The following is a 57,671-nucleotide window of genomic DNA, read 5'->3' as shown; positions in this document are numbered from 1 at the left end:
CTCTTGCAAATGCATTGCCGGACGAAAGGTTTACGTTGATAAATGAGAATTTTAGGTTCATAAAAAGGTTTTTGCGCTTTTATGGCGTAAAACAAGTTGATGGTATTTTGGGGGATTTAGGAGTTTCTTCTCATCAGTTTGATGTGGCTGAAAGAGGCTTCTCAACCCGATTTGATGCTGAGTTGGATATGCGAATGAGTCAAAAAAATGATTTGAGTGCGTATCGAGTGGTGAATGAATATGATGATGCTAATTTGAGAAGAGTGTTTCTGGATTATGGGGAGTTGAAAAACGCACCAGCGCTGTCAAGAACAATTATTGAAGCTAGACAGCATCGTTCTATCAAAACTACAGATGAATTGAAAGAAGTTTTGAAGAAATATTTGCCTGAAAAAGTTAGAAATAAAGTATTGGCTCAAATTTACCAAGCGATTCGTATTGAGGTAAATCAGGAAATGGATGTTTTAAAAGAATTTTTGGAACAATCCCTTGAAATTCTGAAACCGGGAGGAAGGCTTAGCGTGATTTCATATCATTCTTTGGAAGACAGATTGGTAAAAAGATTCATAAAAAACGGAATGTTCGAAGGGGAGCCTGAGCGTGATTTTTATGGAAATTTTTCGGTTCCTTTTACGACTATAGGGAAATTGATTGTTCCGGATAATGAGGAAATTAAGTTGAACAATAGAGCCCGAAGTGCAAAGTTGAGAATTGCAGAAAAAAAATAATTAAAATGAAAGGTGGAATTTATAAGCTATTAAAAGCACAGTTTCTTATAGACGATAACGCTGTTAAAAATTGGCGTTTTATCGTTTTTGTGATTTTACTCGCTATAATAATGATTGGGAATACACAGCGATACGAACAAAAAGTATTCAAAATTGTTGAATTGACCAATAAAGTAAAAGAGTTACGCTCAGAATTTGTTGACAGACGTTCCGAGTTGATGAAGTTAAAAATGGAATCAACAGTTTCTGAAAAAATGGAAAAAAAGCAAATTTTTCCATCTACAGTTCCACCAGTTAAAATTGAAGTAGAAAAACCCGAAGAAAAAAGTTTCCTAGAAAAAATATGGCAGTAGAAGATAAATATATATCCTATAGAACCTATCTGGTTGCCTTTTTCATCTTTTTGATGGCAATAGCCATCGCTGTGAAGTTAACAAACATTCAGTGGGTTGATGGTGATCATTACCGAGAATTAGCGAAAGAAAGAACTGTTAAGAATTTTGTTATTCCTGCCAATAAGGGAAATATATATTCTGCTGATGGAAGTCTTTTGGCTACTTCAATTCCTAGTTATGCTATACGTTTTGATGCGGTAGCTCCAAAAACTGAAACTTTTGAGAAAAATGTAAAACTACTTTCTGATTCTTTGGCGTTAATACTTAAAAAGCCGAGCAGCAAAATTCAAAATGAATTAAGAAAAGCAAGGGCAAACAAAAGCAGATATTTTTTGGTTGCTCAGGGTTTAAGTTATACTCAATATGCAAAAATAAAAGGATTTCCGTTGTTTAAATTGGGAGCATACAAAGGAGGAATCATCATTGAACAAAAAACGGTAAGAGAGCATCCGATAGGGATGATTGCCAAACGTAGTATTGGTTACGAAAAAGAAATGCCGGAAGGATATTCGGACGGGAAGGGAATAGAGTGGGCTTATCGCCAATATCTTAACGGTAAAGATGGTAAAATATTAAAACAAAAAATTGCCAAAGGCCAGTGGAAACCTATTCGTGATGTAAACGAAGTGGATCCTCAAGATGGTTATGATGTTATTTCGACAATAGATGTTTACATTCAAGATATTGCTCATCATGCTTTGTTGAAACAATTAGAAGAATATGAAGCAGATCATGGTTGTGTGGTCGTTATGGAGACTAAAACCGGTCATATTAAAGCTATTTCAAACTTGGGAAGAGCAACGGATGGTAGTTATTATGAAACAACTAATTATGCCTACGCTGAATCTCATGAGCCCGGATCGACTTTTAAATTGGTTGATTTGATGGCAATTTTGGAAGATAAGGTTGCGGATACGAGTAATGTTTATGACAGTCACGGAGGTGTAATTACGTATTCAGGACGTAAAGTAAGAGATTCCCATGAAGGTGGTTATGGTAAAATATCGTTAGCTAGAGGTTTTGAAGTTTCTTCCAATACAGTTATGGTTCAGGCAGTTTATAATAATTACAAAAACAATCCTTCTAAGTTTGTGAATCACATTGATTCATGGGGTTTAAGTAAAAAATTGGGATTGGCTTTTAAAGGTGAAGGAAAGCCTTTTATTCCGCACCCTACAGATAAAAATTGGTCTAATATTTCACTTCCATGGATGGCTTTTGGATATGGAGTATCAGTAACGCCATTGCAAACACTGACTTTCTATAATGCAGTTGCCAATAATGGTGTAATGGTGAAACCACAAATAGTATCGGAAATAAAAGAATGGAATAATACAATTAAAAAATTCGATACAGAAGTAATGAATCCAAGGATTTGTTCTCCTGAAACATTGCGAAAAGTGAAAGCTGTTTTGGTAAATGTTGTGAAAAAAGGAACTGGTTCCAAATTGTATTCGAAAGATTTTTCAATGGCGGGAAAAACTGGAACAGCGCAAATGAATTATGCTGTAAACGGTGGTTCAGAAAAACATTATGCATCTTCATTTGTTGGGTATTTCCCAGCGGACAATCCAAAGTATTCTTGCATTGTAGTGGTTCACAAACCTAATGCTGCGAATAACAATTATTATGGAGCTGATGTGGCAGGACCGGTATTTAAAAGGATTGCCCAAAAAATATTTACAGATACGCCTTCAACCAATGTGATTAAGAAATTGGATAGTCCTAATCCTAAACAGGAAAGAAATTATAATGCCTATTATGTAAAAATGCAGAAAAAGCAAAATTCAGTACCAGATGTAAAAGGGATGGCTGGGATGGATGCTGTTGCTTTACTGGAAAATTTAGGCTTAAAGGTTAAAGCTGTAGGGGTTGGAAAAGTAAAAAAACAATCAATCCAGGCAGGTCAGAGCATCATAAAAAATTCAACAATTCTATTGGAATTATCATGAGCATATTAAAAGACATATTATATAAAGTGACAATAGAATCTGTTTCGGGTTCTACTGAAATTGCGATAAACCAATTGCATTTTGATTCCAGAAAAATCGAAAAGAACGATGTTTTTATAGCAATTCGTGGTACAATTTCGGATGGTCATGATTTTATCGAAAAAGCAATCGAGCTAGGTGCTTCGGTGGTTATTTGCGATACACTTCCGTCTAACCTAATAAATGGTGTGACTTATGTATGCGTGAAGGATACCAATGCGGCTTTGGCTTTTATGGCTGCCAATTTTTATGGCAATCCATCTCAAAAATTGAAATTGGTTGGTATTACAGGGACTAACGGTAAAACAACTGTTGCTTCTTTGTTATATCAATTGTTTAAAAAAGCTGGTTTTAAAGTTGGATTGATTTCGACAGTTAAGATTTTAGTAGATGATTTAGAATATAAAGCAACTCATACAACACCAGATTCAATAACCATAAATCATTTCTTGAACGAAATGGTGAACGAAGGTGTTGAATATTGTTTTATGGAAGTGAGTTCACACGGAATTCATCAAAAACGTACTGAAGGATTACACTTTAGAGGAGGAATATTTACCAATTTGTCCCATGATCATTTGGATTACCATCCTACATTCGCAGAATATAGAGATGTGAAAAAATCTTTTTTCGATCACCTGCCAAATAGTGCTTTTGCTCTTACCAATATCGATGATAAAAATGGGGCGTTAATGCTTCAGAATACTGTAGCTAAAAAACTTTCATACGCCTTAAAAACATATGCTGATTACAAAGCACAAATTTTAGAAAGCCAATTATCAGGATTATTATTGAAAGTTAATGGGAATGAAGTTTGGGTGAAATTAATTGGAACTTTTAACGCTTACAATTTGTTGGCAATATATGGAGCAGCCGTAGAATTGGGATTGGATAGTTTGGAAGCGCTTAGGTTGATGTCTGAATTGGAAAGTGTTTCAGGTCGATTCCAATATATAGTTTCTAATGCTAATATAACGGCTATTGTAGATTATGCGCATACACCTGATGCACTCGAAAATGTTTTAAATACCATCAACGATGTGCGCACCAATAACGAGCAATTGATAACGGTTGTAGGTTGTGGTGGAAATAGGGATACTGCAAAACGTCCTGTTATGGCCAACATTGCAACAGAATTGAGCGACAAAGTAATTCTAACTTCTGATAATCCTAGAAACGAAGAGCCTGAAGCCATAATTCAAGAAATGGAAAAGGGGATACAAGCTCAAAATTTTAAAAAATCCTTGTCAATCACAGATAGGTTCCAAGCTATAAAAACAGCTTGTCAATTGGCTCAACCGAATGATATTATATTGATTGCCGGTAAAGGTCACGAAACCTATCAGGAGATTAAAGGAGTGCGTCACGATTTTGATGACATGAAAACTGTAAAAGAGATTTTAAACCAACTGTTAAAATAAAACAATATGCTATACTACTTATTTCAATATTTAGACAAAGTAATGGATGTCCCTGGAGCAGGGGTTTTCCAGTACATTACTTTTAGATCAGCCTTAGCATTGATGTTGTCATTGTTATTGTCTACCATTTATGGAAAGCGAATTATCAGTTTTTTAAGTAGACAACAAGTAGGGGAAACAGTTCGTGAATTAGGATTGGCTGGGCAAAATGAAAAAGCCGGTACACCTACAATGGGAGGTATCATTATCATATTTGCAACTTTGGTTCCGGTAGTTCTTTTTGCAAGATTGCATAATATCTATATTGTTTTGTTGATTGTTACCACCTTATGGATGGGGATTATCGGTTTTATTGATGATTATATCAAAATTTTCAAGAAAGATAAAGAAGGTCTTAAAGGAATTTTTAAAGTATTTGGGCAAGTTGGATTAGGAGTAATCGTTGGTTCAGTCTTGTATTTTAGCCCTGTTGTAACGGTTAAAACTGATACTGCAAATAGTAGTACCATCATTAAACAAACTAATGAAACGGTAGTTAGACCAGCTTCAGTTGAAGAAAAATCAACGGCTACTACAATTCCTTTTGTAAAAAATAATGAATTTGATTACGCTATTGTTTTAAAGTGGATCGGTCCTGATTACGAAAAATGGGCTTGGTTGGTTTTCATTCCTGTGGTAATTTTTATTATTACAGCTGTTTCAAATGGTGCCAACCTAACGGATGGTATTGACGGTTTGGCTGCGGGAACTTCTGCTGTTTCCGTTTTTGCACTCGGGATTTTTACATTCGTTTCGGGGAATATTATTTTCTCAAATTATCTAAATATTATGTACATCCCACATTCTGGGGAGATGACCGTTTTCATTGCGGCATTTTTAGGAGCTTTGATAGGTTTTCTTTGGTACAACTCATATCCTGCTTCTGTTTTTATGGGTGATACCGGAAGTTTGACCATCGGAGGGATTATTGCTGTATTAGCGATCGCTGTCCGAAAAGAATTGCTTATTCCTTTGTTGTGCGGAATCTTTTTGGTCGAAAACTTCTCTGTTGTTTTGCAAGTAAGCTATTTTAAATATACCAAAAAACGCTTTGGAGAAGGACGACGAATTTTTCTGATGTCACCACTTCATCATCACTATCAAAAGAAAGGATATCATGAGAGTAAGATAGTGACACGATTTTGGGTAGTTGCAATCATGCTGGCCATTTTGTCAATTGTTACACTAAAATTGAGATAACGTGAGGCTGGTGATTTTAGGGGGAGGAGAGAGCGGTGTAGGTACTGCAATCCTCGGTAAGAAAAAAGGATATGATGTTTTTGTTTCCGATTTTGGGAAAATAAAAGACAGTTACAAAGAGGTGTTAATTATAAATGGCATCGCTTGGGAAGAAGAAAAACATACTGAAGATCTGGTTTTGAATGCCGATTTGGTCATGAAGAGTCCTGGAATTCCCGACAAATCACCAATAGTAAAGCAATTAAGAAAAAAAGGAATTCCCGTAATATCTGAGATTGAATTTGCAGCTCCTTTTACAAAAGCCCATTTCGTTGGGATAACAGGGAGCAACGGGAAAACGACCACAACAATGCTGACATATCATTTATTGAAAACAGCGGGATTGAATGTGGGATTGGCTGGAAATGTTGGAAAAAGTTTTGCCTGGCAGGTTGCTGATAATAATTATGATTACTATGTGATTGAGTTGAGTAGTTTTCAACTGGACGGAATTGTAGAATTCAAACCGGATATCGCAATAATAACAAATATAAGCCCGGATCATTTAGATCGATACGATTACAAATATCAAAATTATATAGAGTCGAAGTTTCGTATTACAATGAACCAAACAGAAAAAGATTTTCTGATTTATGATGCAAATGATGAAGCCATTTCAGAATGGTTGAGTAAAAATAAAGACAAAGTTAAAGCCAAACTAATTCCTTTTTCGTTAACCGACGAATTCACTGAAGGAGCTTATTTAAAAAATAATAAAATGGAAGTAAAGATCAATCAAGAAGAGTTCACAATGGAAACCGAGTACATTGCATTGGAAGGAAAACATAATTTAAAGAATGCTATGGCGGCGACTTCTGTTGCAAAAATTTTGCAAATAAGAAAAGAAACTATTCGTGAGAGTTTGTCTAATTTCCAAGGGGTTGAACATCGTTTGGAAAAAGTATTGAAGATTCAAAACGTACAATATATTAATGATTCAAAAGCTACAAATGTAAATTCGGTATTCTTTGCTTTAGACAGTATGAATACACCTACTGTTTGGATAGTTGGTGGTGTTGATAAAGGGAATGATTATCATGAATTGATGTCGTTAGTTCGCGAAAAAGTAAAAGCTATTATTTGTTTGGGTGTTGATAATAAAAAGATCATCGATACTTTCGGGAATGTTGTTGATATTATGGTAGAAGTAAACAGCATGGTTGAAGCCGTTCGTATGGCACAACGTCTGTCTGAAAAAGGAGATACTGTATTGTTGTCACCAGCATGTGCCAGTTTTGATTTGTTCGAAAATTACGAAGACAGAGGAAGGCAATTTAAGCAAGCGGTTAAGAATTTATAAAAAAAGTTTATGACGGGTAGGAGTTTAGAAAGTTTAGATATGTAATTCTAAATTTATTTTAATGAACTCATAAATCATCATATAAACTTTCTAAACTTATTTAGAAATGAAAGAACTAATTAACAAGCTAAAGGGAGATAAAGGCATTTGGTCATTCGTGGCCTTATTGGCCTTGTTTTCATTTATGCCGGTTTTTAGTGCAAGTAGTAATTTGGCTTATTTAGGGCATGGTACCGGAAATACTTTAGGGTATTTGGTAAAACATTTTGCCCATATCTGTATTGGGTTTGTGATTATATATTGGGTACATAAGATTCCATATCATTATTTCAGAGCTATTTCAAAAGCAGGATTGCCAATTGTTTGGATTGTATTGGCTTATACCTTGGTTAAAGGGACGGTAATTGCTGGAGCCAATGCTAGTAGATGGATTCAGATTCCGTTTATTGGATTGTCATTTCAGCCATCGACAGTTGCTGCGATAATGTTATTCATTTTTGTTGCCCGATATTTATCGAAAACCAGAGAAACACCAATTACGTTCAAATCCTCATTATGGGAACTATGGACTCCGGTTTTTATTACTCTTATGTTTATTCTTCCTGCCAATTTCTCAACAACGGCTTTGATTTTTTCAATGGTCATAATGCTTGTTTTTATTGGTAGATATCCTGTGAAATATATTCTTTATATCATGGGCTGTGGAATTGCCGCATTAGCGTTTTTCGTGTTATTGGCTAAAGCATTTCCAAATTCAAGCTTTTTTAGCAGGGTAGATACTTGGGAAAGTCGAATTGCAAATTTCTCTCATAAGGATGGCGATGAGGATGATTATCAAATAGAAAAAGCTAAAATAGCTATTGCTTCTGGTCAGATTTATGGTCTGGGACCTGGAAAAAGTGTTCAGAAAAATTTCTTACCACAGTCTTCCTCCGATTTTATTTACGCCATTATTGTTGAAGAATATGGGCTTGTGGGTGGATTGGGAGTTTTGGTTTTGTACTTGCTTTTGTTGTTCCGTTTTGTAGTTGCCTCGCATAAAGCGAATACCCTTTTTGGTAAATTGGTCGTAATTGGTTTAGGATTTCCAATGATTTTTCAAGCTATGATTAATATGTGTGTTGCTGTTGAATTATTGCCGGTAACAGGACAAACATTGCCTTTGATAAGTAGTGGAGGTAGTTCGATTTGGATGACTTGTTTTGGACTTGGAATTATCTTGAGCGTGACCAAAAAAGAAGAGGAAATTGCCCAGGAAAAATTGGAAAAAGAAAAAAGAGAAGAAATACTTCAAAAACTTATAGATAGAGAATTGGAAGCAGATCTTGAGGAAGCAGATTTTAAAAAGGTAAATGAAAATTTAGACGCAGGTAATTATTCCATTATGGATAATTCAAAGAACCCGATGAACGCGGTGTTGAAGTAATTGGGATTAGAGAAGTCTTTAATAATACAGTTTATTACAATTTATAAATAAAAGAAGCAACTTAGAATTTTTTCAAAATGGCAAAGCATAAATTTATCTTAAGTGGAGGAGGTACAGGAGGGCATATCTATCCTGCAATAGCAATAGCAAATGAATTGCAGTCACGTTTCCCTGATGCCGAAATTTTGTTCGTTGGTGCCAAAGACAAAATGGAAATGCAAAAAGTGCCTCAGGCAGGTTACAAAATACAAGGACTTTGGATTGCCGGATTGCAAAGAAAATTAACACTCCAAAATGCAATGTTCCCATTTAAAGTATTAAGTAGTTTATGGGAATCCAGAAAAATAATTAAAAGATTTAAACCGGATGTAGTTATCGGTACAGGTGGTTTTGCAAGCGGACCATTATTGAAAATGGCCAATAGCATGAATATACCAACTGTAATTCAGGAGCAAAATTCTTATCCGGGAATTACCAATAAACTTTTGAGCAAAAAAGCAAACAGTATTTGTGTTGCTTATGATAATTTGGAACGTTTTTTTCCTGCCGATAAAATGATTTTGACTGGAAATCCGGTTCGTCAGGATTTATTGGATATTCAGGAAAAAAGAAAAGAAGCCATTGAATATTTCAATTTGGATCCATCCAAAAAAACGCTTTTGATTCTCGGTGGAAGCCTTGGAGCTAGAAGAATCAATCAATTAATTGAAAAAGAATTGCCCAATTTGCTTTCTCTAAAAGTGCAGGTGATATGGCAATGTGGAAAATTTTATTTAGAGGATTATAAAAATTACAATCGTCATAATGTTCAGGTAATAGCTTTTATCGAAAGAATGGATTTGGTTTATGCCGCTGCTGATATGATTGTTTCAAGAGCAGGAGCTTCGTCAGTATCTGAGTTGTGCATTGTTGGAAAACCGGTGATTTTTATTCCGTCACCCAATGTTGCCGAAGATCACCAAACCAAAAATGCTGAGGCAATTGTAAATAAGAAAGGTGCAATTTTATTAAAAGAATCACAACTAGATGATTTTAGTCTTGTGTTCGAATCGTTGATAAAAGACCAGGGAAAACAAGATCAGCTTAGTGAAAACATTAAATTATTGGCAAAGCCAAAAGCAACAGAGGAAATTGTTGATGCAATTGTAAAGCTAATTTAATAATGCCAAAATATTTTGGGAGAAATATTGTGTGAGTTGATCGAATGGGAGGATTCCAAATAAATTAAAAAAAGAAGCAAAATGAATTTAAATCAAATTAAAAACGTCTATTTCATAGGAATCGGAGGTATCGGAATGAGTGCTTTGGCGCGTTATTTCAAGGCTATTGGAAAACAGGTTTCGGGTTATGACAAAACACCTTCTATACTTACTGGTGAATTGATAGAAAGTGGGATCGATATTCATTTTGAAGATAATATTAGTTTAATTCCAGCTGATTATTATGTCGAAAATACGTTGGTGATTATTACTCCTGCAATTCCTGTTAAGCATTCGGAATGGAATTATTTCCTCGAGAGAGAGTATCAAGTTAAAAAACGTGCTGAAGTTTTAGGTATTATTACCAAAGATACCTTTTGTTTCGCAGTTGCAGGGACACACGGTAAAACTACAACTTCGAGTATTTTGGGGCATATCTTGTATGAAAGCGGTGCTGATGTGACTGCTTTTATAGGCGGAATTGTTGAGAATTATGATTCTAACTTAATTGGGACCGGGAAAACAGTTACAGTAGTTGAAGCTGATGAGTTTGATCGTTCCTTTTTGCACCTGCATCCGGATATCGCTTGCGTTACGTCTATGGATGCTGATCATTTGGATATTTATGGAACCAGTACAGCAATTGAAGCATCATTTGTTGAATTTGCAAATAAAGTTGAAGATAAAAGCAACCTTTTTATAACCAACGAATTGCCAATTCAAGGAGTAGTTTGCGCGGTTAATGAAGAAGCAGTTTTTGAAGCTTTCAATGTAAGAATAGAGAGCAGTAGTTATGTTTTTGATGTTAAGACTCCAAACGGAATTATTAAAGATTTGCGTTTTGGATTACCAGGAAAACATAATTTAATGAATGCTCTGATGGCCTCGGCTATGGCAATAACATATGGCACCCCGACCAGTGTTATTGCCAGCGCTTTGGCATCTTTTAGAGGAATCAGAAGACGTTTTTCGTATCAGATTAAAGAAGATAATTTAGTATATATCGATGATTATGCTCATCATCCAACCGAAATTAATGCTGTTCATCAAGCTGTAAGGGAATTGTATCCTGGACAAAAGGTTTTAGCAATTTTTCAACCACATTTGTTCAGCAGAACAAGGGATTTTGCTGATAATTTTGCTAAAAGTTTATCAGCTTTTGATGAAGTGTTTTTAATGGAAATTTATCCGGCACGTGAATTGCCTATGGAAGGAATTAATTCACAATGGCTTATGGATAAAATGACAAACGATAATAAAAAAATTGTCAGTAAAGAAGATTTAATTCCTGAGATTTTGGCCAATGATGCCACAGTTATTGTAACTATTGGGGCAGGTGATTTGGGAGAAATGGTTCCGTCAATAAAAAAAGCATTATATGAAAATCTTTAATTGGAATAATATAAGATTATTACTCATGTTTATTTTGGTTGTTTTTCTTTTTTCGTTTACATCCAAACGAAATTCGAAACGAAAATTGACCAAAACGGAGGTTGTTTTTGTAGGCGAAAACGCTCTTTTTTTAAAAAGCGAAGCGGTTAATAAATTGTTAATAGAAAATAATTCGAATGCTGAAACTATAAGAAAAGATAGGCTAGATTTGAATAAATTGGAGCATGTATTAAATACTCAAAAAATGATCGCTAAGGCCGATGTGTATGTGAGTATTGATGGTGTTCTAAAAGCAGTTGTAAAACAGAAGACTCCTATTGCTAGGGTCTTTAACGATGAAGGTTCCTTCTATATTGACAGTGAGGGAAATACCATGCCGTTGTCGGAGAATTTTACAGCTCGGGTTCCACTTGTTTCTGGGGAGATAAACAAGAAAAATAACAAAGATTTATTTAAATTATTTAAGATAATTTATGATGATGCGTTTTTGAGAAAAAACATCATTGGCATACAGATTATGCCTAATGGTAGCTTATTAATGCAGAATAGAAATTATAATTATCAAATCGATTTTGGTGGTTTGATAAATGTTGAGCGAAAATTTCAAAACTATAAAGCTTTTTTTCAAAAAGTAAGTTTGGATAGTTCTTTGGATAAATATAAAATAATAGATCTCAGATTTACGGAACAGGTAGTTTGTACAAAATAATAGAAAATGGAAAAAGAGAATATTGCAGTAGGTCTAGATATTGGGACGACGAAAATTGTTGCCATGATAGGCAAAAAGAATGGGTATGGTAAACTTGAAATTTTGGGGGTTGGAAAATCTAAAAGTTTAGGTGTTGCCAGAGGGGTTGTAAATAATATTACACAAACAATCCAGTCTATTCAACAAGCAATTCTTGAGGCCGAAAATAATTCGGGGTATAAGATTAAAGATGTAGTAGTGGGTATTGCTGGACAGCACATAAGAAGTATTCAGCACAGTGATTACATCAGCAGAAGCAATCCTGAAGAAGTAATAGGCGGAAGTGATATTGATTTATTGATTAATCAGGTTCATAAATTGGCCATGTTACCGGGAGAAGAAATTATTCACGTATTGCCACAAGAGTTTAAAATTGACGGGCAATCAGATATAAAAGAACCAATCGGAATGTACGGCGGAAGACTGGAAAGTAGTTTTCACGTTGTTGTAGGGCAAGCGTCATCTATTAGAAATGTTGGAAGATGCATCCAGAGCTCAGGAATCGAATTATCGGGATTGACTTTGGAACCATTGGCTTCTTCAGATGCTGTTTTGAGTCAAGAAGAAAAGGAAGCTGGAGTTGCACTTATTGATATAGGAGGAGGAACAACAGATTTGGCAATTTTCAAAGATGGTATTATTCGTCATACTGCAGTGATACCTTTTGGTGGAAATGTTATTACAGATGATATTAAAGAAGGATGTTCGATTATAGAGAAACAAGCCGAATTGTTGAAAGTGAAATTTGGCTCAGCTTGGCCAGGTGAAAATAAAGACAACGAAATTGTTTCGATCCCTGGATTAAGAGGTAGAGAGCCTAAAGAGATTTCATTAAAGAATCTTTCGAAAATAATTAATGCCAGAGTTGTTGAAATTATTGAACAGGTTTTTACCGAAGTGAGAGCTTACGGACACGAAGATCCTCGTAAAAAATTAATTGCAGGAATCGTTCTTACAGGTGGTGGAGCACAATTGAAGCATATTAAGCAATTGGTAGAATACATCACAGGAATGGATACAAGAATAGGTTATCCAAACGAGCATTTGGCAGGAAATTCAGATGAAGAAATTTCAAGTCCTTTATACGCAACTGCTGTTGGTTTAGTAATGAACAGCATTGAGAATAAAACACAAAGTGCTGTAAAAATGACAGCTGTTGCTTCTGAAAAAATAACTTATTATAGAGAGGAGCCTATTGTAGAAGAAAAAGCAGTAGAAATTAAAGAAGAGGTTTTTGTACAACCTGAAAGAGTACTTGAAGTAGAACCGGTAAGGGAATCTACAGAGAATAAAATTAGAAGATCGTTTTTTGATAAATATGTGGACAAGATTAAAGATTTTTTGGACAACGCAGAATAATTAGAATAAAGAATAAATATACATCAAACCTCCTTTTTGCCCCCAAGCTAGAGTAGTTAGAGAAAGTTAATAAAAAATTTAAAACCCCATATTATGCCAAGCAACACAGAATTTGGAAGTATTTCATTTGATTTGCCAAAAAATCAGTCAAATGTAATCAAAGTAATTGGAGTTGGTGGTGGCGGTAGTAACGCTATCAACCACATGTTCAGACAAGGAATTAAAGGCGTTGATTTCATCGTCTGCAATACCGATTCTCAAGCATTGGAAAATAGTGCTGTGCCCAATAAAATTCAGTTAGGTGTTAATTTGACTGAAGGACTTGGTGCTGGAGCTAATCCGGATATCGGACACCAATCTGCTATAGAAAGTATTTCCGATATTGAAAAAGTGTTGGACGTTAATACCAAGATGGTATTTATCACAGCCGGAATGGGTGGTGGTACAGGAACAGGAGCTGCTCCGGTTATCGCCCAATTAGCGAAAGAAAGAGATATATTAACAGTCGGAATCGTTACTTTACCATTCTTGTTCGAAGGGAAAGTGCGTCAAGAGCAAGCACTTATCGGTATAGAAAAATTACGTAAGCAAGTTGATTCTTTGATTGTTATCAATAATAATAAGTTAAGAGAAGTATATGGAAATCTTGGATTCAAAGCCGGGTTTTCAAAAGCGGATGAAGTCTTGGCAACAGCCTCTAGAGGAATTGCCGAAGTAATTACGCATCACTATACTCAAAATATCGATTTACGTGATGCAAAAACTGTGTTGTATAACAGTGGAACAGCTATCATGGGGTCTTCAGTTTCTTCCGGCGAAAATAGAGCCAAGGAAGGAATTATTGCTGCTTTAGATTCGCCCCTTTTAAACGATAACAAGATTACAGGAGCTAAAAACGTATTATTGCTTATTGTTTCTGGGACAAATGAAATCACCATTGACGAAATTGCTGAGATCAACGAGCATATTCAATACGAAGCAGGCTCAAATGCAAATATCATCATGGGAGTTGGTGAAGACGAAGCTCTTGGTGATGCTATTGCTGTAACTATTATTGCCACTGGATTTGCTGTTGAGCAACAAAATGAAATCGTTAATGTTGAGCCTAAGAAAATTATCCACACTCTTGAAGAAGAGCAAAGAGGTGTTTTTGACTTAACAAAAAATACAGTTGCAACTTTTAATACTGAAGTGCCTGTTTCAAATACAGAGGAAAGAATTGTATTTGATTTAATCGATGAAGAAGTTACTCCTGAGCCGATTATTGATGCTCCGGTAGTTGCGTCTATCAATGAAGACGAATTAGTCGGGATGACAGAGTTCATCAAAAATTTGGATGTAACATTCGAAATCGTTTCTCCTATGAAAGAGATCGATTTTATCGTTACAAATCCTGTAGCTGAGCCAGTTAGACAAGTGACTCCAGAACCAATTCGTTTTGAAGAAAAACAAGAGCAGGCCACTTTTTCGTTTGATTTGCCATTAAGTAAACCAGAACCGGTTCATGCGAAAGAAGAAATAAATAACTTTTTGTTTGAATTGACAAATGAAACTCGTGATATTAAAGTAGTAGAGCCAGTTCAACTTGTTCCGGTTACTGAATTGTCTGATAGCGGTATTATAAAGTATTCGCTTGAAGAATATATGGAGACTGAAAGTGACTTGATGGAAAGTAAAGCTGTTGCCAAAACGGTTGTTGATGAAGTGCCTGCCGAATTGAATATTACCATGAGACAGGTTTCTGAACCTGTTGAAGCGCCTGTTTTGGGGAACAACTCTCCTATTGAAATGACAATCGAAGAAACTTTAAGATTCAGAGCTGAGGAAAGAAGAAAAAAACTTAAAGATTTTAATTATAAGTTTCACGATAATGTGTCAAGAGTGGACGAACTGGAAAGAGAGCCTGCTTATAAGCGATTTGGGATAGATCTTGGAAGCGTACCAAATAATTCAACTTCAAGAATATCTGTTGGAACTGATAGCAACAATGATTTACAATTACGTTCGAATAATTCGTATTTGCATGACAATGTAGATTAATCAAAATTTAGCCATTTTTTTGATAGCCCGAAAATTAGTTTTTCAATTTTCGGGCTGTTTTTTGACCGTAAAGGCTCAAACAACTTGTTGTTAATACGAGTAAAATTTTCTAAATTTGTCGGGCCTCATCCAGCTGTACATTTCAAGCTTTTTGTCGTAACTATTTTTTCTAAGAACAAGAAAGAGCTTCCTTTGGTCGCTTTTCTAGTTCAAGAAAAATTATAGTTTCTCTCAAAAAGGCTTTTCATTTCCATCTGGGGCAGTTGACTTGAGATTGTAGATTTGAGATTGCTTTGCCAGTTCGCTCTTTGCGGCTCGTGTGCAGATTTGTAATTGATAATCCTTTTTCATTAAAAAAAAATAAAGATTTTTTGATTTCTAAAATCAGGAATCTAAAATCAAGAATCTAAAATATAAAATAAAATGAGTTTATCAATTCAAATCATGGACGAAATCAAAACCGCCATGAAAGCCAAAGATACAGTTGCGTTGGAAGCCTTAAGAGCTATAAAATCAGAGCTTTTGTTAGCTCAGACTGCATCTGGTTCCAAAGAAGAAATTTCAGCCGATGATGAGATTAAATTGCTTCAAAGATTAGTTAAAACCCGTAAAGAAAGTGCTAGAATCTTTACTGAGCAAAATCGTCAGGATTTAGCAGAACCAGAATTGGCTCAAGTTGCTGTAATCGAAAAATTCCTTCCTGCGCAATTAAGTGAAGCTGAAGTTGAAGCTGTGATTGCAAAAATCATTGCCGAAACTGGGGCATCAGGAATTGCTTCAATGGGTAAAGTAATGGGATTGGCAACTGCACAATTGGGTGGAACTGCTGAAGGAAAAACCATTTCTGCCATCGTAAAGAAATTATTGACCTAAAATGATTCAAGATTTTTGAGTTTAGATTTTAGATTATCAATCAGGAATTTAAGTCTGAATTCAAAAAACTATAATCATATTGACCGCGTAGTTCAACTGGATAGAATATCAGATTTCGGCTCTGAGGGTTGGGGGTTCGAACCCCTCCGCGGTCACTTTTAAAAGCAAAATTGTAAATGAATTTATAATTTTGCTTTTTGTTTTTGAAATAAAGTATAACCCCCAAATCATATTTTATGGATGACAATATATCGCTGCCTGTTACTTTAGTCTTTCTTTTTTTTATTGTCGTTTCCTTATTGATTTTTTTTCTTGCTATTTTTTTTAGGTTCTTGGAGTACTTTTTTGCTTTGGCTTACAGTCGGCCTTTAATTGTCCATTTTTGTCCTTTTCCCAAAAAAATTGATGCAGATGCACTCAGTTTTTTAAATACAAAATTTGTTTTTTATTCTCGTTTATCAGATAAGGAAAAAGTGTATTTTGAGCACAGGGTTGCATGTTTTCTTGATAAATATGAATTTGTAAGTCGTGAAGATTTTATCATAACTGAAGAGGTAAAAGTTTATGTAGCGGCAACTTTGATCATGCTCTCGTTTGGTATGAGGGAGTATCTTTGTGAAGTTTTTGAAAAAGTAATTATTTATCCTTCAATCTATTTTTCGACTATAACCAAACAATACCACAAAGGAGAATTTAACCCTAATGCAAAAACAGTTGTTTTTTCTTGGGAAGATTTTCAAAAAGGATTTGACATAGCTACAGATAATCTTAATCTTGGAATCCACGAATTTGCTCATGTTTTGCATTATCACGGAATGGAAAGTAATGATAGCGGTGCAGCTATTTTTTCAAAGATGTACAGCTTAATTAATGAAGAAATGAATGATGCCGCATTTAGGCAGCAATTAATAAACTCCAATTATTTTAGACTTTATGCCTTTACGAACCAATTTGAATTTCTAGCTGTAGTTTTAGAGCATTATTTTGAAACTCCTTTGGAGTTTAAAACTCGTTTCCCAGACTTGTATGATAAAGTGAGTTTGATGCTAAATATGAAACAGTAATGTCTTAAAATTGTTTTGATTCGCAACTGATAAACATCATATTTTGGGTTGATTTTCTATTATAAATTTGTATATAATTTAAAGAAGAGGCCATTATGAGAAAGAATGTTCCCGTGTCAACAATCATGACTAAAGATATAATTAAGTTGACTATTTCAGATGATTTGACCAAAGCAGAATCTCTTTTTAAGCATTATAAAATTAGACATATTCCGGTAGTAAGTGGTGCAACGATAATTGGGATGTTGAGTTATACCGATTTGTTGCGTATTTCTTTTGCAGACGCAATAGACGATGATGAGGAAGTTGTAGATACCACTGTTTATAATATGTTTACCGTAGAACAAGTAATGGCTAAGAAGTTGACGACAATAACTCCGGAAACTACCATTAAAGAAGCGGCAGAAATATTATGTACCAAGAATTTTCATGCTTTGCCGGTATGTGAAGATCATCTGTTGGTCGGTATATTGACTACAACAGATTTGATAAAGTATTTATTAGAACAATATAAAAATTGAGTGCTTACTAATGAAAGTCCCAATGCTTTTTTATGAGTATTGGGACTTTTTCTTTTTTTATAATGTTGTCAACAATTGTTTTAAATCAGCTACGGTTGCAATAGGGTCTTTTGCATTAAATACAAAGCTTCCGGCCACAAGTACATCTGCTCCTGCTTGAACTAATTGCAAAGCATTTTTGTTGGTAACTCCACCATCAATTTCTATAAGAGTTGAGGCTCCTTTTTTAGTAATCAAATCTTTTAGTTTTCTTACTTTGGTATAAGTGTTTTCTATGAAAGATTGTCCTCCAAAGCCTGGGTTTACACTCATAATGCAAACCATGTCGATGTCATTGATTATATCTTCTAATAAATCAACATTTGTATGTGGGTTTAGGGCTACTCCAGCTTTCATTCCTTGAGCTTTGATGGCTTGAAGGGTTCTGTGCAAATGGTTACAAGCTTCATAGTGTACAGTTAAAATATCGGCACCCAGATCTTTGAATGTTTTAATGTATTGGTCAGGATTTACAATCATCAAATGTACATCAACCGTTTTTTTAGTGTGTCTTGTAATGGCTTCAAGAACTGGCATTCCAAAAGAGATATTTGGAACAAAAACACCATCCATGATGTCAATGTGAAACCAGTCGGCCTGACTGTTGTTAATCATTTCGATATCACGTTGCAAATTGGCAAAATCGGCTGCTAATACTGAAGGAGCTATAAGTGTGTTTTTCATTATGTTGAGATGCACTGCAGTACATCTTTACTTTTACGTTGAAATGCACTGCAGTGCATCTTTTCTTTTATTTTTTGCAAAGGTATATAAAAAAATAAAACTCCGGTAATCAGCCGGAGTTTCAATCATCAATCAAAAAACGAACAGTTAATCAGACTGTTGTTCACGTTGTATTAAAAGATTTAAAATTGTTTTTTAAAAATTTTAATTTGGGGATATTTTTAACCTAAATAGGTTTTTAAAATTTTACTTCTTGAAGTGTGTTTTAATCTACGGATTGCTTTTTCTTTGATTTGACGAACACGTTCGCGAGTTAGGTCAAAAGTTTCTCCAATTTCTTCTAATGTCATTGGGTGTTGGTCACCTAGTCCAAAATACAAACGAACAACATCAGCTTCTCTAGGAGTCAATGTTTCAAGTGAACGCTCAATTTCGGTACGCAATGATTCATGGATTAATTCTCTGTCCGGATTTGGAGATTCACCAGAACGTAATACGTCATAAAGGTTTGAATCTTCTCCTTCTACAAGAGGAGCATCCATTGATAAATGACGACCAGAGTTTTTCATAGACTCTTTTACGTCATTTACAGTCATGTCAAGTTCTTTTGCAATTTCTTCAGCAGATGGTGGACGTTCATTAGATTGTTCTAATAAAGCGTACATTTTGTTGATTTTATTGATAGAACCAATTTTGTTTAAAGGTAAACGAACAATACGGGATTGCTCTGCTAAAGCTTGAAGAATCGATTGACGAATCCACCATACAGCGTATGAAATGAATTTAAAACCACGTGTTTCATCAAATCTTTGTGCTGCCTTTATCAAACCAAGATTTCCTTCATTGATCAAATCGGGAAGGGTAAGGCCTTGATTTTGGTATTGTTTTGCTACCGAAACCACGAAACGTAAATTAGCTTTTGTTAATTTTTCAAGGGCTCTTTGATCGCCGGCTTTAATTCTTTGTGCTAATTCTACTTCTTCGTCAGCGGTAATAAGGTCAACTTTTCCAATTTCTTGTAAATATTTGTCTAATGAAGCGGTTTCACGATTGGTAACCTGCTTGGTGATTTTAAGTTGTCTCATGTTTTTGTCTCCTCAATTTTTTTAAGTGTACGAGTTGTTATACGTGTGGGGTTTCAAAAAAGTTACAAAAGTCCAATTCTTTTTTTAAATTAAAACAAAATCACCTGTTTTCCAAGCGAATAGAAACAGGTGAATTTAACTAATTTAACTATTTATGGGATGAGACTATTTCATTCCATTCCCTCTAAATTGATGATTCTGTCAAAAATTTGTTTTAAGAATATTACCATAAAGATCACACCAATTGCCAATGTCAAATGATCAAGGGTAATTTGGAAAGGATCATCAAGGATGTCGTATAAGCTAGGAACAATCAGACATAATGATCCCAAAAGTCCTAGCCAAGGGTTGATTTTGTTGAAAAAAGTATTGAATTGCATGTTTATGTGGTTGTTAATTGCTAGTTTCATAAGTTGTTATTTTCAATTCTATCTTAGCCTAAAATTACGTTTCTAATAGCTTGTCATAAAAAGGAATGTCATGAGAGACCTTTTTATTGTCATAAAAAGGCTAGTTGGATTGATAAATCCTACACAATTAACTAATGATTTTAAGAAGAAAAGCAAAAGTCTTTATCGCAAGCATGGGGCTATACTTTCGCCTTTATTTCTTCGCTTCACTACGAGGATATTGGTTTATAGGAGCGAATCAATCAGGCGAAGCAATCGGGCTGAAGGTGAGGATGATTAATTTTTGGATTGATTTCTTTTGAAAAAGGTAACTTCTAAAAAGGAATCTACGATATGATGTTCATCTTTTTGATGAAATCTTTATAAGTATCGCTCAGGTTTATTTTATGGTTTCCTTTTATAATAATTAGATTGTCAGATAAAATGATTTCCTCAATTTTATCTGTGTTGACAATATAGTTTCTGTGGGTTCTGATGAATTTATTTTTGTCGAGAAGTACACTAATTTTGGTTAACGAAATCAAAATGACAAACTTTTCCTTTTCGGTAATGATATTGCAATAACGTTCCTCTACTTCTATGTATAGAATGTCTTGTAAGGATACTTTTTTTAGTGCATTTTTCTTTTTAATAAACAAGTAATCGTTGCTGATAACAGTGTCTTGGTCTTCACTCAAAAAGACATTGGTCTGTTCGTAGAATTTTTCGACAGCCATTTCCAATGCGTAAAGGATTTCCAATTCATTAAATGGCTTCATTAAAAAACTAAAAGGCTTAGTGAGTTTGGCTCTTTCAAAAATTTGACGATCTTGGGAACTTGTTAAAAAAACAAAAGGTTTGGATGCATTTGGCACAATGTTTATAGTCTCGGCAAAGGTGATACCGTCCGGTTTTCCATCTAGAAATACATCAATGACTATGATATCGACAGTGTTTTGATAGAACAGTTTCAACGCATCAGTATAATTTTTAGCAACTCCTGTTATATTGTAGTTATTTGCTACTAAGACTTTGCTTAAAGCATCGCTTTGTTCAGGGGTATCCTCTATTATAAGTACGTTGATTTTATCCATTTTGTGCTGTTTTTGGGAAAGAAAGTATCATCTTGGTTCCTTTTCCGAGCTCACTTTCTATAGCAAGAGTCCCGCCGTTTTTCTTAATCATTTGTTTGCATAACTGCATTCCAAGTCCGGTTCCTATAATCTCCGAGTTGCTTTTTTTGGCCAATAATTCATTGTCCTGAAGCAATTCATTTATGGTGTTTTGGGTCATTCCCAAACCGCTGTCTTCGATTATAAGTTGGCAAAAATCAGTGTTTGTCTCAATCGTATAGAAACTGATTTTTCCGTTTTCAGATGTGAATTTTATGGCGTTGTCAAGCAAATTACGAAAAATGATTTTTAACGAATCAAGATCCACGAAGATAAAATTATTTTTGGAAACTCTGTTCTCAAAAGTGATGCTTTTGTCAAGCAGTAAAGGTTTGTAGTTGTATTCTATTTGTTGGACAATAGAGTGAAGGTGTACCGAATCTTTGTGGAAATACAATTGCTTGGTCTGCAACAATGCCCAATGCAACAAATTATCAAGTAGGCTGTAGGCACTGTTTGCAATATTGCTATTTTGATATAGCAGTTGATTGAGCTCACTGTAATTTTGGGTTTCCAAAGAAGCTGTTAGTTTGGTGTTGCTTGTTTTTAAGGCATTCACCGATGATCGTAAATCATGGCTCACTATAGAAAATAATTGGTCTTTGGTTGCGTTGAGTTCGTCTAGTTTTTCTTTTTGGTTAAGTATGATTTTGGCATTTTTTACTTTTTGCGCATATACATAAACGCCACCCACCAAAAGCAATAATAAACCTATTATTGAAAAAAACAGGGTATTCCGCTGTGTGTCTTTTAATCTGTTCTCTATTTTGAGTATCGAAATTTGTTTTTGTTTTTGGGCTACCGCATATTTTTTCTCAAAATCGGCAACTGCCCATATTTTATTTTGGTTGTTTACTGAGTCATTCCATTTTTCGGATTCTTTTCTGTAAACTAAAGCTTCTTTAAAGTGGCCTTTGTTTTCTTCTACGACAGACATGTTCTTTGATGCAATTCTTTTTGTTTCAAAATCATTTACTTTTTTTGATAAGTCATATGATTTTTTGAAGTAAAAAATAGCCAAATCATCTTTGTATTGTTCATAAAATAAATTAGCAAGATTTATATATGAGGAGCAAATTTTAGTCTTATTCAGTGTTTTTAAATTTATATTTAAATTTTTAAATAGAAAAAATTCTGCTTCATTATATTGTTTTAAAAATATATATGTAGTCCCAATGCCTATATTTACATCTGCTAGATAACTGGTTTCGTTTAATTTAATAAATTGTTTTTCGGATTCTTTGTAATATATAAGCGCTTTTTTAAATTCTTTTAATTCTAATAAGGAATTTCCAAGTGTTAAATTTCTTAAGGGTAAGAGTTCAAAAGTTTTGGTTGTTAAAAGAAATTCTTTTTGCGCTTCCTTAAAAAGTTTTTTCTTAAAGAAACTTATTCCTCTGAAATAATGACAATAATCTGAAAGCTTTTCAATGTTGCCTTTGCTTAATTGTTTCATTGAATATACCAACGTAGAATCCCACTCTTTTTTTAAATAAAAAGAGTGAGCTTTTACAAAGTTGATTTCTCCCTTGAATTCAATTACTTTTTGTTGAAGTATTTTTTTTTCAAATACATTATTCTCTTTTGGTTGTGAAAAAAGATAAAAAGGAATTAACAAGAAAATGTAAAAAAACCTATGATTCATTTTAAGGAACACGAGTTTCTGTTCCTCTGGAAGTTTCAGGATCCAAGTTTACCATGAATGATTTAATAGTTGTTATGTCAGCTACAGTAGGAGACGTGTAATCGAGTTCCACATACCACACATCGCAAGTTTCCGGTGTTTCCATCGAAAAGTTATAGTCGTAATTGATGGTCAAAACACCATCTTTTTCTACTGGAGGTTCTACAACGGGAGCATCAGGAATTTCGGAGTTCATGTATAATGTCGCTCTTACTTTTAGCGTTAATGGACCACCTTTTGGAGTGTAGAATTTTGCGGATACCAATGGGGCAACAGGATAGGTAACTTCCTCAGGGCAAGAGAATGTAAATACTTCCGTGTTGATTTTGGTTGTTTGAATGGTTGGGTAAGGTGTAAAAGAAAGTTCTTTTGTAGAATCACACATAATGTTTTTTTAATAGGTTAATAGATGTTAATTTTCACGCTAAAGATATTTTTTTTCTTTGAATATTGTGCGAGTATTCAGTTAATTTTTTGTAAAAGCCACTTGGTTGTAAGGGTTATCTGTTTTTTTGTGATTATGATAAGTGGTTTGAGGTTTTTTAGAGTAGCTTGAGAGATTGTGTTTTTAAAATTTGATTATTTTAATTGCTTTTTATTTGTGAAAAGGTATAAATTGAAAACCCCGTTTCATCATAATGAAGCGGGGGGTTAAGTGTATTTATTTCACTTCAAAAGTGTCCTTTAGTGAAATTGGAATTCCTTGATCAGTAAATCCTTCGAGAGAAATCTCAAAAGTTCCGGTGACATCTGAGGTATAAAAAGCTATTCGTTTCTCATTGTTTTCTAAGGTAAGTTCCGGAAGCCATAACAGTTGATAGCGATAGTCAGGAATTCTTTCGTTTTTGGATTTGTCAGTGTAATCAGGAGAGTAATATTCTTTTTTTATAGAAGGCTTTAAAACTGACGCGTCAACAATGTATGATCCAGATTGTTTACTGACAAAATCTTGAGATTTTGAGGTAAAACTGATGAGTCCGTTGAATTTTTTTGGGCCAAGATAATATGGACCAGGAATTATACTTATTTTGTATATATTCTTCATATTATATTCAAAAAGTTCATTTGCGTCCTGTAAAAGTAAACCATCAATTAACACTAATGCTGCTTCAGGCGATTGAGTATAGATATTGTAATCTCTTAGATGTAAAGTGTATTTTTTGTCTTTATGTTCATAATACATTTCTTTTACAATTTCGATTGCAGTTTCTTTTAGGGTTGGGAATCGGGTATAATCATCGAGAATATATTCTGTCGCAATTGGCTCATAAAAAGCGCTTATTGGTTTTACTTTTAAAATACTATCTTTTTTATTGCTGTAATAAGCATTTTCTATCTGACTGGCGATTGATCGATTAAGTAAAGTTTCAGATAAATCAGGGGTTAAATTTACACTTGGTTTAAAGTTGAGTTTTGAAAAATCAATTTCAGGATTACTATTCAAAACCAGTGTATAATCAGAACGTTTGTCATCCATAACTTGAATGTTTACAGATGAATTATAATATGGTTTGTCCAGATTGAAAATAAAATTTCCTTCCTTATCGGTTTTTACTACTTTAAAAGTAAATGTCTTTCCAGGGATTGACAGACCAATGTTGATATTTTGGATATCGTTCGGATTGTTTTTGGAAATAATTTTACCGCTAATCATTTCGCCTCTTAATTCAGGTAAAATAATTTTATTGGCTTTATTTATTGGTTCTATTTTTGTGGCTATTTTCGAAAATTCTTCGGCAGTAGTTTGTTTTGTTGAAGGTAAATCCTCCAGTTTTCTGATTGATAAAGAATAATTTCCATTTTTGGTTATATCATTTAAAGTTGTAATATCAATAATTGCTTGTTCTCTGGTTGAGAATGATTTTTTGTTTAAATTGAGTTTTAAGTAATTATTTGTTTTTACATTTTGCGATTGTTGAATAGGAAGCGCTGGTGTATCTGCTTTTGGTGAATTTGCGGAAATATTTACTGAACTTTGATTTTCGCTTATTTGAAATGGGTTAATGATTGCAACATCCATTTGAAAGAAAGGCGCAACAGTTTGATTAAGCATCCAATTGGTGTATGCGATCAGTTTATAATTACCCGTTTGGATATTTGTAGGAACAAAATAATCGCCTTGACCTTTGCTGTTTTCAAGATAAATTTTGTTTTTGAAAACTGTTTTTTTGTCACTATCAACAAGTTCTATGTAGGCTATTTTACTAATGTTACTTGGAGTTTTATTTGATAATTTTAGACAATTGAGTTTATAGTATAAAGTTTCTCCAGTCACAAATGTAGTTGCATTTGTACTGAGAAATATGGTTTCGTCACTGTAAAAGTTTTGCTTTTCAGATGATGAACTGATTTGCTGTGCTGTAGTTTTTTGCAAATTACAGCACAATAGAGCAAATAATAAAAGGTGTTTTAATCTTCCCAAAATGGTGGTTTTATGTTAGACGAAAAAGTGGTACAATCACCGCAAGGTGCTGGATATACATAATATCTATTTCCTGAATTACTGTTGTAAGTAATAGTGTTGTTTGTAAAGCCGTAAACTAAATTATCTCCATCACAATCAATTCCGAAAAAGCAAAAGTTTAACCCCATTTGTTCGCATTCTGTGTAGTATGGAGGTAAAGGATCCTTTGGGAATAAATCAGAATAATTGAAAAAGATTCTTTTTGATGATACTGATACGACATCAAAGTAACCAATTACCTTGTCATCTGGATTGTTTTTTGATTTTATATTACCATATAAAAAACCAGGTTGAAGAGGGGATAATAGAGAGCTTGAGTCAGATATTTTTTTCAAAGTTTTGTAGTAAGTATAGGCAGCTAAATTTTCGACATATTGATAAACAAGTATGCTATATCGATGAGTGATAATGTAGTTTTGGTTGCTTATAAAACGAACCGGGAAATCAACTTTATTTTCGTTAAGTTCGGCTGTGCTTGTCAATAAAAGATCGGTACTGTTTTTTGAACCATAGCAGGTTTTTGTATTTGTTGGGTTTGAAATAAGTTTTATTGATGGATTTGATGTTGGTGTCGATCCAGGTACTATTGTTGCCTTGTATATTGACCAATTTGGTGCAATTATTTTATAGGATTCTTCAAATTTATAGCGATAATATTTTGCTTCTCCAGTTTGATCATTACTATATACATGTATAGCTACTCCCTTATCCAATTCTTTTGTATCCAACTCTTTTGTTTCAACTAGAGCTTTTACGTCTTGAATAGGATTTATTGGTGGCATTTTTTCAATAGTAGATTCGTAGGAACGGCCATCTTTTACGGTGATGTTTAATTTATATTCTCGTCCTGGAATAATTTGAAATTCAGTTTTAGAAACGTATTTTCCAGACACTTCTTCGAAATCGTATTTAAGTCCGGTATTATCAGTTATATAGACTTTTGCACCGGTTTCTATTTTTGTTTCGTTGGCTTCCAGTCTGGAAGTTTTGCTTAATGTTATTTCTTGTTTTTTGAGTTCATTGGTAATTGTTGCTTCTACCACTAAGGCTTCTTCATAGGTATTGGTCTCTATTATATAAGGCTCGGTACAGCCATTTATAATAGAACAGATTAGTAGTAAAAAAAATATTTTATTTAAAGACATAATTGTTTTTTTATTCTCTTGTTTAAAATCATTGTGTGAGTCTGAAATCATTTATTAGGTTTTGACATATGATGTTTTTTAATCTATCCAAAATGGTGGTTTTACATTAGAAGCAAAAGTGGTGCAGTCTCCGCAGGGCGTATAAACCCAAAAAGTACGCCCGTTTTCTATAAAATATCTTACTGCGTCTATTGCTAAATCTTCTTGAACTCCAGGTTTATCGTCGTGAGTACAAGGACATTGACCAACGGGAAATGTGAAACAATTGGCATAGCAAAATTCTACACAATCTGTATAGTATGGTGGTGCAGGCTCATTTGGGAATAAATCGTTATAATTAAAATAGATTCTTTCTGTTGACACAGATGCCACATCAAAATATCCTATTATCTTACTATTCGGATTACTTACGGCTTTTATATTGCCCAACAAAATTCCAGGTTGAGTTGGGGATAAAATACTTCCTGAGCTTGATATTTTTTTTAGTGTTTTATAATAATTAAATGCAGCCAAGCTTTCAACATATTGTTTTACTAGAATACTATATCGGGTAGTGATGATATAATTTTGGTCGCTGATAAATCGGACTAAAAAATTCACACGGTCTTCGTTTAGTATGTTGGTATTCTCTAGTAGCATTTCTGTACTTTTTTTACTGGCATAGCATATTTTGATGTCTGTACGATTTGGCACAAAAGAAACAGTACCGTTATTATTTAAAATTGCTTTAGTAGGGGACCATTTTGGAGTGACAATTTTATAGGTTTCTTCATATTCGTATCTGTAATATTTTGACTGGTTATTCGGATCAAAACTATGTACTCTAATAGCAACACCTCTTAAACTGTCTTTTGGTTCAACAGTTGCTGTTACATTTTGCATTGGATTAATGTTAGTGAGTTTTTCTACTGATGATTCAAAAGTTCTACCATCATTAGTATTGATGTTTAATCTATATTCTTTTCCTGGAATAGCTTGAAATTCTGTTGTGGAAATATATTTTCCAGATTCTTCTTTAAAGTCATACCGGGTACCAGTATTATCAGTAATAGAAACTTTAGCACCTGATTCGATTTGGGTCTCTTTGTCTTCAAATCGAGAAGTTTTTGTGAGGGTTATTTCTTGTTTTTTGAGTTCGTTTGTAATCGTGGCTTCCACCACTAATGCTTCCTCATAAGTATTTGTTTCAAGAATATACGGCTCTGTACAACTATTAAAAATATAACAAAATAATAGTAATAAAAAGAAATAGCGATATGTTGTTTTAAATTTCATTAACTAAATTAAAATTTAAAATTATAAGTAATACTTGGAACAGGTATCGAAAAAATCGAAGTTTTGTATGCTTTAACTTGTCCATTGCCATCGGTAACAAAATAAATGGAGTAAGGGTTTGACCTGCCCAAAACATTATAGACTGAGATGTTCCAAAAGCTATGTGCCAATTTTTTTATTTTATGATTTCCCTCAATGTTTATACCGATATCAAGTCGATAGTAATCTGGAATACGAAATGCATTTCGATCACTATATAACGTATAGTTTGCATTGTTGTATGCGTAGGTACCTATTGGATAGGTTATGGGTCTTCCCGTTTGATACACAAAATTAGATGAAAAACTATATCTTTTAGTGAACTTGTAGTTTAGAATGGCACTAATATCATGCGGTTTATCATAATTGGCAGGGAAATAATTACCATTGTTTACTTTTTCTTCATTAAATTGACTATCCAGTTTTATAAAAGTTCTTGAATAGGTATATCCTAACCAACCATTTAATCGGCCAAATTGTTTTTTGACTAAAAACTCAATTCCATAAGCTTTTCCATCTCCTTGTAAAAGTTCAGTCTCAACATGTTCATTCAAATTCACTTGCGCGCCTACTTTGTAATCAAGAATATTTTTTGATTTTTTATAATAGGTTTCTACACTGACTTCATACAAATTATTGTCGAAATTTTTGAATAAACCAATTGAAGCTTGCTGAGCAGTTTGTGGTTTTATATTCAAATTAGAAAGCACCCAGGTGTCTGTCGGAGATTGGGTTACATTGCTGGAAAGCAGATGGATGTATTGACTTGTTTTGTCGTAGCCTGCTTTAATCGACAAATCTTCGGTCAGTAAATATCTGGCAGCGATACGTGGCTCAAAAGTACCATAAGTAGTTATCACTTCGTTATTTCCATAATGCTTAGTCTGAACAACCGTCGCGTCGTTAAGAGGTTCATTTGGTTGATATATTCTTTGGTCAGATTCTCCTAATGAGGCATAGAGCGAATATCTAAGTCCTAAATCTAAAGAAAGTTTGTTGCTAATTTTGTAGTCATCTGAAACATAAAATGCGGATTCCAATCCTTTTTCTTGATTAATTTTTATTGGCTTTAATGAGGAATCAGGACCTGAAGGAGTTAAAAATCCAGGGTAAACATTGTAAAGCTTACTGGTCAAACCATATTGAAACTTATGTTTGTCACTGTAAAGATAATTGAACTTTAATAGGAGTTGTGTTTCATTGAGTTTGTATCCAGATACAAAAGATTTATTCGGAGTTGTATTGAAGTCAATGTCGAATTTGTATTCGGAATTGGTTAAAATTACCGCAGCTTTGTTTCTCGTATCAAAAGAATGATCCCATTTGATTGATGCAAGTCTGTTGCTGTAGGAATAAATTGAATCAGAACTCAGGCTGAATTTATCATGGCTATAGTAAAGAGTAGATTCAAGTGAGTTGTCTTTATTTAAAGCATTGTTGTATTTTACAATTCCGTCATAAAAACTAGCTTGACTGTTACTTAAGTCATCATTTTTTAAAGATTTTAAAACCCAATCAGAGTATGTTGCCCGTCCTCCAAAAAGAATACTGGATTTGTTTTTTTCTAAAGGAACACCAATGCTTAAGTTGGATGTTATAGGTCCAATAGCTCCTTCGCCTGAGACTTTTTCAGGATTTCCGTTCTTGGTAGTTATATCAAAAACAGAGGATAATCTACCCCCTAAATCAGTTGGAATACTTGCTTTGTAAATAGTTGCTTTCTTTGCTACGTATGGATTTATAGATGAGAAAAAGCCCAAAAAGTGCTGTGGGTTATAAAGAACGGCATTGTCAAGAAGAAATAAATTTTGATCATCTTTCCCTCCACGTACATTAAATCCGGCAGAACCTTCGCCAGTTGTTTTAATTCCGGGTAGTGTAGTTGCTACTTTCAGAATGTCACGTTCTCCAAGGATTAATGGCATGTTTTTAATAGCTTCAATATCTATGGCGATTACACCCGAAACAACCGATTCCAAAGCTTTTGATCCCTTTCCTTTTATAAATACTTCTTCTAATTGATTAGAATTTTCGGAAATACTTATGTTTAGCTCTCCATTATTATAAACAATCAAAGTCTTTACTGCTTTTTTGTGGCTTAAAGATCTTGTTTCTATTATGTTTGTTCCTATAGGAAGCTTTAAGGAATATTTTCCGTCATTATCACTAATTGTGCTTATGTTTTTATTTCTTACTTTAATAACAATATTGGGTTCAGGCTTCCCAGTTGTAGCATCAATTATTGTTCCTGTTATGGTACAAAATTTAGCTTCGGTTGTTTTTGTTTCTTTACCAATAAAAATAATTCCGTTGTTGTTTTTTATGGATGACGATTTGTTTATAGAGTCATATTGCTGATAAAATACAGGTTTTCCAGTTACATCGTTAGGGTCTTTATTGGTGTTGTCAGACTTAACTCCGCCAAAGTAATTAGTTGCTAGTTTTTCATGTATAACATTATTTTGGGTCAAAATGATCTTATTTTTTGTAACATAAAAATTCAGGGAAGTGTTGTTGAAAATGCTTTCTAGAAGGGCAGTTATTGTAACGTCCTTGTAAGTTCCCGAGATTAAACTTTTATCTGCGTCAAGCCATTCCTTCTCAAAGGAAAAATGATAAGGAGTTGAAGCTTCAATCGTTTCTATAACTTTTAATCTGTCGATATTTTTAAATTCAAAAGAATAAGTGTCACCGGTTTGCTGAGCTAATGACGAAAAATGGATGAAGGCAGTGAAAAGGACGAGTAATATTTTCCTCATTTTTATTGTTTTGAATTGTTTATTGAAGAATTATTAATGGCAATCATTAAATTATTTATAAATTGGGAGTAGTCTGATTTGCTTAAGTCTCTGTTTTTTTGATAGAAAGTATTGATAGTTTTTTTGTTTTCAGGAAATACCTTAATGATGCTCGTTTTGTTATTTGTTTCATAAAACTTACCATTGTATTCAACGAAATATTGGTAATTGTCATGAAATGAGTAATAAACACCATCTTCTTTGATTTCTTTAAGAATGTCTTTGTGATGCTTAATATATAAGTTGAAATTTTTGTCAATTTTTATAATCTCAAAGTAACCTGTTGTGAATTCAGGTAGTGAAGTTTGAGCTTTGGTTATTTTGATAAAGTTTTTTCCGTATATATAAAAAGAACTGGTTTTGTCTTGTATCAAAGTAATTCCGATATGCTCAGGCTGTGAAGGTGGATTTAAAATCAACTGATCTTTAAAAATGTCATATTTTAATTTTACATTAAAATAAGGTTGGCCATCATAAACTAGATTGCCAATAGTATATTTATCGCTTTTGAGGAACATAGTATTATTTCCAATTGTCTTGTAAGGGTTTATAGCGAAGGGGCCGTTAATTAAGCCAAGATTTTCTTTGCCAACAATAGAATCAAATTTTGTATATAACAAAATATCAGAATTGCTTTGAGAGTAAGTTTTGAATGAAGCAATAATTATGATAGACAATAAAACGATAAATTTTATTTTTGATTTCCTAAATTCCATCTTATTTGTGGGGGTGTTTTTTATAATATTTAATCGAATTGTAAATGTAATTTTTAAAAATATTTATAAAAGTAATATTTAATCTTACAAAAACAAGATAAATTGTTATATTTTAGTTTTTTTAAAGTATTCTAAAATAAGTGTTTTAAAAAAAGAGACTTATAAAAATAGTAACAAATAATTTATAGATTCTGCTAAAAATCAGTTTTTAGATTCGGTTTAATAAATGTTTTTTTGAGTGTAAAGTAGTCTGATATATTGAAAAATATAAAATATTCTTGCTTAAAAATTGAAAACCCCGTTTCATCATAATGAAACGGGGTTTTTTTATAAAATAAACCTTTAGTAAACTAAGATTGGATTACTCTTTTTTCTCCTCGCGCGGAGGTCTTGGTACAAGCGCTTTTTTGGATACCTTTTCTTTTTTGGTTTTTGGATCTATACCAAGGTATTTCACTTGGAATACATCTCCCATTTTTACAACGTCGGCAACATTTTCAGTGCGTTCCCAAGCTAGTTCAGATACGTGAAGCAATACTTCGTTTCCTGGAGCGGCTGTATATTCTACAACGGCACCAAAGTCAAGCATTTTGATAACTTTCACTTCATAAGCTTCACCTACTTGAGGTTTGAAAGTAATTGAAGCGATTTTTGCCAATACCGCATCAATTCCTGCGGGGTCTGTACCTAAAATTTCAATCACACCCTGTTCGTCTACTTCGTTGATAACGATTGTTGTTCCGGTAGCTTTTTGTAATTCTTGAATCACTTTTCCACCAGGTCCAATCAATGCACCAATAAAGTTTCCAGGAATAGTTCTTGTGATGATTTTTGGAGCATGTGCTTTTACGTCAGGTCTTGGTGCAGCAATTGTTTCAGTAATTTTTCCTAAAATATGCATACGGCCGTCACGTGCTTGCGCTAATGCCTGTTCCATAATATCATAACGTAATCCATCAATTTTGATGTCCATCTGACAAGCAGTAATACCGTCTTTTGTTCCGGTTACTTTAAAGTCCATATCTCCTAAGTGATCTTCGTCACCTAAAATATCAGACAATACAGCAAACTTCTCGCCGTCAGTAATCAATCCCATAGCAATTCCAGAAACTGGTTTTACCATTTGAACGCCGGCATCCAAAAGTGCCATTGTTCCAGCACAAACTGTTGCCATAGATGAAGAACCATTAGATTCTAAAACTTCAGAAACAACACGGATTGTATAAGGACAATCAGCAGGAATCATGTTTTTCAAAGCTCTTTGAGCCAAGTTTCCGTGACCAACTTCTCTTCTTGAAGTTCCTCTTAGCGGTTTTGCTTCACCAGTTGAGAAAGGAGGGAAGTTATAATGTAAGTAGAATTTCTCTTCACCTTGCTCGCTAGGCGAGTCGATTTGGTTTGCTTCTCTAGAAGTTCCCAAAGTTACTGTAGCCAAAGCTTGAGTTTCTCCACGAGTAAATAAAGAGGAACCGTGAACTCTTGGTAAATAGTCAGTTTCGCACCAAATTGGTCTGATCTCTGTTGTTTTTCTTCCGTCTAAACGAATTCCTAATTCTAATACTACGTTACGAACGGCTTCTTTGTTGGTTTTGTAGAAATATTTAGAAATTAAATCTCCGTCAGCAGCTAATTCTTCTTCTGTAAATAAAGCTTTTACTTCTTCTTTTACTTCGGCAAATGCAGCGCTTCTTTCGTGTTTAGCCGATCCAACTTTTGCGATAGCATAAATTTTATCGTAAGCTGCTGCTTTTACTTTTTTGTAAATATCTTCGTTTTCTTTCTCACCTTCGTAAGTACGAGTTTCTTTTTTACCAAAAGCTTCCTGTAAACGATATTGAGCTTGAATTTGAACTTTGATAGCTTCGTGAGCAAATTTGATTGCCTCTACCATTTCGGCTTCTGAGATTTCTTTCATCTCACCTTCTACCATCGCAACAGAATCCATAGAAGCTCCAATCATCATATCGATGTCAGATTTTGCTAAGTCTTCTCTGCTTGGGTTGATAACTAATTTTCCGTCGATACGTGCAACACGTACTTCTGAAATTAAATTGTAAAATGGAATGTCTGAAACTGCTAATGCTGCAGAAGCGGCTAAACCTGCTAATGCGTCTGGCATAACTTCTTCGTCATGAGACATCAATTGAATCATAACTTGAGTTTCAGCATGGTAATCGTCTGGGAAAAGCGGACGCAATACACGGTCAACTAATCTCATTGTTAATACTTCGCTGTCGCTTGGACGTGCTTCTCTCTTGAAGAAACCTCCAGGGAAACGACCTGCTGCTGCAAATTTTTCGCGATAATCTACCGTTAATGGTAAAAAATCAACGCCTGGGTTGCTGGTGCGGGCTGAAACTGCTGTTGCAAGTATCATCGTGTCGCCCATTCTTACTACTACAGAACCATCTGCTTGTTTTGCTAAACGTCCTGTCTCGATTGTGATGCTTCTGCCATCACCTAAATCGATCTTTTCTACAAATAATTGTGGAATCATAATTTTTTCCTTTTGATTATACAATGGGTTTTAGTTGTGTTGTTAGTTGTAGTTGTTGCGTAGTTAATGCCTAAAACCCAATGAAAAACCAAACTTTTTTATGTAAATATCGTTTTTTTAAAATTAATTTCAAATTCAAGTATTTGAAATTTAGCTTCAAAACACAAAATAAAAAAGAGGCACTTTCGCACCTCTTTATTATATTGATTATTTTCTGATATTCAATACTTTGATAATCTCACGATATCTGTTGATGTCTTTCTTTTTCAAGTAATCCAACAACGCTCTTCTTTTACCTACTAATAGTACCAATGAACGCTCTGTGTTGTAATCGTGACGATTTTTTTTCAAGTGCTCAGTAAGGTGACTGATTCTGTGAGTGAATAGTGCGATTTGTCCTTCTGCAGATCCAGTGTTTTCCGCTTTTCCTCCGTGTTTAGCGAAGATTTCTTCTTTAACTTCTTTAGTTAAGTACATTCCAATATTATTTAAATGATTATTATGTATTCTTACAACTACTGTAAGACGGGTGCAAAAGTAAATAATAATTATGAATTATGAATTATGAATTGTTAATTATTTCGAAAGGTTAATACAGCTTCGCAATTTCACCATTCACAAATTCTAAAAACTTCTCATCTTCTTCGGTAAAAGGATCGATGACATGACTGTCAATATCGATTTGACCAATGTTTAAACCATTTACAAAGAGGGGCACGACAATTTCGGATTTTACAGTAAAACTGCAGGCAATATAATTGTCTTGTGCACTGACGTCAGGGACAACAAAATTATTATTGGAGACCGCCACTTGTCCGCAGATTCCTTTTCCGAAAGGAATTACTGTATGGTCTGTTTCGGCACCAACGTAAGGACCAAGGTGCAATGTTTTTGTTTCGTGATTGGCAAAATAAAAGCCTACCCAGTTGTAGTAAGAAATAGAATCGCTCAAAAGTTGGCAGATGGCCAAAAGTTTTTCGTCTCTTGTTAGAGCTGAATTTATAGTTATTTCGGTTACTTTGGGTTGTAATTCTTGAAAAGTCATACTTGTATTTTTTTACAAAAGTATCTAAAGCCAGTTTTAAAAAATGTATAAATTTGTTAAAAATTGAATTGTTAGAGCTTTTCAGTTTAATGTATCTTCCAGAGAAAAGAATGTGATAGTTTTTGAGTTTGGCTTATTCAGGAATGCTTTCACAAAAAAAACAAACTAAAATCCGAATGAAAAAATACTTTATCCAATACAAACCTTTCTTGCTCTTTCTTGCTAGTTTCTTTGGTTCTTATATTTTGCTTACATTTTTGTATCAGTTTTTTTTGAATGGTTTTGGAAAAAATGAAGTGGATAGCATAACACGTTTTGTTTCCCGAAATACTGAAAATGTACTTTCCTTGTTTTTCAAATCCACGCGAGTTGAGGAAGCAAGTAATGAGCCTTCTTTCGTGGTGTATTTATTTGATCGAAGTATTGTGCGCATTGTAGAAGGTTGCAACGCAATAAGTGTAATTATTTTATTTGCTTCTTTCATTGTAGCATTTTCAGGAAGTTTGAAAAATACCTTGTTTTTTATCTTTGGCGGAAGCCTAATAATTTATATTTTAAATGTACTGCGTATTGCTGTGTTGACCGTTTTACTGTGTTACTTTCCTGGTCATACCCATTTATTGCACGGCGTACTTTTTCCATTAATTATTTATGGGGTTGTTTTTATTTTATGGGTGATTTGGGTCAATAAATTTTCGGGATATGTTAAAAAAAATGCTTCAAAATAAAACTACGGTTTTTGTTGTAACGGTGCTTGTGGTATTTTTGGCTCTTGTCCGAATGTTCGAAAAGCAATTGTTTTACGATCCTTTCCTTATTTATTTTGAAGGCGATTATGTAAAACTTCCTTTGCCTGAGTTTGATGGCTTGCAATTGTTTTTCGGCTTGTTTCTTCGCTTTTTATTGAATACGGTACTTTCTTTAGCGATTCTTTATTTTTTATTCAGGGATAAGGAGATGATTACGTTTGTCTCTTTTTTGTATGTTATTTTGTTTGTTGTGTTAATTGTGGCTTTCTTTTGTGTACTTCATTTTTTTAAGAATCAGGAAAACTTATTGTTGTTTTATGTGCGTCGCTTTTTGATACAGCCTTTGTTTCTAATTCTTTTTATTCCTGCTTTTTATTATCAAAAAATTAAGAATTGACGTATCTTTTTCTTATCTTTAAGAAAGTTTTGAATTTACGAATTGTCAAATTTTGTTAAAGATGAAAATTGTAAAACATTCTGGGGCTATTGTTAATTTTAATCGCTCAAAATTAAAACAATCTTTACTAAAATCAGGTGCTCCTATTGAAGTGGTTGAAGATGTTTTGCAACAGATTGAGAAAGAAGTCTACGAAGGTATTTCCACCAAGCATATTTATAAAATGGCTTTTGCACTTCTTAAAAAAACTTCCAATTCTAATGCCGCTCGGTATAATTTAAGAGAAGCGATTCGATTATTAGGTCCAGCCGGGTTTTTTTTTGAAAAATTTATCGCCCGACTTTTTGCAGCCGAACATTATGAAACGAAAGTTAATACGATTCTGTGGGGGAATTGTGTTTCGCATGAGATTGATATCTTGTTTAAAAACAATGATGTCATAACGATGGTAGAGTGTAAATTTCATGCTGGGAGAGACGCGACTACTGATGTAAAAGTGCCAATGTACATTTTGTCCCGATTCAATGATCTGAAAGATAAGAAGCATGAAATATTTTCAAAAAATGATATTATTTCAAAATGTTGGATAGTTACGAATAACCGTTTTACTGCCGATGCAGTTGATTTTGCCAAATGTTCTAACCTTAACTTGATGTGTTGGGATTACCCCAAAGGCAATAATTTAAAAAATAGGATAGATAACCATAAAATGTACCCTATAACATGTATGACTACATTGACTCTTTCCGAAAAAGAAAAATTGTTGATTTTGGATATAATATTGGTCTTGGAAATTGTCAATAATAGAGATGATTTGGAAAAAATAGGTCTAAGTCAAGGCAGAATAAGAAATGTCCTTAGAGAGGCATCAGAACTGTGCAGGGTTATGAAAATTTAAAAGGTCATAGTTAATTTAAAATGAATTATAATGAAAATTACATGCATTGGCGGAGTGGGGACGGTTACGGGCTCCAAAACTTTAGTAGAAAGTAATGGCCTTCGAATTTTGATTGACTGTGGGCAATTTCAAGGATTAAAAGAATTACGGGAGCTTAACTGGGAACCTTTACCAATTTTGCCTTCAACTATTGATATGGTTTTGTTGACCCATGGTCATTTGGATCATTGCGGGTGGTTGCCAAGATTAGTCAATCAGGGGTTTTCTGGAAAAATATATTGCACCGCTCCAACAGCTTCAGTAAGTAAATTGATTCTTTTGGATAGTGCCAAGATTCAGGAAGAAGATGCCAAGATGGCCAACGAAGGGAAATATTCTAAACATGAAATTGCAGAACCTTTGTATACAGTTGAGCAAGCTGAAAAAGTTTTTCCACATTTTAAAGTAATTAGTCCTGATAAAAGTATTGCTTTGGATGCCGAAATTGAGGCTATTTTTACCAATGCAGGACATATTCTTGGTGCTTGCAGTATTGAACTCAGACTTGAAAATAAAATCCTTGTCTTCTCGGGTGATATTGGAAGGGATAACGATGTGCTTATGTTTCCGCCAACGAAACCTAAAAGAGGTGATTATATTTTTATGGAAAGCACTTATGGAAACAAGCTCCATCCGGTTACAGATCCTAAAGAAGACTTGGAAATATACATTAACGACACAATTCGAAATGGGGGAACAGCAATAATACCGAGTTTTGCTGTTGAACGCGCTCAAAGTGTGATGTACTTACTTTGGCAATTGAAAGAAGAAAAAAGAATTCCAAATATTCCTTATATCGTTGATACGCCAATGGGAATTAGTATGTTGGAGCTTTTTGTTAATAATAGAAAATGGCATCGTTTGCCTCCGGAAGAATTCAGTGCAATGTGTAAAATGTTTACTATGATTTCGGATTATAAAGAAACGATAGAAGCCATTTATAATAAGCAGCCAAAAGTAGTAATCGCGGCAAGTGGTATGATTTCAGGAGGAAGGGTTTTAAGTTATTTGGAGCGATACATAGGATTGCCTGAAACTACGGTTGTCATTATTGGATATCAGGGTGAGGGGACACGAGGCAGAAAACTACTGGAAGGAGCAACTGATATAAAGATACACGGGAAATATTATGATGTTAAAGCCAAAATTGTTGAAATTGAAACTTTATCGGCGCATGGAGATCAAAAGGATTTAATCAATTGGCTTTCAGATTTGGAAGAAAAGCCTAAAAAAATCTTTTTGGTACACGGTGAAAGTGAACCTGCCGATGAACTTAGAAAAAAAATTCAGGAGAAATATGGTTTTGATTGCGTCGTTCCTGTGATGGGACAAGAATTTGAACTGTAGATCTATTTTTTTTGAAAAATTAACAAAAAATTTATTTCCTGAGTTTGTAGAAATAGTAATTTCGCAAAATGAATTTTAAGAAACATATAAGTATATTTTTGGCTGTTCTATTATTGGTTTCCAATGTAGGTCTGGCTTTTAATGTGCATTATTGCGGGGGAGAAGTTTCTTCTGTTTCCTTAAATTCGACTTTACCATCATTGCAAAGTGAAAAAGGTTGTTGCGAAAAAAAAGTAACCACCAAAAAAGACAGCTGTTGCAAGGACAAAAAAATAGTCTTTCAGAAAAAAACGGACAATGGAATTGTAAAATCATTTTCTTTTCAGTTTGATTATGTTTGTTTGGTTCCTGAATTTCAGTCTGTTGTTTTTGAAGAAGTTTCTAATTTTAAAAACAATGAACCTCTAGCTTATTATTGCGATGCCAATGCGCCGCCACTTTATAAGCTGTATAGCCAATACCTTCTTTACGATAAATTATAATGTTTAATTGGAGTTGAATCCTTTTTTGGGTTTGACAGTATTAATCATTATAATTAAATCATGAAAACAAAAATTGCAATAGTCTTATTGCTCTTGTTTGCTGCCTTTAATTCTTATTCACAAGAAAATTTGAAAGAAATAAAAGTGCAGACTAAACGCAAGAGCCTTCAAAAAACATACACTGTTACCGGAAATACAACATTGGTTACCAAAAAAGAATTACTCAAAGCGGCTTGTTGTAACCTTGCTGAAAGTTTTGAAACCAATCCTTCCATTGATGTCAATTTTTCGGATGCGTTGACAGGAACCAAACAAATAAAAATGTTGGGGCTTACCAGTCCGTATTTGATGATGACACAGGAAAATATTCCTTCTGTTCGTGGAGCTTCTCAGGTTTACGGACTTTCTTTTACCCCAGGGCCTTGGGTAGAAAGTATTCAAATTTCAAAAGGGGCTGGGAGTGTAGTCAATGGCTTCGAAAGTGTTTCGGGTCAAATCAACACCGAATTGATAAAGCCAATGTCGGAAGTTCCGTTTTTATTGAATCTTTATGGTTCAACCGATTCCCGTTTTGAAATAAACGCCAATATCAATCAAAAACTTTCGGATCATTGGGCTACCGGTTTATTGCTTCACGGAAATATGAGAAATTCCAAAATGGATAAGAATCATGATGGATTTCTTGATAATCCTTTACAAAAACAATATAGTTTCCTTAATCGTTACCAATATTACAATCCAGAAACAGGTTGGGTTAGCTTCATCAATTTACAGTATATGGATGATACCAAGCAAACTGGGCAAACCAATTTTAATCCGGATACCGATAAAGGGACAACCAATTCCTGGGGTTCTGAAATTGATACCAAAAAGATTGATGTTTCTACCAAAATAGGCTATGTTTTTAAAGATATGCCTTTTCAAAGTTTTGGTTTTCAAAATGCATTTTCCAGTTACAAGCAAGATTCTTATTTTGGGTTGAATGGTTATAATATCAAGCAGAATAGCTTTTATTCGAATTTGATTTTTAATTCAATTATCAATAATGAAAAGAACAAATTTGCTACAGGTTTGAACTTTACTTATGACAGTTATAGTGAGTTTTATAACCTGAAAGATTTTAGCCGAATTGACAATACTGTTGGAGCGTTCTTTGAATATACTTATGATAATCAGGATAATTTTAGCTTTATTCTAGGTGGTCGTGTTGATTATGGAAATCGTTTGGGCGTTTTTGCAAGTCCAAGAGTGCATGTAAAATACAATCCTTGGGAGAAAGGAGTGTTAAGAGTTTCTGCTGGGAGAGGTAAACGTTCAGCTAATATTTTTGCAGAAAATCAAAATTTGTTTGCTAGCTCCAGAACTTTTGATATCATAAATGCCGGAGGTAAATTATACGGATTGGATCCCGAAATTGCCTGGAACTACGGATTGAGTTTTATGCAGGGTTTCAAATTGTTTAATCGAAATGGTGATATTACTGCCGATTTCTACAGAACTGATTTTCAAAACCAAGTTGTAGTCGATATCATGCAAAGTCCGCAACAAGTGGTTTTTCATAATTTAGACGGCGTTTCGTATGCTAATAGTTTCCAATTGGAATTTAATTATGAGTTGGCTAAACGTTTGGAGTTGCGTTCGGCATACAAATATTATGATATTAAAACCGATTATTTGTCGGGCAAATACCAAAGACCATTGCAGGCGGCTCACCGTTTCTTTGGAAACTTAGGTTACGAAACTCAGGCTCATGATAAAGGACAACAATGGAAATTTGATTTTACCTACAATTGGATCGGGGAGCAGCAATTACCTTATACGGCTTCAAATCCTGTTGTTTATCAGCTTCCGGAACATTCGCCTGCTTATTCTTTGATAAATGCGCAAATTACCCGAGTGTTTTCTCCTAATTTTGAAGTGTATGTAGGAGGGGAGAATATTGGTAATTACACTCAAAATCCTGCAATAGTTGATTCGCAAAATCCTTTTGGCCCTTATTTTGATGCAAGTATTGTTTATGCGCCGGTATTTGGTCAAATGTATTATGCCGGTTTGCGATTTAAAATAAAATAAGACAATATCAATGTCAATGTCAAAAATTAGATTTAAATAAAAAATAATATTAAATTTTAATATCAATAAAAATGAAAACAAATAGAAAATTAAATAGTTGTAGTGTTATCGTGAAGAATGTACTTTTAGTTCTGGTAATGACTGTCTTCGCTTTCTCGATTCAAGCTCAGGAAAAGAAAAACAAAAATGCCAAATACACAACCGAAGTAAATGGGAATTGCGAGCAATGCCAAAAACGAATTCAAAAAGCGGCCTTTTCGGTGGCTGGAGTAAAATCGGCTTCCTGGGATGTGGCAACACATCAATTGAGTTTAATAATCAATGAAGAAAAATGTTCTTTGATGGACGTAAAAAAAGCAGTTGCCAAAGTTGGACATGATACTGATTCTGTAAAATCAACGCAACAAGATTATGATAATCTTCATTCTTGTTGTCAATATGAAAGACTTAATTAGGGATTACGCTATTAGTTTTGCAACTTGGAAGTCTCGGAGTTGCGTGGTTTTTAGCTTTCGATAATTCTAAAAGCATCAAAATGGTTGCCATTTTGATGCTTTTTTTTCGAAATCGTTAATTAAACTTTAAAATGAAATAATAAATTGCGGTTCACCTAAATTATCCTTATTTTCACAGCGAAATTTAACAAAGAAATTTATGAATAATTTTGAATGGACCCAATTAGTAAATCCTGAATTTTATATAACTTTTACAATTGGTGGCATTCAACTAGGTTTGTATATAGTTCTATTTATTGTCTTTGCCGAAACGGGACTTTTTGCCGGTTTCTTTCTTCCAGGAGACAGTTTGCTTTTTCTTGCCGGAATTTATAGTCGTGATTTAGTTCAGAATATTGTTAATATTCCAAGTGATTTTATAAATCTTGTGGTGCTTTCTTCGCTCGTAGCGCTTTCGGGCGTTTTCGGAAATATGGTCGGTTACTGGTTTGGGGCCAAAAGCGGATATTATTTATACAATAGGGAAGATACGTTTTTGTTCAAGAAAAAATATTTGCTTCAATCCAAAGATTTCTTTGAAAAACATGGAGGGAAGGCTATTATCTATGCAAGATTTTTGCCCATAGTAAGAACGTTTGCTCCAATTGTTGCAGGAATAGGCTCGATGGACAAAAAGAAGTTTATGTTTTTTAATGTAATAAGTTCGGTTTTATGGTCTTTCGTTTTGATTTTCTCTGGACATTATCTTTACGGAATGTTCTTGGAAATGGGAGTCGATTTGAAATTGCATATTGAGAAAATCGTCATCGGAATTATATTGGTTTCTACTTTACCCGTTTTCTTGAAGTTAATTAAGAAAAGAGTAGTACACCATTAATTTATAAAAGATAAAAGAACCGCCTTGTCCAGTAGAGCAAGGCGTTTTTTTTTATGAGAGCAATTTCTATTGACCAGGTTTTATATTGTTAGCTGTATCAGAAGTATTATTCGATAAGGAGACTTTTCTAATTTCTGACACCAATTGTCCATCATCTGAAAAGCCTTCCAGGTAAACTTGAAATTCTTTTTGGTTCCCTTTTGGAAGCTTAATTTCGAAACTTGAATTGTCTTTGGTTGCAATGTTTGGAGACCAATCCAAGGTCCCAAAATAGTTAAATTCTTCTGGGGTTTCAAATAATGAATTATGATATTTTATATTTGGTGTAAAGCCATTCGTTACTATCATTGTTGTGTATTTAACAGTGATGTATTTATTCATTGAATTGACGTCTTTCAGGAAGATTTTTATCGTTCCATGACCACGGCTTGTGACATCCGAAGATCCGGATTGATCGATGTAAATTTCATCAACTTCGGATAGGGAAAGGTTGAATAAAAAGTTTAAATCAAATACTTCCATGTTATCTATATACACAGTTGGAGGAGCGGATGAATCGCCTAAATATGAATTTCTGTTGCTTCTGATGAAGACTTCCCCAGTTTGTGGATCCATGCCTGTTCGGTAACCATTCCGACCAATAAAATCCAAAACTCTTTCAAAACTTCCTTCGTCAATTTTATAAGCAGTGGCAAAAGAACTCATGTCTTTTTGATGTTTGAGCGCTTTTTTCGCGTTGTTTTTAACGACCACTTCATTTAGGTTAATGGCTTTGTTTCCTGGCGGATTTTTGAATTTAAAGCCATTGTCCGGACTTTTTTCTGTTGTGCAAATGGTTTTGTCAAATTGCATCGGTAGCGGAAACATATTTTGATTTGGGAAAACTTTTGCCTGAATTTTGGCAGCTACCGTTGCGTTTTTTTCATTTATCATTTGTAAAATAAAAACAGTCGAATCCTGCGCAAAGAAGTTTTCAAATTTAAAATGACTGTCTTTGTCTATAGTTGTTTTTTCAAATACACTGTTTTTTAATGAAAAAAGTGACATTGTATATTTGGAATCGGCATTCATGATTTTGTCAACTGTCCCTCTTATTGTTACTCCTTTGTCAAAGTGATTTGTTGTTTTTGGAGGATTGGTTTTAATATTTTCCCAAAGGAATTTGCTTTTATTTTGATTGAGCATCAATAATTCCATTTCCTGTTTTTTGGCTTTATTTTCCTGGTCAAAATAAGTATAGTTGTCTATTTCCGGATTTTCTAAATAAGCATTTAGATGAAAAGTTCCAATGATTGATCTTTTTTGATTGGTACAAATGTTATTTTCAGGAAGTACGCTGATGCTTAAATTGGCTTGGTTTACTCCTGTTTTTCCATATAAAGCTATGCTGTCATTAACAGTGTTTTTTGTTTCCAATGTTGTAATTGGGTTGCTGGTTGGATAGATGTAAATTAATCTCTCAGTAATTTCATTTAAATCTTCATCGATTAAACGAATGATGTTTACACCTTCGGATAAATTTTGTTTGTCCAAAATCAAAGTCTGATCAGTTTCCTTATTATCGAAAGAGAATTCTTTCTGGGCAGATTTTCCATCTTGCTGAATCAATAAGGAGAACTTTTTGTTTTGATAAAAATCCAACCCTTTTTCATTGGTTTTGGCATCGATTATAAGTTTGTTGTTCGGTAAGTTATTATTATAAGTTATTATAATTCCCGTTTCCTGAACTTTGGGTAGAATTTGTAAGATATTTAATTTATCTGATTTGATTTTGAGAGTATATGTTTCATTAGTTTTAGGAATAAGATAAAAAGCGCCGTTACCCATTTTATTGGTGCGAAAATGGGAAATTTCATTGGATTTGGAATCAACAATAATTCCATCTGTTTCTATCCCTTTTTTGTTGCAATCTTTAATGCTAACGCCAATAGTGTTGTTGATATCATTAATGATGGATCCGCTTTCAGGATGTATGGTTACTGTCGCGCTTTTCCAATTGGGTTCATTTGTTTTGAAATTATAGGAATCATTTTTGTCAATGATTTCAATTGTTTGAACAAAAGAGTCATCTTCTTTGAAGTTGTTCATCCAATTGGTGTAGAAATGAAAATAGTATTTGCCTGTTTTAAACTTGTCATTCAGATGAACTCCTCCGGCAAAAGTCCCTTTGTTTGTAAAAAGTAATTGCTGCAGAACGATTTCTTCTTTTTCATTATAAACTATTAATTGAATGTTAGCTGTATTGTTGTTTGGACTGTTAGTATTTCTGCTCCAGACATATCCTTTGAAAGCGAGATCTTCACTATTTGCATATATGTTTTTGTTGAATTGGACGTGGATAATTTCCCTTTCATAATTAAAATAAGTATCGATGTAATTCTTTATTTTTTCTTGATTGCTGACGGTTTGGGAGAAGGATTGAAAGAAGAAAAGTAAACAGAAGGTTTTGATAATTAATTTCATAATTAAATATAAAGGGCTGTTTATGATAAGTTTATTGGTTTGCCAAATTTAATCGTAACAAGATCCTTATATGGTTAAAATATTCATAATGTTTTGTTTGAAAGAATGAGAATTAGGAGAGTGTTTAAAATATTGGTTGCGGAATAGATAAAAAAAATCCGCCCCGATTTTATCGGGACGGATTTACTTTTTGTTTGAAATATTTATTACATCATTCCTGGCATACCTCCGCCCATTGGGTGGCCTGCTCCAGCTGATTCTTCTTTAATATCGATTAAAGCGCATTCTGTAGTCAAGATCATTCCAGCAACCGAAGCAGCATTTTCCAATGCGATACGAGTTACTTTTTTAGGATCGATGATACCAGCTTTTAGCATATCTACATATTCATCAGTTTTAGCATTGTATCCAAAAGCACCTGAACCTTCAGTAACTTTAGCAACAACAACAGAACCTTCAAGACCCGCATTCTCAACGATAGTTCTTAAAGGAGATTCAATAGCGCGGGAAATAATATGGATTCCAGTAGTCTCGTCAGCATTATCTGCTTTTAAAGCGTTAAGTGAATTTTTAGCTCTCAATAAAGCAACACCTCCTCCGGCAACAATTCCTTCTTCTACAGCCGCACGGGTAGCGTGAAGTGCATCGTCAACACGGTCTTTTTTCTCTTTCATTTCTACTTCAGAAGCAGCACCAACATAAAGAACAGCCACACCTCCAGCTAATTTAGCCAAACGCTCTTGCAATTTTTCTTTATCATAATCAGAAGTCGTTGTTTCCATTTGACCTTTGATTTGGTTTACACGGTTTTTAATCATATCCGCTTCTCCTGCACCGCTTACGATAGTTGTATTGTCTTTGTCAATTGCAACTCTTTTTGCAGTTCCCAGCATTTCGATAGTGGTATTTTCTAAAGTATAACCTCTTTCTTCAGAGATTACAGTTCCACCAGTTAAGATTGCGATATCTTCCAACATTGCTTTTCTTCTGTCTCCAAAACCAGGTGCTTTTACAGCAGCGATTTTTAAGGCACCACGTAATTTGTTTACAACCAAAGTTGATAGTGCTTCTCCATCAACATCTTCGGCAATAATCAATAACGGTTTTCCTGATTGAGCTACTGGCTCAAGAACTGGCAATAATTCTTTTAGGGAAGAAACTTTTTTGTCATACAAAAGGATGTAAGGGCTGTCTAGTTCAGCCTCCATTTTTTCAGGATTAGTCACAAAGTATGGAGAAAGATATCCTCTGTCAAACTGCATTCCCTCTACAACATCTACAAAAGTGTCTGTTCCTTTAGCTTCTTCAACAGTAATTACACCTTCTTTTCCAACTTTTGCGAAAGCGTTAGCGATTAATTCGCCAATTACTTCGTCATTGTTTGCAGAAATAGAGGCAATTTGTTTTATTTTTTCAGAATCACTTCCTACTACTTTGGTTTGTTTAGCCAAATCAGCAACAATAGCTTCAACAGCTTTGTCAATACCGCGTTTCAAGTCCATTGGATTTGCTCCTGCGGCAACGTTTTTTAAACCTTCTTTTACGATTGCTTGTGCCAAAACAGTTGCAGTTGTAGTTCCGTCACCCGCTAAGTCGTTGGTCTTAGAAGCTACTTCTTTTACCATTTGTGCTCCCATGTTTTCCAATGGGTCTTTTAATTCAATTTCTTTTGCAACAGAAACCCCGTCTTTAGTTACAGTTGGGCCACCAAAAGATTTTCCGATAATTACATTACGACCTTTTGGTCCTAGGGTTACTTTTACTGCATTTGCTAATGCGTCAACGCCACGTTTTAATCCATCACGTGCTTCAATATCAAATTTTATATCTTTTGCCATTTCTCTTTTTGTTTAAACTTACTAATTGTTTTAATACTTAATTTTTTTGGTTTAATACTTTTAATTAGACGATTGCTAAAATGTCGTCTTCACGCATAATCAAATAATCTTTTCCTTCTAATTTTAATTCTGTTCCTGCATATTTTCCATAAAGGACAGTATCGCCAATTTTTACGGTCATTTCGTGATCTTTTGTCCCGTTTCCTACAGCAACAACAGTTCCTTTTTGTGGTTTTTCTTTTGCTGTGTCCGGAATAAAAATTCCTGATGCCGTTTGAGTTTCTGCAGCTACAGGCTCAATAAGTACTCGATCTGAAAGCGGTTTAATGTTTAAAGCCATAGTGTTAAGATATTTTAAATGTTATTAAATTAATTTGACGTTTTTCCTTATTCAGAAATTATGCCAAGAGCTGAAAACTGACATTTTTTCTTAAAAAAAATGCCAGCTTTGACAGGCTGGCATTTTTGTGTATTATTTTATATGATTTTTTATTTTGCAGGAGCCGCTGGCGCATTTTGTGCAGGTGCAGATGCTGGAGTTTTTGGAGCAGCAGTTTCAGTTTTGTCGATGATTTTTGAATCGGCATCACTTAAAGTCCCAGTAAAACTCAAACCTGAAAGTAAGATTAAAGCAATTAATATAGTTGCTAATGTCCAAGTGCTTTTGTCTAAGAAATCTGTAGTTTTTTGCACACCACCTAACATTTGAGAACCACTTATTGTAGAAGATAATCCTCCACCTTTAGGGTTTTGAACCATGATTACTACGATCAATAGAAAACATACTATTGTAATTAAAACTAAAAAAATTGAAAACATACTCTATATTATTAATTGTTATTTTGTTGTATTATTTTAATATCTTTTATACGGTCTGCAAAGAAACTACTTTTTTCTGGATATTTCAAAATTAATATTTCATAAGCTTGAATGGCTTTTTGATATTTTTTTTGTTCCAAATATACTTTAGCCAAAGTTTCTGTCATCAGGTAAGAATTGTCTTCTTTGTTGATGTCAATATTTGGAGCGAAAACAGTTCCGGGTTTAATCGGTGGTATCTTTGGGCTGGTTTCAATGAATTTATCGATCAATGCTGCTTGCTTCAATTTGCTTTCGTCAACGATAGGTTCGGGTTCTTTTTCCATATTGTTGTTTTGTTGCGGGGTTTCACGTATTATAGGTTGTATCCTCGAAAGCTGAAGCCATTGATGGAACGAGTGTGTTTCTGATTTTGAAAAATCTATTGGTTTTCCAATTTCTAATTTCTTTTCGGCTTCGGTTATTTTTTCGTCAGAGTTAGTTGGCGTAGCTTCTTTAATGGAATCAAGAATGGATTGCTCAACATTTTTGTCGATTTCTACTTTTTCAAACGTAATTGGATGAAGTGAATCTGTGTTTGAAGTCGCTTCTTTTATCGATGTAAGTATGGAATGTTCCAAAGGAGTTGTAGCAACTGGCGCTATTTCTTCTTTTTCGACAATCTGACTATCAATAACAGTTATATTAAGGAGCTCCTGTATTTTTCTCTCGTATGTTTTTCTTTGAATAGCCGTAAAAGACTCAGAAGTAATGAAATCAAATAGTACACTACGATCAGTAGTATGTGCTGCTGCTATTTTTAATGCAAAATTATATTTGTAGCTATTTTGATTATAAAGCCCCTTAAGACGCAAGGCTCTCGCACTTTGAAAGTATGGAAATTCATCAAGCACTTTTTCCAAAGCCACCGTTTGAATATCGTTGATTTCTTCAGGTTGATTTAATAAATAATTGTAGCTACTAATGTTCATTTTTTAAATGTTTATTCTTTTTGGGTAGTATTCTTTTTTTAAATAAGAACACTGAAAACTGCAATCTGATTACTTACTTCTTACCATTTTGCAAGAGAATCATTGAAAATATCCTGTGTGATTCTTTCAAAAATTTCTTTGATGGCCGCATCTTTCGTCGCTCCGGTCAACTGCTGGCTCGCAGGATAATCATGATAAAATTCGAAAACTTTCTCAAAATCATCAGCTTCCTTGTTTTTATTGGTAAATCTAACATTTACCCTTATTTTTAAACGGTTTTGAGCTGCTTTTTGATCGGCAGTTGCCGTCATCGGGCTGATGTGATAATCTATTATTTCTCCTTCATAGGTTAAGTCTCCTCCGTTTTTTACCAAATGTAAATTGGTTTGATTCTGAATCAAGTCCTGTAATGTAAGGGTGAAATTCCTATCGATTCCCGGTTCAATCAATTCAGAATTGTTTGGGAAGAAATTCACCTGATAGGTTTTGGCATCAATTTTACCAGTTCCTGTAAAGTTATAAACCGAACAACTGTTTAGGAGGAATGAACTGATTAGTATTAATAGATAATGTGCTTTTTTCATAAGATGTTTGACAATTCCAATTGTGATTGGAATCTATAATTATTTTCAAATATATGAATTTTCAATATCGAAATTCGGAATTTGTTTTTTGTGATACTATAAATCAAATTGCTTTATTTTTCGATACAAAGTACGTTCTGAAATACCTAACTCATCTGCTGCGGCTTTTCTTTTTCCTTTGTTTTTCTCTAATGATTTTTTAATCATTTCGATTTCTTTTTGCTCAAGCTTCAATACTTCTTCCTCTTCAATAGTTTCGGCCAAAAGATAATTGTTGTTGTCTTGCTCTTCGTAATCTTGCTCTATATTCGAATTGGATATAAAAGAAGTTCTTGGTTCTTCTTCGAAATCTATTTCGCTGTCTTCTTCTTTGGAGCCGTATATTTTTTTGATAAGTGATTTGTTGGCTTCCTGAACATTGGAACTTCCGCTTTGCATTAATTCTAAAGTCAGTTTTTTTAAATCATGTAAATCGCTTTTCATGTCAAAAAGAACTTTGTATAAGATCTCTCTTTCGGTATTGAAATCGCTGTCGCTTTTTTTGTCTTTAATAACCGATGGTAAGTTGCTGTCTTCGTTAGGTAAATACGTTTGTAAAGTTGCAGCTGTAATATCCCGGTTGGTTTCCAAAACCGAAATCTGTTCAGCTACATTTCGCAACTGACGGATGTTACCACTCCAGCGGAATTTTTGCAAAAGCAAAATAGCTCCTTCATCAAGTTTCAAAGGAGGCATTTTATATTTGTTGGCAAAATCGGCAACAAATTTTCGGAACAACAAATGAATATCTTCTTTTCGTTCTCTAAGAGGAGGCAATTGAATATCCACCGTACTCAAACGGTAATATAAATCTTCGCGGAATGTTCCTTTTTCGATGGCTTTGAATAAATTGACATTGGTTGCTGCCACAATTCTAACGTTGGTTTTTTGAACTTGTGAGGAACCTACTTTTATGAATTCTCCATTTTCCAAAACACGTAGCAGACGTACTTGTGTAGTAAGGGGTAATTCTCCAACTTCATCAAGGAAAATAGTACCGCCATTGGCTACTTCAAAATAACCTTCACGGGTGCTGGTGGCTCCTGTAAAAGCGCCTTTTTCGTGACCGAAAAGTTCGCTGTCGATTGTTCCCTCGGGGATGGCACCACAGTTTACCGCAATATATTTTCCGTGTTTTCTATGTGATAAGGAATGGATAATCTTAGGGATGTTTTCTTTTCCCACACCACTTTCACCTGCTACCAAAACCGTAATATCAGTAGGGGCAACCTGAATGGCTTTTTCTATCGCACGATTGAGCTTTGGGTCATTCCCAATAATCTCAAAGCGCTGTTTTATTGATTGAACTGTTTCCATTTTTGGAGGTTTAAAGTTTAAAACAGTTTAAATGTTTAAAAGTTAAAAACTATTTAATTTGTAGGTAGCTACTTTTTGGAATTTACTTCGTCAGTTCGCTATCGCTCGTGTGTTACTGTGTTTTTTTGAACAGTAGTTTTTTCAACTTTATGTTTTGGAAAATAGGTTCTAATAACATAGAACGTTGTTCCAAATCCAATTATGAAAGTAATTAATGCGATAAGTATGTTTTTCTTGGACATGTTAGATATATAAGTTTTTTTAACCACAAATTACACAAATTTTCACAAATTAAAATTTTATGTGTTTATCAATCTTTTATGAACTAATGATTTGTTTTGAAAATTTGCAATGATTCCAACAGGAGTATCCGCTAGTTTCATATAATTTAATGTTTGTGCAAGATGATCATTACTAATCTCTTTTATTGATTTTACTTCGAGAATAATGTCGCTATATACTACAAAGTCAGCATAAAATTTATGAGGTAAAATAATTCCTTTGTATTCTACTGCATATTCTTTTTCTCTTTCGTATGGAATTTTGTTGTTTTTAAATTCTATTTCTAATGCATCCTTGTAAACTATTTCAAGTAATCCGGGACCTAGTAATCGATGAACTTCCATGCAAAGACCAATGATTTTATAGTTCTCATCCTTTTTGTAATAATACTCATTAAAGTCAGTCATATTAAGTTTTTAATCGAATAAATTTGTGATAATTTGTGTAATTTGTGGTTGAAAATTAATTCATTTCAGAATATCCAACCGCTTCTCCTTTCAAAGTACCAGCGGTACAAGAAGTAATTTTCACATTTACAAATTCACCTACTTTGTAATTTTCTTTCGGGAAAACCACAACTATGTTTTGAGAATTTCGTCCAGACCATTCATCTTCGGATCTTTTTGAAGCTTTTTCGATTAAAACTTCAACCGTTTGTCCCACAAATGCTTGTGTTCTTATCAAACTGTGTTCTCTTTGTAAATCAACAATTTCCTGTAATCTGCGAAGTTTGGTTTCTTCAGGGATATCATCTTCCATTTTTCTTCCAGCCAATGTTCCTGGACGTTCTGAATAGGCGAACATATAACCAAAATCATATTTCACATATTCCATCAAGCTCAAAGTGTCTTGGTGATCTTCTTCAGTTTCTGTTGGGAATCCGGCGATCATATCCTGTGTTATGGCAACACCTGGAATAATAGAATAGATTTTATCGACCAAGGTCATGTATTCTTCTCTGGTGTGCAAACGATTCATCTCTTTCAAAATACGGTCGCTACCCGATTGAACCGGCAGGTGAATGTGTTTGCAAATATTGTTGTATTTGGCAATAATATGTAAAATGCTCTCGTGCATATCCTGCGGATTCGAAGTCGAGAAACGGATTCGCATTTTTGGGAAAGTAACCGCAACCATTTCCAATAATTGGTCAAAATTAACAGCAGTCGCTTTTTGCATTTCGGTTGCATTGACGAAATCCTTTTTCAGTCCACCGCCATACCATAAATAACTGTCAACGTTTTGTCCCAAAAGCGTGATTTCCTTATATCCTTTGTTGGACAAATCCTGAATCTCGTTTATAATACTTTTCGGCTCACGGCTGCGTTCACGTCCGCGGGTAAAAGGCACCACGCAAAACGTACACATATTGTCGCAACCTCTCGTGATGGAAACAAAAGCTGTGATTCCGTTGCTCATTAATCGAACAGGCGAAATATCCCCATAAGTTTCTTCTTTGGACAAAATCACATTGATAGCATCCCTTCCTTCTTCGACTTCAGCCAATAAATTAGGTAAATCTTTGTAGGCATCAGGGCCAACCACAAGATCAACGATTTTTTCTTCCTCCAAAAACTGACTTTTCAAACGCTCAGCCATACAGCCCAAAACACCAACTTTCATTTTTGTGTTTGTGCGTTTCACAGCGTTGTATTTTTCAAGACGTTTGCGGATTGTCTGTTCGGCTTTGTCGCGAATCGAGCAGGTATTTACCAAAACCAAATCAGCTTCTTCCAAGACTTGGGTGGTGTTGTATCCGTTTCCGGATAATATGGAAGCCACAACTTCACTGTCCGAAAAATTCATCGCACAGCCGTAGCTTTCTATATACAGTTTTTTAGCATTCTCAGGTTTATGTTCCAGAACAAGGCTGTTTCCTTGTTTGCTTTCTTCGATTATCTTTTCCATAAGGCGTTTTCAAACCGCAAATATAAGGTAAAAACGATGATTATGACAAGATGTCAGCCTAAGAATTAACAAAAAATAAAGGATTTTAGATTGAAGATTAATCCCGATAATTATCGGGACCGATTTATGATTTTGAAAGACTAATTTCAAAAGAAGTTATTTTACTTAGCCTTATCGGCTTTTAGTTCTAAAATCAAAAATCTGAAATCATTAAGTAGCTGTTTCCCGCTTTCCGTTACAAGTCCTCGTCCCGTAGGCAACATTTTTTATGTATTTACAAGAGCTTCCGTTGGTCGCTTTGCCTCTACATAAAAATGTAAGCCATCGGGACTCCGGGCTTTTCACTATAATCGGGGCTAGGGGAGTTGCTTTTCAGAAAAGGATTTGTAAATCTTTTGCACGTTTGTATTTAATTATCGACTAGTTTGGTCTTTGCGAGGAACGAAGCAATCACGTAAAGAGGAGAAACACCAAATCGTAAATGGAGAAAAAGGCAAAGCGAACGTGATTGCTTCGTTCCTCGCAATGACTTAGATTGTGAATTTATTAAAAATTAAAACGGTGTTTTATTAATAGGACAGGATCAATTGGTTTGCAAAGGGTTTTATGGGAAATTCGGGAGACTTTTGACTAGTCTAAATGATTTAAAGAACTAAAAAAAACGCAAAGTAGGGGACTTTGCGGAGCGGGAGATGTTTTATTTTTCAAATAATTCTAAAATCCATTTCAGGCAAATTTCAGAATCCATAATTGACCAGGAATGTGGATTTTTTGTTCCGTCTAATCTAACACCTTTTCCTTGGCTGACTATGACTTTTGCTTTTTCATTTCCCATTATTTTTAATTGATTTATCATTGAGATTATGTCAATTCCATTCCAGTCATTTAAATCGCGATGTCTTTGATTAATTAACCAATCCGTGTCTAAATCTGTGAACGTTAAAAGAGGCATATTTTTTAAGTATTTTGCATTTCCACCATCTTTGGCGCCATAAGAATAAATAGAATTTTCTATATATTTTTCAGGGAATATATCTGGAGAACCACCATAAATACTATCACAATTATTTTTTATCCATTTTGCTTCGTCTACAGCTGGTTGATAAATATTTCTTTGTATTTCTCTTTCGCAATATTTATAAAACCTTGCTTTATCTAATGGAGCGTCTAAAGCAAATACTCCTTTAGGAATTAAAAAATGCTTTTCAGGGGTTTTAACTGCTTGTTCTGCATAAGTTAAAGAAAGCATTGCGCCACTCGAAAGCCCGCCGATGATAAATTTATCTTTCGGTATTTTGTATGTTTCAACAATTTCATTGAATATTTTGTCAAGAACTGTGAATTCCGCTTCTCGGTTATCTGTCCCCCAATTTATCGAGGGAACAATTACCATAATTCCTTTTTTGATTGCAAATTTGTGAAGAGTTATTTGTTTTAATGTGTTTTCGATAATTTCACCGCCAGAAGGTAAAATTACTAATACTCCTTTTATTTTTGTTTTTGGAACAAATTTATAGTAGAAAAGTTCTGTTGAGTCTTCATCATTTACGTATAATTCAGAAGCATCGGTTTTGGAAATCGTAATTTTCTCATGCCTTTGAGCTTTGCAAGTTAAAATATTGAAAAGTATAATAATTATTAGGATGTTTCTCATTTTCAGTTTTTTGGTAAAATATTACCAAATCTTTTTTAAGTCTTATGAAATAAACCCCTATCATATTTAATTGGGAGTATAGATCCGATGGGAATAAAATATTCTTAGTAGTCAAATATAATGATTTCTTACAAAACCCTAAACTCCTTCAATAAAAAACCATTCGCTACAATCTTAAATTGGGCTAATTGATTTTGAATCCAAATTTCATCGTGATTTAGTTCTTTTGCCATTAAGTGGGCGACTTTATCGGCACTTGTAATTGCGGCTCGGGCGTCAAGGAACAAGAGGCGAACACGTCTTGCTAAAACATCCTCGACTGTGATTGCCATTTCTTTGCGGATTGCCCAAATGACTTCGGCCAAAGTGTAATTGTAATCGGGATGTAATTTTTCTTTTAGTTCAGGTTGGTTTTCCTGTAATTGCAAAATAGCATCACTGTCGGTTCCGTAAATGAAAAGATGATTTTCAAAATCAGCAGCGTTGTTTTTCTTGTTTCCGTGGATGGGTAAATGAGCAGTCATACATTTGCTCGGGTTTAATTTATGAACTTCAATGGCTTTGTTGATTATTTCTTCGGCAATTTGTCGGTAGGTGGTCCATTTTCCTCCCGTGATGGAGATTAATCCGGTTTTGGACACAATTATTTTATGGCTTCGGGAAACTTCTTTGGTGCTTTGCCCTTTTTTTTCGGGAGCTGCTAATGGTCTTAATCCCGCAAAAACAGAAAGAACATCGGCTCGGCTTGGATTTTTGGTTAGGTATTTTTGGGCTGTTTTCAACACAAATTCGATTTCCTGTTCCAAGGCTATAGGTTCAATATTCGATTTTTTTACCAAAGTATCCGTAGTTCCCACGACAATTTTATCGTGCCAGGGAACTGCAAAAAGAACTCTTCCGTCACTTGTTTTTGGAATCATTAGGGCATGTTCGCCAGGTAAAAACGATTTGTCAAAAACCAAGTGAATCCCCTGACTCGGAACAATGTATTTTTTATAAACGCTATCGTTCATTTTCATGATTGCATTGGTAAAAACTCCGGTTGCGTTAATCACCACTTTGCCTTGTAGTAAATATTCTTCGTTTGATATTTGGTCAACGGCAATTATTCCGGTGATATGTTTTTTTTTGTCCTTTAATAATTTGGTTACCTTAATATGATTGAGAATGCAAGCTCCTTTTTCGATAGCGGTTTGAGCAAGGTTAATTGCCAAGCGGGAATCGTCAAACTGACCGTCGTGATAGAGCACACCGCTTTGAAGTCCTTTGGGTTCTATCGATGGCATTAACTCCTGAGTTTTCTGTCTTGATAAATATCGGGAACTTCCAAGGCTTAGTTTTCCCGCCAGCAAATCATATAATTTGAGTCCGAAAGTATAGAAATAACCGCCCCACCAATTGTAGTTTGGAATGATGAACGATTCGTTTTTGACCAAATGGCCTGCGTTCTTTTCCATCAAACCTCTTTCTCTTAAGGCTTCGATAACCAATGCAATATTGCCCTGTTCTAAATATCGGACGCCGCCGTGGGCTAGTTTTGTGCTTCGGCTTGAAGTGCCTTTGGCAAAATCCACGGCTTCGAGCAAAATGGTTTTGTAACCTCTGCTTGCGGCATCAACAGCAACGCCGAGACCGTTGGCGCCACCGCCAATTATGATAAAGTCCCAAATTTGGTCTTGTTTGAGTTTTTCGAGTTCTTCGTTTCGGTTCATTAAATAGTTTTGTTGGTTGATTGGGCTTGTAGTAAATTTAACTAAATAATTTTAAGGATGCGCTATTTTGAAAATTTATAATTGGTTTTTCATTTCCCCTCCTTCGGAGGGGTGCCCGTAGGGTGGGGTGGTTGAAAGGATGATGAATAAAACACCCCGGCTTGCAGCCACCCCTCTAAAAGAGGGGAAAGCCAATCTTTGTCGATATTGAAGTATTGTTGTTTGTAAAAAAGGAAAAATGTTTTCATTTAGCCCCGATTGAAACGAAAATCCTCTTGTCTTGGGGTTCAAGACAAGAGATTGCAGTGTAAAGCGGGAGGATACTTTCTGAAAAACGCCAAATGTTCTTGCTCCTAAAAAGGATAATCGTTTCGTTTATTTTTTGATTACAAAAATGTTAAGTCAATATTTATAAAAAGCGTAATTGCAACGAGTTGAGTTGTTGAAATGTGCCATCTGCCGATTTAATTGGTATTTAAAATCAATGAAAGGTTGATATTTAAAAAAAAAAATTACTTTTGCGATTCAAACAATAGCAAGATGGCAAAGAATTTAGTGATAGTTGAGTCCCCCGCAAAGGCTAAAACAATCGAAAAATTTCTAGGAACTGAGTATCAGGTAGAATCAAGTTATGGGCATATTGCCGACTTACCTTCAAAGGAAATTGGTGTTGATGTCGAAAATGGATTTACACCCAAATATGAAGTTTCCTCGGATAAAAAAGCATTAGTGTCCAAATTAAAAACTTTAGCTAAAAATGCCGATATGGTATGGTTAGCAAGTGATGAGGACCGCGAGGGAGAGGCTATTTCTTGGCACTTGGCGGAAGAACTGAAACTGAAAAAAGAGAAAACAAAACGAATTGTTTTTCACGAGATCACTAAAACTGCTATTCTTAAAGCTATTGATAAACCACGTGAAATTGATTATAATTTAGTCAATGCGCAACAAGCGAGAAGAGTTTTGGACCGTTTGGTTGGTTACGAGTTGTCTCCGGTTCTTTGGAGAAAAGTAAAAGGAGGTTTGTCTGCCGGACGTGTACAATCGGTTTCGGTTCGATTAATTGTCGAAAGAGAACGTGAAATCCAAAACTTTACTGCAGTAGCCACGTATTCGGTAGTTGCCGAGTTTGCAAATGAAGCGGGCAAGACTTTCAAAGCCAAGCTTCCGAAAAATTTCAATACAAAGAAAGAAGCCGAAGAATTTTTAAAACAAAATATCGGTTCTATATATAAGGTAGCGGATTTGGAAACAAAACCTACCAAAAAATCACCAACAGCTCCGTTTACAACTTCGACTTTACAACAGGAAGCGGCGAGAAAATTGTATTTGCCTGTAGGTATTACAATGCAGTTGGCGCAACGTTTGTACGAGGCAGGACTTATTACTTATATGAGAACGGACAGTGTGAACTTATCCAAAGAGGCAATGGATGCTGCTCAGGCAGAAATTATCAAATCATACGGAAAAGAGTATGCTTATCCGAGAACTTTTGCCAATAAGAGTAAAGGGGCGCAAGAAGCTCACGAGGCGATTCGTCCGACAGACATGTCATTACATTCGGTAAATATTGACAGAGACCAAGCACGTTTGTATGATTTGATTTGGAAACGAACTTTGGCTTCGCAAATGAGCGATGCCAAATTGGAACGTACCAATGTAAAAATTGAGGCCAACAATCATGGTGAACATTTTACTGCATCTGGAGAAGTTTTGCTTTTTGAAGGATTTTTGAAAGTGTATCTTGAAGGGCATGATGAAGAAGAAGAAGAACAAGAAGGTTTGTTGCCTGCTTTGAAAGTTAATGAGAAACTTCAAAATAATTATATTACGGCAACCGAAAGATATTCAAGAGCGGCAGCACGATACACAGAGGCTTCTTTGGTGAAAAAATTAGAAGAGCTTGGAATTGGTCGTCCTTCTACTTATGCACCAACAATTTCTACGATCATCAACAGAAATTATGTTGAGAAAGGAAATCTAGAAGGTGTGGAGCGCAA

At 34.4% G+C, this 57,671-nt stretch carries 49 protein-coding genes and 1 tRNA gene (2 of these 50 cut by a window edge); 25 read left to right on the top strand and 25 right to left on the bottom strand.

Features of this window, described 5'->3' with window-relative positions; genetic code table 11:
- The 16 genes from rsmH to OZP12_RS19320 form a co-directional block, all read left to right on the top strand.
- Positions 1 to 728: the 3' portion of a 16S rRNA (cytosine(1402)-N(4))-methyltransferase RsmH gene (rsmH, locus tag OZP12_RS19395; protein ID WP_281226734.1), read on the top strand. Its footprint begins 181 nt before the window's first position; the window shows 728 of its 909 coding nt (coding positions 182-909); its start codon lies off the left edge, out of view; the stop codon is at positions 726 to 728.
- Between the two features lie 5 nt (positions 729 to 733).
- The gene (locus OZP12_RS19390) at positions 734 to 1,081 is read left to right on the top strand and encodes an FtsL-like putative cell division protein (RefSeq protein ID WP_281226733.1); all 348 of its coding nucleotides are present in this window, start codon (positions 734 to 736) and stop codon (positions 1,079 to 1,081) included.
- Positions 1,072 to 3,075, top strand: a complete 2,004-nt coding sequence (locus tag OZP12_RS19385) for a penicillin-binding protein (protein ID WP_281226732.1) — start codon at positions 1,072 to 1,074, stop codon at positions 3,073 to 3,075. Before OZP12_RS19390 ends, OZP12_RS19385 begins: the two co-directional genes overlap by 10 nt.
- Positions 3,072 to 4,535: a UDP-N-acetylmuramoyl-L-alanyl-D-glutamate--2,6-diaminopimelate ligase gene (locus OZP12_RS19380; protein WP_281226731.1), complete on the top strand. Its 1,464-nt coding sequence runs from the start codon at positions 3,072 to 3,074 to the stop codon at positions 4,533 to 4,535. The genes OZP12_RS19385 and OZP12_RS19380 overlap by 4 nt, the downstream gene beginning before the upstream one ends.
- 6 nt (positions 4,536 to 4,541) lie before the next feature.
- On the top strand, positions 4,542 to 5,774 hold the full coding sequence (mraY, locus tag OZP12_RS19375; RefSeq protein WP_281226730.1) for a phospho-N-acetylmuramoyl-pentapeptide-transferase: 1,233 nt from the start codon (positions 4,542 to 4,544) through the stop codon (positions 5,772 to 5,774).
- 1 nt (position 5,775) lies between these two features.
- Positions 5,776 to 7,113, top strand: a complete 1,338-nt coding sequence (gene murD / locus OZP12_RS19370) for a UDP-N-acetylmuramoyl-L-alanine--D-glutamate ligase (RefSeq protein WP_281226729.1) — start codon at positions 5,776 to 5,778, stop codon at positions 7,111 to 7,113.
- 106 nt (positions 7,114 to 7,219) lie between these two features.
- Positions 7,220 to 8,539, top strand: a complete 1,320-nt coding sequence (locus OZP12_RS19365; RefSeq protein ID WP_281226728.1) for an FtsW/RodA/SpoVE family cell cycle protein — start codon at positions 7,220 to 7,222, stop codon at positions 8,537 to 8,539.
- A gap of 77 nt (positions 8,540 to 8,616) precedes the next feature.
- The gene (gene murG / locus OZP12_RS19360) at positions 8,617 to 9,699 is read left to right on the top strand and encodes an undecaprenyldiphospho-muramoylpentapeptide beta-N-acetylglucosaminyltransferase (RefSeq protein WP_281226727.1); all 1,083 of its coding nucleotides are present in this window, start codon (positions 8,617 to 8,619) and stop codon (positions 9,697 to 9,699) included.
- Positions 9,700 to 9,780: 81 nt separating this feature from the next.
- Positions 9,781 to 11,130 (top strand): UDP-N-acetylmuramate--L-alanine ligase, encoded by a 1,350-nt coding sequence (gene murC / locus OZP12_RS19355; RefSeq protein WP_281226726.1) that lies wholly within the window; start codon positions 9,781 to 9,783, stop codon positions 11,128 to 11,130.
- A complete protein-coding gene (locus OZP12_RS19350; RefSeq protein WP_281226725.1) occupies positions 11,117 to 11,839 on the top strand; it encodes a cell division protein FtsQ/DivIB in 723 nt (240 codons plus the stop codon). Before murC ends, OZP12_RS19350 begins: the two co-directional genes overlap by 14 nt.
- Before the next feature lie 6 nt (positions 11,840 to 11,845).
- Entirely contained in the window at positions 11,846 to 13,237 is a 1,392-nt protein-coding gene (gene ftsA, locus OZP12_RS19345; protein ID WP_281226724.1) for a cell division protein FtsA, read from the top strand.
- Positions 13,238 to 13,330: 93 nt separating this feature from the next.
- Complete coding sequence (gene ftsZ / locus OZP12_RS19340) at positions 13,331 to 15,277, top strand: cell division protein FtsZ (RefSeq protein WP_281226723.1); 1,947 nt, start codon at positions 13,331 to 13,333, stop codon at positions 15,275 to 15,277.
- A 423-nt stretch (positions 15,278 to 15,700) separates the two neighbouring features.
- Positions 15,701 to 16,150, top strand: coding sequence for a GatB/YqeY domain-containing protein (locus tag OZP12_RS19335; RefSeq protein WP_281226722.1), 450 nt, complete (start codon positions 15,701 to 15,703; stop codon positions 16,148 to 16,150).
- A gap of 81 nt (positions 16,151 to 16,231) precedes the next feature.
- Positions 16,232 to 16,305 (top strand) — tRNA-Arg (locus tag OZP12_RS19330).
- An 81-nt stretch (positions 16,306 to 16,386) separates the two neighbouring features.
- Complete coding sequence (locus OZP12_RS19325) at positions 16,387 to 17,214, top strand: zinc-dependent peptidase (RefSeq protein WP_281226721.1); 828 nt, start codon at positions 16,387 to 16,389, stop codon at positions 17,212 to 17,214.
- A gap of 95 nt (positions 17,215 to 17,309) precedes the next feature.
- Positions 17,310 to 17,735: a CBS domain-containing protein gene (locus OZP12_RS19320; protein ID WP_281226720.1), complete on the top strand. Its 426-nt coding sequence runs from the start codon at positions 17,310 to 17,312 to the stop codon at positions 17,733 to 17,735.
- 57 nt (positions 17,736 to 17,792) lie between these two features.
- Here OZP12_RS19320 and rpe read toward each other — a convergent pair whose 3' ends face one another.
- From rpe to OZP12_RS19250, 14 genes are all read right to left on the bottom strand, one after another.
- Positions 17,793 to 18,458 carry a ribulose-phosphate 3-epimerase gene (gene rpe / locus OZP12_RS19315; RefSeq protein WP_281226719.1) on the bottom strand — a complete coding sequence of 222 codons (666 nt, stop codon included), beginning with the start codon at positions 18,456 to 18,458 and terminating at the stop codon, positions 17,793 to 17,795.
- 221 nt (positions 18,459 to 18,679) lie between these two features.
- Complete coding sequence (locus OZP12_RS19310) at positions 18,680 to 19,543, bottom strand: sigma-70 family RNA polymerase sigma factor (protein WP_007804760.1); 864 nt, start codon at positions 19,541 to 19,543, stop codon at positions 18,680 to 18,682.
- A 170-nt stretch (positions 19,544 to 19,713) separates the two neighbouring features.
- Positions 19,714 to 19,953 (bottom strand): hypothetical protein, encoded by a 240-nt coding sequence (locus OZP12_RS19305; protein ID WP_281226718.1) that lies wholly within the window; start codon positions 19,951 to 19,953, stop codon positions 19,714 to 19,716.
- Positions 19,954 to 20,279: 326 nt separating this feature from the next.
- Positions 20,280 to 21,026 (bottom strand): LytR/AlgR family response regulator transcription factor, encoded by a 747-nt coding sequence (locus OZP12_RS19300; RefSeq protein ID WP_281226717.1) that lies wholly within the window; start codon positions 21,024 to 21,026, stop codon positions 20,280 to 20,282.
- Positions 21,019 to 22,749, bottom strand: a complete 1,731-nt coding sequence (locus tag OZP12_RS19295; RefSeq protein ID WP_281226715.1) for a tetratricopeptide repeat-containing sensor histidine kinase — start codon at positions 22,747 to 22,749, stop codon at positions 21,019 to 21,021. Before OZP12_RS19295 ends, OZP12_RS19300 begins: the two co-directional genes overlap by 8 nt.
- Before the next feature lies 1 nt (position 22,750).
- Entirely contained in the window at positions 22,751 to 23,173 is a 423-nt protein-coding gene (locus tag OZP12_RS19290; protein ID WP_281226713.1) for a hypothetical protein, read from the bottom strand.
- Positions 23,174 to 23,449: 276 nt separating this feature from the next.
- Positions 23,450 to 25,210, bottom strand: coding sequence for a hypothetical protein (locus OZP12_RS19285; RefSeq protein WP_281226712.1), 1,761 nt, complete (start codon positions 25,208 to 25,210; stop codon positions 23,450 to 23,452).
- Positions 25,198 to 26,448 carry a DUF4249 domain-containing protein gene (locus OZP12_RS19280; protein ID WP_281226711.1) on the bottom strand — a complete coding sequence of 417 codons (1,251 nt, stop codon included), beginning with the start codon at positions 26,446 to 26,448 and terminating at the stop codon, positions 25,198 to 25,200. Before OZP12_RS19280 ends, OZP12_RS19285 begins: the two co-directional genes overlap by 13 nt.
- A gap of 27 nt (positions 26,449 to 26,475) precedes the next feature.
- Positions 26,476 to 27,672 (bottom strand): DUF4249 domain-containing protein, encoded by a 1,197-nt coding sequence (locus OZP12_RS19275; protein WP_281226710.1) that lies wholly within the window; start codon positions 27,670 to 27,672, stop codon positions 26,476 to 26,478.
- A gap of 8 nt (positions 27,673 to 27,680) precedes the next feature.
- Positions 27,681 to 30,470, bottom strand: coding sequence for a TonB-dependent receptor (locus OZP12_RS19270; protein ID WP_281226709.1), 2,790 nt, complete (start codon positions 30,468 to 30,470; stop codon positions 27,681 to 27,683).
- A gap of 2 nt (positions 30,471 to 30,472) precedes the next feature.
- Positions 30,473 to 31,186, bottom strand: coding sequence for a hypothetical protein (locus tag OZP12_RS19265; RefSeq protein WP_281226707.1), 714 nt, complete (start codon positions 31,184 to 31,186; stop codon positions 30,473 to 30,475).
- Positions 31,187 to 31,586: 400 nt separating this feature from the next.
- A complete protein-coding gene (locus OZP12_RS19260) occupies positions 31,587 to 33,722 on the bottom strand; it encodes a polyribonucleotide nucleotidyltransferase (RefSeq protein ID WP_281226705.1) in 2,136 nt (711 codons plus the stop codon).
- A 207-nt stretch (positions 33,723 to 33,929) separates the two neighbouring features.
- Positions 33,930 to 34,199, bottom strand: coding sequence for a 30S ribosomal protein S15 (gene rpsO / locus OZP12_RS19255; RefSeq protein ID WP_281226704.1), 270 nt, complete (start codon positions 34,197 to 34,199; stop codon positions 33,930 to 33,932).
- Positions 34,200 to 34,311: 112 nt separating this feature from the next.
- Positions 34,312 to 34,767: a GAF domain-containing protein gene (locus OZP12_RS19250; protein ID WP_281226703.1), complete on the bottom strand. Its 456-nt coding sequence runs from the start codon at positions 34,765 to 34,767 to the stop codon at positions 34,312 to 34,314.
- A 176-nt stretch (positions 34,768 to 34,943) separates the two neighbouring features.
- On the opposite strand from OZP12_RS19250, the gene xrtF reads away from it, so the two are divergent.
- From xrtF to OZP12_RS19210, 8 genes are all read left to right on the top strand, one after another.
- On the top strand, positions 34,944 to 35,495 hold the full coding sequence (gene xrtF, locus OZP12_RS19245) for an exosortase family protein XrtF (RefSeq protein WP_281226702.1): 552 nt from the start codon (positions 34,944 to 34,946) through the stop codon (positions 35,493 to 35,495).
- Positions 35,470 to 35,913: an exosortase F system-associated membrane protein gene (locus OZP12_RS19240; RefSeq protein WP_432419513.1), complete on the top strand. Its 444-nt coding sequence runs from the start codon at positions 35,470 to 35,472 to the stop codon at positions 35,911 to 35,913. Before xrtF ends, OZP12_RS19240 begins: the two co-directional genes overlap by 26 nt.
- Before the next feature lie 61 nt (positions 35,914 to 35,974).
- The gene (locus OZP12_RS19235) at positions 35,975 to 36,811 is read left to right on the top strand and encodes an ATP cone domain-containing protein (RefSeq protein ID WP_281226700.1); all 837 of its coding nucleotides are present in this window, start codon (positions 35,975 to 35,977) and stop codon (positions 36,809 to 36,811) included.
- A 30-nt stretch (positions 36,812 to 36,841) separates the two neighbouring features.
- Positions 36,842 to 38,197: an MBL fold metallo-hydrolase RNA specificity domain-containing protein gene (locus OZP12_RS19230; RefSeq protein ID WP_281226699.1), complete on the top strand. Its 1,356-nt coding sequence runs from the start codon at positions 36,842 to 36,844 to the stop codon at positions 38,195 to 38,197.
- Between the two features lie 68 nt (positions 38,198 to 38,265).
- Entirely contained in the window at positions 38,266 to 38,679 is a 414-nt protein-coding gene (locus tag OZP12_RS19225) for an HYC_CC_PP family protein (RefSeq protein ID WP_281226698.1), read from the top strand.
- 60 nt (positions 38,680 to 38,739) lie between these two features.
- On the top strand, positions 38,740 to 40,752 hold the full coding sequence (locus tag OZP12_RS19220) for a TonB-dependent receptor plug domain-containing protein (protein WP_281226697.1): 2,013 nt from the start codon (positions 38,740 to 38,742) through the stop codon (positions 40,750 to 40,752).
- A 71-nt stretch (positions 40,753 to 40,823) separates the two neighbouring features.
- Positions 40,824 to 41,207, top strand: a complete 384-nt coding sequence (locus OZP12_RS19215; RefSeq protein WP_349293561.1) for a heavy-metal-associated domain-containing protein — start codon at positions 40,824 to 40,826, stop codon at positions 41,205 to 41,207.
- A 199-nt stretch (positions 41,208 to 41,406) separates the two neighbouring features.
- Entirely contained in the window at positions 41,407 to 42,084 is a 678-nt protein-coding gene (locus OZP12_RS19210; protein ID WP_281226696.1) for a DedA family protein, read from the top strand.
- Between the two features lie 66 nt (positions 42,085 to 42,150).
- On the opposite strand, the gene OZP12_RS19205 is transcribed toward OZP12_RS19210, so the two are convergent.
- The 11 genes from OZP12_RS19205 to OZP12_RS19155 all read right to left on the bottom strand — a co-directional run bounded on the left by OZP12_RS19205 (position 42,151) and on the right by OZP12_RS19155 (position 55,671).
- The gene (locus OZP12_RS19205; protein WP_281226695.1) at positions 42,151 to 44,547 is read right to left on the bottom strand and encodes a hypothetical protein; all 2,397 of its coding nucleotides are present in this window, start codon (positions 44,545 to 44,547) and stop codon (positions 42,151 to 42,153) included.
- Between the two features lie 206 nt (positions 44,548 to 44,753).
- Positions 44,754 to 46,385 (bottom strand): chaperonin GroEL, encoded by a 1,632-nt coding sequence (gene groL, locus OZP12_RS19200; RefSeq protein WP_281226694.1) that lies wholly within the window; start codon positions 46,383 to 46,385, stop codon positions 44,754 to 44,756.
- A gap of 64 nt (positions 46,386 to 46,449) precedes the next feature.
- The gene (locus tag OZP12_RS19195) at positions 46,450 to 46,725 is read right to left on the bottom strand and encodes a co-chaperone GroES (protein WP_281226693.1); all 276 of its coding nucleotides are present in this window, start codon (positions 46,723 to 46,725) and stop codon (positions 46,450 to 46,452) included.
- A gap of 149 nt (positions 46,726 to 46,874) precedes the next feature.
- Positions 46,875 to 47,204, bottom strand: a complete 330-nt coding sequence (gene secG / locus OZP12_RS19190; protein ID WP_281226692.1) for a preprotein translocase subunit SecG — start codon at positions 47,202 to 47,204, stop codon at positions 46,875 to 46,877.
- 11 nt (positions 47,205 to 47,215) lie between these two features.
- The gene (locus OZP12_RS19185) at positions 47,216 to 48,175 is read right to left on the bottom strand and encodes a tetratricopeptide repeat protein (RefSeq protein WP_281226691.1); all 960 of its coding nucleotides are present in this window, start codon (positions 48,173 to 48,175) and stop codon (positions 47,216 to 47,218) included.
- A gap of 80 nt (positions 48,176 to 48,255) precedes the next feature.
- A complete protein-coding gene (locus OZP12_RS19180) occupies positions 48,256 to 48,759 on the bottom strand; it encodes an LptE family protein (protein WP_281226690.1) in 504 nt (167 codons plus the stop codon).
- 96 nt (positions 48,760 to 48,855) lie between these two features.
- Positions 48,856 to 50,115, bottom strand: coding sequence for a sigma-54 interaction domain-containing protein (locus tag OZP12_RS19175; RefSeq protein ID WP_281226689.1), 1,260 nt, complete (start codon positions 50,113 to 50,115; stop codon positions 48,856 to 48,858).
- 299 nt (positions 50,116 to 50,414) lie between these two features.
- The gene (locus OZP12_RS19170) at positions 50,415 to 50,804 is read right to left on the bottom strand and encodes a GxxExxY protein (RefSeq protein ID WP_281226688.1); all 390 of its coding nucleotides are present in this window, start codon (positions 50,802 to 50,804) and stop codon (positions 50,415 to 50,417) included.
- 55 nt (positions 50,805 to 50,859) lie between these two features.
- A complete protein-coding gene (miaB, locus tag OZP12_RS19165) occupies positions 50,860 to 52,305 on the bottom strand; it encodes a tRNA (N6-isopentenyl adenosine(37)-C2)-methylthiotransferase MiaB (protein ID WP_281226687.1) in 1,446 nt (481 codons plus the stop codon).
- A gap of 697 nt (positions 52,306 to 53,002) precedes the next feature.
- Positions 53,003 to 53,959 carry a hypothetical protein gene (locus OZP12_RS19160; protein ID WP_281226686.1) on the bottom strand — a complete coding sequence of 319 codons (957 nt, stop codon included), beginning with the start codon at positions 53,957 to 53,959 and terminating at the stop codon, positions 53,003 to 53,005.
- Between the two features lie 128 nt (positions 53,960 to 54,087).
- On the bottom strand, positions 54,088 to 55,671 hold the full coding sequence (locus OZP12_RS19155) for a glycerol-3-phosphate dehydrogenase/oxidase (RefSeq protein ID WP_281226685.1): 1,584 nt from the start codon (positions 55,669 to 55,671) through the stop codon (positions 54,088 to 54,090).
- A gap of 540 nt (positions 55,672 to 56,211) precedes the next feature.
- On the opposite strand from OZP12_RS19155, the gene topA reads away from it, so the two are divergent.
- Positions 56,212 to 57,671, top strand: the 5' portion of a protein-coding gene (gene topA, locus OZP12_RS19150; protein ID WP_281226684.1) for a type I DNA topoisomerase. 1,060 nt of this gene lie beyond the right edge of the window; only the first 1,460 of its 2,520 coding nucleotides appear in the window; its start codon is at positions 56,212 to 56,214; its stop codon lies off the right edge, out of view.

Source organism: Flavobacterium aquiphilum (assembly GCF_027111335.1).
Classification (GTDB): domain Bacteria; phylum Bacteroidota; class Bacteroidia; order Flavobacteriales; family Flavobacteriaceae; genus Flavobacterium; species Flavobacterium aquiphilum.
This window is presented reverse-complemented; position numbering and strand designations above follow the sequence as displayed.

Coding starts and splice junctions, on each gene's coding strand:
- OZP12_RS19175 (WP_281226689.1), bottom strand. CDS start 50,115: ATGGAAACAGTTCAATCAATAAAACAGCGCTTTGAGATTATTGGGAAT.
- OZP12_RS19215 (WP_349293561.1), top strand. CDS start 40,824: ATGAAAACAAATAGAAAATTAAATAGTTGTAGTGTTATCGTGAAGAAT.
- OZP12_RS19170 (WP_281226688.1), bottom strand. CDS start 50,804: ATGACTGACTTTAATGAGTATTATTACAAAAAGGATGAGAACTATAAA.
- OZP12_RS19180 (WP_281226690.1), bottom strand. CDS start 48,759: ATGAAAAAAGCACATTATCTATTAATACTAATCAGTTCATTCCTCCTA.
- OZP12_RS19225 (WP_281226698.1), top strand. CDS start 38,266: ATGAATTTTAAGAAACATATAAGTATATTTTTGGCTGTTCTATTATTG.
- OZP12_RS19155 (WP_281226685.1), bottom strand. CDS start 55,671: ATGAACCGAAACGAAGAACTCGAAAAACTCAAACAAGACCAAATTTGG.
- OZP12_RS19205 (WP_281226695.1), bottom strand. CDS start 44,547: ATGAAATTAATTATCAAAACCTTCTGTTTACTTTTCTTCTTTCAATCC.
- OZP12_RS19280 (WP_281226711.1), bottom strand. CDS start 26,448: ATGATTTCAGACTCACACAATGATTTTAAACAAGAGAATAAAAAAACA.
- OZP12_RS19335 (WP_281226722.1), top strand. CDS start 15,701: ATGAGTTTATCAATTCAAATCATGGACGAAATCAAAACCGCCATGAAA.
- OZP12_RS19325 (WP_281226721.1), top strand. CDS start 16,387: ATGGATGACAATATATCGCTGCCTGTTACTTTAGTCTTTCTTTTTTTT.
- OZP12_RS19290 (WP_281226713.1), bottom strand. CDS start 23,173: ATGTGTGATTCTACAAAAGAACTTTCTTTTACACCTTACCCAACCATT.
- miaB (WP_281226687.1), bottom strand. CDS start 52,305: ATGGAAAAGATAATCGAAGAAAGCAAACAAGGAAACAGCCTTGTTCTG.
- murG (WP_281226727.1), top strand. CDS start 8,617: ATGGCAAAGCATAAATTTATCTTAAGTGGAGGAGGTACAGGAGGGCAT.
- OZP12_RS19305 (WP_281226718.1), bottom strand. CDS start 19,953: ATGAAACTAGCAATTAACAACCACATAAACATGCAATTCAATACTTTT.
- OZP12_RS19300 (WP_281226717.1), bottom strand. CDS start 21,026: ATGGATAAAATCAACGTACTTATAATAGAGGATACCCCTGAACAAAGC.
- OZP12_RS19295 (WP_281226715.1), bottom strand. CDS start 22,749: ATGAATCATAGGTTTTTTTACATTTTCTTGTTAATTCCTTTTTATCTT.
- OZP12_RS19195 (WP_281226693.1), bottom strand. CDS start 46,725: ATGGCTTTAAACATTAAACCGCTTTCAGATCGAGTACTTATTGAGCCT.
- OZP12_RS19230 (WP_281226699.1), top strand. CDS start 36,842: ATGAAAATTACATGCATTGGCGGAGTGGGGACGGTTACGGGCTCCAAA.
- OZP12_RS19260 (WP_281226705.1), bottom strand. CDS start 33,722: ATGATTCCACAATTATTTGTAGAAAAGATCGATTTAGGTGATGGCAGA.
- OZP12_RS19390 (WP_281226733.1), top strand. CDS start 734: ATGAAAGGTGGAATTTATAAGCTATTAAAAGCACAGTTTCTTATAGAC.
- OZP12_RS19310 (WP_007804760.1), bottom strand. CDS start 19,543: ATGAGACAACTTAAAATCACCAAGCAGGTTACCAATCGTGAAACCGCT.
- secG (WP_281226692.1), bottom strand. CDS start 47,204: ATGTTTTCAATTTTTTTAGTTTTAATTACAATAGTATGTTTTCTATTG.
- OZP12_RS19365 (WP_281226728.1), top strand. CDS start 7,220: ATGAAAGAACTAATTAACAAGCTAAAGGGAGATAAAGGCATTTGGTCA.
- OZP12_RS19270 (WP_281226709.1), bottom strand. CDS start 30,470: ATGAGGAAAATATTACTCGTCCTTTTCACTGCCTTCATCCATTTTTCG.
- OZP12_RS19320 (WP_281226720.1), top strand. CDS start 17,310: ATGAGAAAGAATGTTCCCGTGTCAACAATCATGACTAAAGATATAATT.
- OZP12_RS19220 (WP_281226697.1), top strand. CDS start 38,740: ATGAAAACAAAAATTGCAATAGTCTTATTGCTCTTGTTTGCTGCCTTT.
- murC (WP_281226726.1), top strand. CDS start 9,781: ATGAATTTAAATCAAATTAAAAACGTCTATTTCATAGGAATCGGAGGT.
- ftsA (WP_281226724.1), top strand. CDS start 11,846: ATGGAAAAAGAGAATATTGCAGTAGGTCTAGATATTGGGACGACGAAA.
- OZP12_RS19250 (WP_281226703.1), bottom strand. CDS start 34,767: ATGACTTTTCAAGAATTACAACCCAAAGTAACCGAAATAACTATAAAT.
- ftsZ (WP_281226723.1), top strand. CDS start 13,331: ATGCCAAGCAACACAGAATTTGGAAGTATTTCATTTGATTTGCCAAAA.
- OZP12_RS19350 (WP_281226725.1), top strand. CDS start 11,117: ATGAAAATCTTTAATTGGAATAATATAAGATTATTACTCATGTTTATT.
- OZP12_RS19385 (WP_281226732.1), top strand. CDS start 1,072: ATGGCAGTAGAAGATAAATATATATCCTATAGAACCTATCTGGTTGCC.
- xrtF (WP_281226702.1), top strand. CDS start 34,944: ATGAAAAAATACTTTATCCAATACAAACCTTTCTTGCTCTTTCTTGCT.
- OZP12_RS19240 (WP_432419513.1), top strand. CDS start 35,470: ATGTTAAAAAAAATGCTTCAAAATAAAACTACGGTTTTTGTTGTAACG.
- OZP12_RS19235 (WP_281226700.1), top strand. CDS start 35,975: ATGAAAATTGTAAAACATTCTGGGGCTATTGTTAATTTTAATCGCTCA.
- OZP12_RS19185 (WP_281226691.1), bottom strand. CDS start 48,175: ATGAACATTAGTAGCTACAATTATTTATTAAATCAACCTGAAGAAATC.
- rpsO (WP_281226704.1), bottom strand. CDS start 34,199: ATGTACTTAACTAAAGAAGTTAAAGAAGAAATCTTCGCTAAACACGGA.
- OZP12_RS19210 (WP_281226696.1), top strand. CDS start 41,407: ATGAATAATTTTGAATGGACCCAATTAGTAAATCCTGAATTTTATATA.
- OZP12_RS19275 (WP_281226710.1), bottom strand. CDS start 27,672: ATGAAATTTAAAACAACATATCGCTATTTCTTTTTATTACTATTATTT.
- rpe (WP_281226719.1), bottom strand. CDS start 18,458: ATGAAAAACACACTTATAGCTCCTTCAGTATTAGCAGCCGATTTTGCC.
- mraY (WP_281226730.1), top strand. CDS start 4,542: ATGCTATACTACTTATTTCAATATTTAGACAAAGTAATGGATGTCCCT.
- OZP12_RS19380 (WP_281226731.1), top strand. CDS start 3,072: ATGAGCATATTAAAAGACATATTATATAAAGTGACAATAGAATCTGTT.
- groL (WP_281226694.1), bottom strand. CDS start 46,385: ATGGCAAAAGATATAAAATTTGATATTGAAGCACGTGATGGATTAAAA.
- OZP12_RS19160 (WP_281226686.1), bottom strand. CDS start 53,959: ATGAGAAACATCCTAATAATTATTATACTTTTCAATATTTTAACTTGC.